Source organism: Kangiella sp. HZ709 (assembly GCF_009674675.1).
GTDB lineage: Bacteria > Pseudomonadota > Gammaproteobacteria > Enterobacterales > Kangiellaceae > Kangiella.
This window is the reverse complement of sequence record NZ_WKJC01000002.1, coordinates 461372-507043: the sequence shown is the minus strand read 5'-3', so window position 1 is coordinate 507043 and position 45672 is coordinate 461372. Positions and strand designations below refer to the sequence as shown.

Genomic DNA, 45672 nt, shown 5'->3' with positions numbered 1-45672 from the left:
TTGGCGACCATAGAGAGTTGGAACCACCTGATCCCTTGCCGAACTCAGAAGTGAAACGACTCATCGCCGATGGTAGTGTGGGGCTTCCCCATGTGAGAGTAGGTCATCGCCAAGCGCTTATTTAAAACCCCGTTCGTAAGGACGGGGTTTTTTTATGCCTAAATGAAATAAATAGAAAAATAGTTTATGCTAATTTTGAAATACGTAACAATTTGGGGAATACATTATGTCTGTTTCAATTTTAGATTTATGGTTAGCAATTTTATTAGCAGGTTTTTTTTGTTGGATTGTCAGCGCTTTAATTCACATGTTCATCAAATACCACAATGCTGACTATAAAAAATTAGCCAACGAAGATGCAGTGTCTGATGTGATACGACAGGGAAGTCCTGCGCCTGGTCTATATCACTTACCACATTGTAATGATATGAATGAAATGGCAAAGCCTGAAATGCAAGAGCGATTTAAGAAAGGTCCAATTGCTATGATCAGTGTTTTTCCTAATGGTTTGCCGCCAATGGGAAAATTATTAATGCAGCAATTACTCTTTTTTATCTTTTCTTCCATGCTTATTGGGTATGTTGCATCTTTAGCTTTTCCAGTTGGGGCAGACTACATGCAAGTATTTCGGTTAGTAATGGCAGTAGCTTTTATTGCCTATGGTGTAGGTAATATTCCATATAGTGTTTGGTATGGACACCCTTGGTCAAATTGTATGAGATTTTTGATTGATGCAGCTATTTATGCAAGTGTGACCGCCGGTACTTTTGCTTGGTTATGGCCACAAGCCTAGACGTAACTTATTGAAAAATTGATTAAGCCGGTATTAGTCCGGCTTTTTTGTAACTAATCATTAATAAAATCCATCAATATATTTAATATGGTTTATATTTAAACAATATTTCTTGAATTTCAAGGACCAAACAAGGTGGTATTTATGAGTACTTATAGATTCATTGTTCTTTTGGTGACGATGGTATCAATTGATCATGCCATTGCAGATGCTCCCCTTTTAATGAAGGATATTTCAGCATCTCAACTTTATACTGATAAAGAGATCCAACAGCAAACAGCAATAGCTGATGCTAATCAAAAATCCCAATTAACCATTTTGCAACAAGAGTTTTTAACCTTTAAAAATATTAATCAACTCGATATTAAAAAACTCACCAAGCAAGATTTTGCTCTACTAGATAGTGCCATACAATATCAATCCAAAGCTTTTAAGAAGCACACTGAAGGGCCCTTGCCAATTGCTATTTTTGACATTGCCAGTGCTGCAAAATTTAAACTAAAGCAGCACCATGTTTGGCTTAAATCACAAACTTTAGAAAATTTATATCGCTCAGATTGGAGTGGCTTTAAAAAACGTTTCCTAGAATCAGAAGATGTCTTGTCAGTCAGTGAGCAAGCAGCAAAGTTAGAGTTAGTAAAAAAATTAACTACTAAAGAAACTTTGTTTTTAGCAGAGCAGTTAATGAATTCGCGTAGTTTTCAAGATCCTTTACTAATAGAAGTCATTCTTCAGTCAAAAAATATCGATTATTTAGGTTTACTTTTAAACAAATTACAAACCCCCATAGCTCATCAAATAATTAAGGAAAATATATCTCAGCTTGAAAAATCAAAGCAGGCAGAATTGTTAAAATCAGTAATAGAAAGCAATCAGTACTTAGCATCACAAGCATTAAATCAGTATGCAAAATTGCCCAACGGTTATCGCTCAAAGAGTTGGTTAGCCTCTAAGTTGAAAGACAAGCATTTAGGCGCCAGTGTGGCTATGGCTATAGCACAAAGCAACGATCCTCTAAGGTATGAGGAGCTATCCGCAATAGTGACTAATCAAAAATCTAAAAGAGTGGAAGTGGCTAATGCGTTACTTGCCTTAAGGTTTGCTAAAAATGAAGTGGCAGATGAGCATTTAAAAAAGTTAGTTGAAGGCAAATATATTCGCTTTGATGATATGCAACAGGAGGCTCAAAGATGGTTAAAATAATTAAGAAATCTGCCATAGCTTGCTTAGCAGCCTTATTACCTTTTAGCGTAAGTTCTGAGGTATTAACCTATACCGAAAATACCAACTCTAATACGCAAATTGCTTTTGGTTATCCCTTGCCTATTCCCATAGATTCTATGACAGCCGTTAATGGTTTTAGAAGCTATGAGTTTTTAAAGGCGCATCATGAATCACTTGCAATGCTGAATCCTGAAATGACTTCAATTCAAGTGGGCACTACTCATAATAATCGAGAAATTATTGCCTACCAATTTGGAGATGCAAACAATGTAGACTCTGATGGACTAATTGAACCAGCCTTTTTAATCAATGGCACTATTCACGCACGTGAATGGCAAAGTCCGGAAGTTGTTACAGAATTGATAGAGCAAATTCTAGAACGAAAAACTGATGAATCAATGGTTCAGTACTTGTTAGAAAACACGAATATAGTTATTTTGCCTGTTCTGAATGTGGATGGTTTTCTTCAAACCCAGCGTTACCCTATCAATGTGACTAATTCACCGGGTACGACAGCGTCCTCAAGTCAGAGTGAAAAGTTTGCACAGCCACGTGATGGCCGTATGCGTAGAAAGAATATGCCGAATGTTGATGAAGTCTTATCGACAGAGACTGACCGTTTTAATGGTGTCGATCTCAATCGAAATTCATTTCATTTCTTTGGTGTGCAAGAGGGTAATAACGATCCTTTAAGTTTAATTTATGGCGGAACCAATCCTTTTTCAGAGCCAGAAACTCAAGCTTTACTCGAAGCGGCAAAGCTAGGCCCTGAATCTGAATTAAGGTTTTATCAAGATACGCATTCTTTTTCGAGAGTCTTATTTGTGCCACAACCAAATAACGCGCGATTAAATACCATTACACAAAATATAGCCACACGTTTTCAAAATGCCACTATTAGCCAGGGAGCTAATTACTTTCCTGTAATTGATGATGTTGGTGTTGGTATTGCAACCACCGCAGATTATTTTGCCTATGAACATTTAATACCGACTTGGACTTTAGAAATAGAACCGCCGCAAGGATTCCAGGGTGAGCCAAATGGCGGTGCGTTTTACGGTGGAACTGGCGCTAGCCATTCTGGTTTTGTGTCACCAGATTCGGCGATCGCAAGGATTCGAGATCAGCTTGCACCAGCACAGTTATTGATGTTTTATCATCAAGCAGGGCCTGCTTATGTAAAATCCATTCGAATAGCGGATGCAAATGGTCAAGTGGTTTATGCCGCCGACTGGCAGACTAATGGTAATACTCGAAGTTTGAATATTTTAACTGATCAAAATCTAAATGGCGGTGAGCAGTATCAATTATGGGTTCAATTTTCAAAACCAATGCGCTGGCGTAACAATGGAGCTTTGATGCAATACCCAGGTCAGTCAGTGACTTTGAGCCCTAGTTTGAGTTTCACAGGAAATGCAAATGGCAGCTTCAATCGCAACATTTCAACTGGTGCTTCGAATTGGCAAGATCAATCAGGCGGTGAGTTAACTGGTTTTGCTAATTACAGGGATGATGCGCTGTTAGTAAGCTTTACTATGCCTGCCAATGTTAATGTTAGCTCAACATCGGGCACAACCAACTTCAATTTAAATATTTCCGTTCAAGATTTTGCTGGTTTAGATATTGATGCAAATCCCGCTACGGTTGTTGATTGGGCGAATGGCTCTTGGAGTGGTTTAGAAAATACCAACGGTACCCTTGGAGATATCGGCGGTACTGATAGTTCCTATCAAATCAAAGTCGCAAACTCTAGCCTAACCTTATCTACCGGAGGTAACTCTTCTGGCGGAGGTGGCGGCTCTGTACCTTGGCTAATTTTATTGGTGTTAGGTTTAGTCCGTTTAAAAAGAAAGAGTCGTTAATAATAAATTACCAAAATACATTCTCTAAAATAGGTAAAGGGCTCCAAATGAGCCCTTTATCTAAATTGCGCAATGCGAATACTTTACTTCTTGATAACTTCACCATCTTTCATAACAAAAGATACATTCTGAAGAGTTTTAATATCTTCTAGCGGGTTACTATCCACAGCAATAATATCCGCAAGCTTACCAATTTCTATAGAGCCAACTTGTTGTTCGATATCTAAAAGCTTTGCAGTGGTTATAGTTGCACTTCTAATGGCTTCAATTTCAGGCATTCCTACTTCTACCATGTATTCAAATTCTTTAGCGTTATCGCCATGTGCAGAAACGCCGCTGTCGGTCCCAAAGGCGATAGCTACTCCTGCTTTGTAAGCTTTGGCAAAGGTTTGTTGAATTTGAGGACCTACGGCACGTGCTTTAGGACGAACAATATCAGGAAAGAAGCCATCGATTTCAGCTTTTTCGGCTACAAACTTTCCAGCAAGAATTGTAGGTACATAATAGGTTTTATTTTTTTTCATGGCTTTGATGACATCTTTATCCATGTAGGTGCCATGTTCTATCGTGGTGATCCCGGCATTGACGGCTCGTAACATACCTTCCTTGCCATGAGCGTGCGCAGCTACGTGCATACCATAATCGTTAGCGGTATCAATCACTGCTTTGACCTCATCATCAGTGAATTGCGGATTTTGTCCGCTTTTCGCAAGACTTAAGACGCCACCGGTTGCAGTGATTTTAATAAAATCAGCGCCTTCTTTATAGCGCTGCCTAACTGCTTTCTTGGCATCTTCAACGCTATTAACCACGCCTTCTTTAGGGCCAGGGTTACCCATCAATGTCGCATTAGTGCCATTAGTAGGATCGGCATGACCACCTGTAGTTGCTAGGGATTTCCCGGCAGAAAAAATTCTAGGGCCTTGAACCCAGCCTTGGTTGATGGCATTGCGCAAGGCAATAGTGACGTTATAGGAATCACCAGGATTCCGCACAGTAGTAAAGCCGGCCTTTAACGTTCTCATTGCATATTCTTGAGAACGGAAAGCTAGATCAGCTTCATTCAAAGTAAAGTTTTCAACGTAAGCTTTCGGACTCATTTCACCATCCAGGTGTACATGCATATCCATCAAGCCAGGCAGGCAAGTTTTATCGTTTAAAGAAATCACGTTAACAGCTTGTTGTGGCGCAGAGGACTGAATTTGGGTGATTTTTTTATCTTGGATTTGAATCCACTGATTTGACTCGATTTTGCCGGATTTAACATCCAATAATTGTCCGCAGTTTAGCCACTGTTCATTGGCGACAGAATTAGCGCTAACGCTTATTGCTAGTGTCGCTAAAGGCAGCAAATATTTTTTATTCATTAGGTGCTCCGTATATGGTGAATAACAGAAATAACTGATTTCAAGGGATAATTCAATTGTTAATTTAAAGATATACTAATTCAAAAGCCTTTTGTTACAATAACTTATCTTTTATTAAGTTATTGATTAAACGGTTAACTGTGTCGAAAACAGCATTAAAAAAATTCAATAGTTTTGGCATAGAGGCCAGTTGCGATAGCTTTACCACTTTTAAATCCGAAGCTGAGTTATCCAACTGGTTAGCTGAGAATAAAAAAAATCCCAATAAAGTGTTTGTTATTGGCGGTGGCTCGAACCTTTTATTGATTGGGCATATTCCTTTAGAATTTATTCATGCTGATATTCAGGGCATTTCTTATCAAGACAATGGTAATGACGTTTTGGTCAAAGCTGGAGCAGGAGTTAATTGGCATCAATTGGTTTTAGAAACGTTAGATAAAGGTTATTTCGGATTAGAGAATTTATCATTAATTCCAGGCAATGTTGGGGCGGCACCTATCCAAAATATTGGCGCCTATGGCGTTGAGCTGAAAGATATCTTTGTGGAATTGGATGCAGTGGAAATAGCAACCGGCGATAGAATAACCTTTAGTCATCAAGAGTGCGACTTCGCCTATCGCTATAGTATCTTTAAAGGTAGTTTAAAAGGCCAATATATAATTACTTCAGTAACGCTAAAATTATCGAAACTAGCTGACTTAAAATTAGACTACGGGCCTATTCGTAAAGTTTTAACTGAAGCTAATAAAGAAACCTTAAGTCCAAAAGATGTCAGTGATGCTGTTATAAAAATTCGCTCGAGTAAGCTGCCGGATCCTAATGAGCTTGGCAATGCAGGTTCTTTTTTCAAAAATCCAATTGTGACAACAGAAAAATACGCTTTGTTGAAAGAAACTTTTCCAGAGTTGGTTGCATTTAAAGTAGATGACAATCGCTACAAAGTTGCTGCAGGCTGGTTAATCGAGCAAGCGGGTTTAAAAGGCTACCGCTTGGGTGATGCTGGCGTGCATAAGCAACAAGCTCTAGTGTTGGTAAATTATGGTGATGCTAGCGGTAAAGATATTCTAAATTTAGCCAGGCATGTATCGAAAGTGGTTTTAGAAAAATTTACGGTGACTATCGAGCCGGAAGTGTGGATTTTAGGTGAGGCCACTTGGTAGTTGTGAATTCGCAAACCGCGCACAAAGAACAACAACTATCGCAAATCATTCAATTGCTGAGTGATGGTCAGTGTCATTCAGGACAGAAGCTTGCTGAAGAACTTGAGGTTAGTCGGGCTTATGTCTGGAAGCTGATCCAGCAACTACAAGAGTATGGTTTAGAATTAGAATCAGTTTCGGGTAAAGGTTATCTTTGGCAGAGCCCTTCGGCTTTATTGGATAGCAAAAAATTTATAATGGCATTAGGTGCTTTAAATATAAGTCATGAATATGACTTCTTGATGGATTCAACCAATCAAAGGTTAAAAGAAAAATTTAAAGATAAGCATTTAGTCATTACCGAATATCAGACTGCTGGTCGCGGGCGTAGAGGGCGTAATTGGCAATCACCATTAGCTACTAATCTATACTTTTCTTATGGTTGGAAAACTGAGCAGCCTGTGCAACAGTTAGGGGGATTAAGTTTAGTAGTCGGCATTTCGATTGTTGAAGCTTTGGATATTATGGGCTTTGAGAAATTACAATTGAAATGGCCAAACGATGTTCGTGTAGAACAACAAAAGTTAGCCGGCATTTTGGTAGAGCTTACAGGTGATGCTGCAGGTGATTTAGAAGTTATTATTGGCATTGGTCTCAATGTTAATATGCAATCACAGCAAGAAACTATCGAACAGGAGTGGACAAGCCTTGCTAATCTCAGCGGTCGTTCGATTGATAGGCAGGCGATTTTAGTGTTTGTCCTAAAACAATTACAAATTAATTTAAAGCTGTTTGAGCAAGAAGGTTTTGCCGCATTCCAACAAAGTTGGAACCAGTACGATGAATCTTTTAATAAAAGAGTAGAGGTCCACCAATCTAATGGTGTCTTGCATGGTACCGCTAAAGGAGTTAATAAATCTGGAGCATTACTATTGGAATACAATAATGAGATAAAGCCTATTTTTGCCGGTGAAGTGAGCTTAAAGGTGGAGGCTTCATGAGTTGGGTGTTAATGGACATTGGTAATAGTCGTTGCAAACTGGTGATAACGTCAGAGGATCGATATCAAGTCCTAGGGAAAAGAGATTGGGATAATCAAGAGTTTGCAGAGACGCATTGGTTGCAGAATTTATCTTTGATGGAACAGCGTCACACTGATATTCAAGCCATTCTCATTGCTAGTGTTGCTAGCGATGAGATTAAAGATAAGATAAAAACTTTTTGCCAAGAAGTGTTTTCCATAACACCTGAGTTTTTAGTTTCCAGAGATTTATATGCATCTGCCAAAAAAGATTTAACTAATAGCTATGATAAGCCTAAGGCGCTAGGAGTGGATCGTTGGTTGGCGATGGTCGCTGGGCTTGAAAGACAAATCGGAAGTGACACTGCAAATCAACCATTTGCAGTGTTCGATGCTGGTACTGCTATAACTTTGGATATGGTTGATAAAGAAGGGCGCCATCTTGGTGGCCATATAGTGCCCGGCATTCACCTGATGCAAAAAAGTTTATTTGGGGATACTGGTAAAATTGCTTACGGAGCCAAACTCGATTTTGAACCAGCTGATAGCAGTCAATGGCTAGGCCAGAATAGCCTTCAAGCTGTTGAGCTTGGCACTTATCAAGCCGCGGCAGGTTATTTGCAGGTTTGCTTGGAGCAGCTGGTAGCAAAGTATCAAGTGAAAAAGTTGTACGTTTGCGGTGGTGATGGCGCTGGCTTAATGGCAAAAGTTGCCCTACCTGAAGAATTGGATTGGCAAGACTGCCCTGAGTTGGTGTTTGAAGGTTTGTATTATCAGCATTTAAATGGCTAAAAAGAGGTCTTTTGCCCATATAAATTCAGCTTTTTTGAAATTAATAAAAGAAACCTAAAAAAATTAGTAAAAAAGCATTGCCAAACCAAAATGAGATCGCTAAAATTCCCGCCACTTAACGCAATGGTGCTTTAGCAATAATTAGCCATTGAAGTTACGCCGACTTAGCTCAGTAGGTAGAGCAACTGACTTGTAATCAGTAGGTCGCCAGTTCGATTCCGGCAGTCGGCACCATTATTCTTTAAAATGCTTAGGACGGCGTTTTATAAAAGGTGCAAGTTAAGTTCTCCCATAGCTATTGATAGCTGAGAATGACTTGCATTTTTTTTCACAAATTGGCATGATGCGCGCTCACTTGAGCAGGCGTTCTGCACAAGTCCTGGAGGGGTTCCCGAGCGGCCAAAGGGATCAGACTGTAAATCTGACGCGAAAGCTTCGCTGGTTCGAATCCAGCCCCCTCCACCATTTTTCAATCAAGCGTATTTAATAAAGTACGATTGATTAACAGAGTCGATTAGACTCAATATCGCATTCATGACCTGACTGGCACTGGCCTCTCAGGTCTTTTGAATGAAACAAAGGATTTGCGGGTATAGTTCAATGGTAGAACGTCAGCCTTCCAAGCTGAACATGCGGGTTCGATTCCCGCTACCCGCTCCAAATTAAGTGCCGCTCTATCTAAAGTGGCTAATTGAGAAAGATTTTGCCGATATAGCTCAGTTGGTAGAGCGCACCCTTGGTAAGGGTGAGGTCAGCAGTTCGAATCTGCTTATTGGCACCAGTTTTAATTGTTCGCATGGGCGACAATTAAATTTAAGGGTGCAGGGCGTCAGTTTCTTTTCGGAAGCACATGACCCCGGTAGACACCCGTTTTAACGAGAAACTTAAAACGCGGATAATCCGGAGGCTTAAGATGGCTAAAGAAAAATTTGAACGTAATAAACCGCACGTTAATGTTGGTACAATTGGCCACGTTGACCACGGTAAAACAACTTTAACAGCAGCGATTTGTACAGTGTTATCAAAAGTATATGGCGGCGACGCACGAGCTTTTGACGAGATTGACAACGCTCCAGAAGAGAAAGAGCGTGGTATCACGATTTCGACTTCACACGTTGAGTATGAAACTCCAAACCGTCACTACGCGCACGTAGACTGCCCAGGTCACGCGGATTATGTAAAGAACATGATTACTGGTGCTGCTCAAATGGACGGCGCTATCTTAGTATGTTCAGCAGCTGACGGCCCTATGCCACAAACTCGTGAGCACATCTTGTTATCACGTCAGGTTGGTGTACCAAAAATCATCGTATTCTTGAACAAGTGCGACATGGTAGATGACGAAGAGTTATTAGAGTTAGTTGAAATGGAAATCGTAGAGTTATTAGATCAATACGAATTCCCAGGTGACGAGACTCCAATCATCCGTGGTTCAGCTTTGAAAGCTTTAGAAGGCGACCAAAGTGATATCGGCGAAGCAGCGATTGTAAAGTTAGGCGAAGCTTTAGATACTTACATTCCAGAGCCAGAGCGTGTAACGGACAAGCCATTCTTGTTACCGATTGAAGACGTATTCTCAATCTCAGGTCGTGGTACAGTAGTAACAGGCCGTGTAGAGACCGGTATCGTAAAAGTTGGTGAAGAGATTGAAATCGTAGGTATCAAGGAAACTACTACTACTACTGTTACAGGTGTAGAGATGTTCCGTAAGTTACTAGACCAAGGTGAAGCTGGTGATAACGTAGGTGTTTTATTACGTGGTACTAAACGTGATGAAGTAGAGCGTGGTCAAGTATTGGCTCACAAAGGTACGATTAATCCTCACACTAAGTTTGAGTCAGAGGTTTACGTATTATCTAAAGATGAAGGTGGTCGTCATACTCCATTCTTCAAAGGTTACCGTCCACAGTTCTACTTCCGTACAACTGACGTGACTGGTGCTGTTGAGTTACCAGAAGGTGTTGAGATGGTAATGCCAGGCGATAACATCAAGATGGTTGTGACTTTGATCAACCCAATCGCGATGGACGAAGGCTTACGTTTCGCAATCCGTGAAGGTGGCCGTACAGTAGGTGCTGGTGTTGTTGCTAAGATCTTTGAATAAGATCGGGTATATTGAATAATTATTAAATAATTCAATTAGTTAGCAATATCAAGAATGCACTTCTAATAAAAAACAACAGTTTTTTAAGATAGAAGATTGCAATTCAAAAAAGGCAGGGTATAATTCCCTGCCTTATTTTTCCAATAGCAGGAGTATTTTGCTGCTTTTGGATGAGTTTTAGGCCACTAGTTCAATTGGTAGAGCGTCGGTCTCCAAAACCGAATGTTGGGGGTTCGAGTCCCTCGTGGCCTGCCATTTTTTTATGCTGTTAGCATAGACTTGGCACTGTAAGTCAAGCCTAAGAGGCTGAAATTAAAAGGTTTATTGAATGAGCGCACAAGCGACAGAAGAAAAATCAATGCTAGATAGCGTTAAATGGTTAGTAGCTATTGCCCTGTTAATCGGTGGCATAGTTGGCTTTAATCATTTTTCTGAGCAACCGACTTACTTACGTACATTAATGGTACTAGGTGGTTTGGTGTTAGCTATTGCGGTAGTAATGACTACGGCAAAAGGCAAAAGCTTATGGCAATTTATTAAAGAATCGCGCACAGAATTACGTAAAGTAATTTGGCCTACATCTAATGAAACTGTAAGAACTACTATCGCAGTTTTATTTATGGTTATCTTACTGGGCTTGTTCTTGTGGGGTTTTGACTCATTAGTGGTTTGGGTTGTTGACCCAATCATTGGTTAGCCCTTACTTTTAGGGTTTAAGTTTAGGAGTTAGCATGGCGTTACGTTGGTATGTAGTACAAGCTTTTTCAGGCTACGAAAATAAGGTTAAAACCATGTTGGAAGAGCGTATCCAATTGGCTGGCCTTCAAGAGTTTTTCGGCGAAGTACTAGTTCCAACTGAAGAAGTTGTTGAAATGCGTGCGGGCCAAAAACGCCGTAGTGAACGTAAGTTCTTTCCAGGTTATGTATTAGTTAGCATGGAAATGACGGAAGAGGCTTGGCAAGTGGTGCGTAATACTCCACGTGTTATGGGTTTCATCGGCGGTACTTCAGACCGTCCAGCGCCAATCTCACAAAGAGAAGCGGATACTATCTTAAATAGAATAGAAGATAGTGGCGATAAGCCTAAACCAAAAACATTGTTCGAGCCAGGCGAAATGGTTCGAGTTACAGATGGTCCGTTTGCGGACTTTAACGGTGTCGTAGAGTCAGTAAACTACGAGAAGAGCCGTTTGCAAGTTTCAGTCTCTATCTTTGGCCGTTCGACTCCTGTAGAATTGGAGTTTAGCCAGGTAGAAAAAGGCTAGTAGCCAAAGGGTTAATAACTTTAAAGCTGAAACAGTTAAAAGCCAGTTTAAGGTCTTTTAACAAACAAAATTTAGAATAAAGCATTTCTCTGTCAAACGATTGTTTAAACGGGGAAGTGCTTTTATGACTTTGTAAAACGGGGAGCTGAAAGTGTTTTTCAGCGTTTGAACCCACATTTGAGGTGTAACATGGCTAAGAAAGTCGAAGCTTATATTAAGCTACAAGTAGCAGCTGGTTCTGCTAACCCTTCGCCACCAGTTGGTCCTGCATTAGGTCAACACGGTGTTAATATCATGGAGTTCTGTAAAGCGTTCAACGCACAGACTGAAAAAGTAGAGAAAGGTCTTCCTATTCCAGTAGTTATTACTGTGTATAGTGATCGTAGCTTTACTTTCATCACTAAAACTCCACCAGCATCAACTTTGATCAAGAAAGCTTTGAACCTGAAATCAGGTTCAGGTGAGCCGAACAAGAAAAAAGTTGGCAAGATCACTCGCGCCCAGTTGGAAGAAATTGCCAACATGAAAGAGCCAGATTTGACGGCTGCTGATATGGACGCTGCGGTAAACACAATCGCTGGAACAGCACGCTCAATGGGCGTAGACGTAGAGGGTTAATATCATGGCTAAAATTTCAAAGCGCATGCGCGCAATTAGCGAAAAAGTTGCTGGTCGTACTAATCTTCCAGTAAATGAAGCTATCGATTTAATTAAAGAAGTTTCAAGCGTTAAGTTCAGCGAGTCAGTAGAAGTGGCTGTGAACTTAGGCGTTGACCCACGTAAATCTGATCAGGTTGTTCGTGGTGCTACAGTTCTTCCAAACGGTACTGGTAAAGACGTTCGTGTTGCAGTATTTACTAACAATGCGGATGCAGCGAAAGAAGCTGGCGCTGACGTTGTAGGTATGGATGACTTAGCTGAAGAAGTTAAAAAAGGTAACTTGGATTTTGACGTAGTAATTGCTAGTCCAGACGCAATGCGCGTGGTAGGTCAATTAGGTCAAATCTTAGGGCCTCGTGGTCTTATGCCAAACCCTAAAGTTGGCACGGTAACTCCAGATGTTGCAACAGCAGTTAAAAATGCTAAAGCGGGTCAGGTTCAATACCGTACTGACAAGAACGGTATCGTTCACGCGGGTATTGGCAAAGTAGATTTCGCAACTGAAGCATTGGTAGAAAACTTAAGTACTTTATTAAAAGCACTTAACAAAGGTAAGCCAAGCTCAGCAAAAGGTACTTATATGAAGAAGATTTCAGTTTCTTCTACTATGGGTCCTGGTCTTTCAGTTGATGCGTCAACTATCGATTTAAAAGACTAAAAAATTCACTGGGCTGTTTTGGCAGCTTAGTTATTGGCTTTGGGTTTCCTGGGTTGTTTATGCATTTCAGGGAACCGTCAAAGACCGTGGGCACTGACGAGTCGGGTATTTGTTTTTTGAAATATCAGAAAATAAAGTTCCTTTATGAGGAATACGATGAGTTGGTTTAATAAGAGTTCGCTCTAACCTGCGCAGATGGTGAAACCTTGATGATGCTTAATCGCAGAATCGTTCACCGTAACTCAAAGGATAAAGTTTGGCTTGCCGGCTTTATCAAAATGTAACTCAAGTAGAGGTGAACAACCAAAACTTGAATAAACGGAGGTGAACTAGTGGCACTTAGACTTGAAGGCAAAAAAGCTATCGTTAGCGAAGTAAACACTATCGCTCAAGATGCGCTTTCAGCCGTAGTAGCTGAGTACCGCGGTTTAACAGTTGAAGACATGACTGCTCTACGTGTTAAAGCACGTGAAGCAAATGTTTATGTACGTGTTATTCGTAACACATTAGCACGTCGCGCTGTTGAAGATACCGAGTTCGCTTGTATGCAAGAAGCATTAACTGGTCAGTTAGTTTATGCATTCTCTATCGATGCACCTGGTGCAGCGGCGCGTCTTTTTAAAGACTTCGCAAAAGAGAATGACAAGCTAGCAGTAACTGGTGTCGCCATTGGTGGTGAAATGTTTGGTGCGGAGCGTTTAGACGCTATTGCAGCATTACCAACCAAAGACGAAGCTATTGCATCCTTGATGATGGTTATGAACGGACCTATCACGAAACTTGCGCGTACTTTGAACGAAGTACCAAGCAAGATCACTCGTGTTATGGCTGCAGTTCGCGATCAGAAAGAAGCGGCTTAATACTTTTAATAGTACTGTTAACCGTAGTTAATTTTTTAATTTTATTTTTGAAACCCAGGAGAGACTAAAATGGCTCTATCTAAAGATGATTTATTAAACGCTATTGCTGAAATGAGCGTTATGGAAGTAGTTGAACTAGTTGAAGCTATGGAAGAAAAATTTGGTGTATCTGCTGCAGCTGCTGTTGCTGTTGCTGGTCCAGCTGCTGGTGGCGGTGAAGCTGCTGCTGAGCAAACTGAGTTTGACGTAGTAATGAAAAGCTTTGGCGCAAACAAAGTAGCTGTAATTAAAGCTATCCGCGGCATCACTGGTCTTGGCTTGAAAGAAGCTAAAGACATGGTTGAAGGCGCTCCTGTTGCTGTTAAAGAAGGCGTTGAGAAAGCAGAAGCTGAAGACGTTAAGAAGCAATTGGAAGAAGCTGGCGCTGAAGTTGAAGTTAAGTAATATCGATTTATTACTTGCTTACACTTAAGTAGCAAATAGCTCAAATGGCTGGTGACTTTGTCACCGGCCTTTTTGCCGTTAAACGGCAGCTGAGTTTTCATAGGAAAACTGAGTAACGATGATTGGTTTTAGAGGATGAGCTCTCAATATAAACCTAACATCAATACGAATTCAAAATTGGTCAAAAGTTAGTGAACCGAGGAACCCAAATGGCATATTCTTACACTGAGAAAAAGCGAATCCGTAAGGATTTCGGTCGTCGTTCAAATACTCTCGATGTGCCTTATCTGTTGGCAATCCAGAAAGATTCTTACCGTGAATTTATTGAGCAAAAGAAAGGCTCTGATGAATCAGGTTTGGATGCAGCCTTTAAATCTATATTCCCAATTGAAAGTTATTCTGGCAACGCAGCTCTAGAATTTGTGAGCTATCGTTTAGGCGAGCCAGTATTCAATGTTAAGGAATGTCAGATCCGTGGCGTAACATATGCAGCGCCGCTTCGCGTGACAATTCGCTTGGTAATCTATGATAAAGATTCTAAAACCAAGAAAGTAAAAGATATCCGCGAACAAGAAGTTTATATGGGCGAATTACCGTTGATGACAGACAATGGTACATTCGTTATTAACGGTACCGAACGTGTAATCGTTTCTCAATTACACCGTTCTCCAGGTGTCTTCTTCGATTCAGACCGTGGTAAAACTCACAGCTCTGGTAAATTATTGTATCAAGCTCGTGTCATTCCTTACCGTGGTTCATGGTTAGACTTTGAATTCGATCCAAAAGATATGCTTTACGTACGAATTGACCGTCGTCGTAAATTACCATCATCAATTATCTTGCGCGCTTTAGAATATAGCACGCAAGACATGCTTGATTTATTCTTCGAGCGTGACACCTTCTTTGTGACTAAGAAAGGTGATATTCAATTAGAATTAATTCCAGCACGTTTACGTGGTGAGACTGCAACTTTTGATATTAAAGCAAAATCAAAAGTAGTGGTTGAAGAAGGTCGTCGTATTACTCCTCGTCACATTAAAGCACTTGAGACTGCTGGCGTGAAAAAACTAGACGTACCTGCTGACTATATTTTAGAGAGAGCTTTAGCCGCAGACTTAATTGATAAAGAATCTGGTGAAATTATTGCTCAAGCCAATACCGAAATTACGGAAGAGTTGCTAGCAACCATTGTTGAAGCTGGCGTTACTGAAATTCCAACACTTTATACTAATGACTTGGATCGCGGTCCATACATGTCGGATACTTTGCGTATTGATCCATCAACAACAGCTTTAGAAGCTAAAGTTGAAATCTATCGCATGATGCGTCCGGGTGAGCCACCAACGCAAGAAGCTGCAGAAGGTTTGTTTGAAAACTTATTCTTTAACGGCGAGCGTTATGATCTATCACGTGTTGGTCGTATGAAGTTCAACCGTCGTGTTGGTCGTGACGAGATTGAAGGCTCTGGTATTTTATCGAACGAAGATATTATTGATGTAATGAAAACATTGATTGATATTCGTAATGGTAAAGGTACGGTTGATGATATCGATCACTTAGGTAACCGTCGTATCCGTTCTGTTGGCGAAATGGCTGAAAACCAATTCCGTGTTGGTTTAGTTCGTGTAGAGCGCGCAGTAAAAGAGCGTTTATCACAAGCTGAAAGTGAAAACTTGATGCCTCAAGAATTAATTAATGCCAAGCCAGTATCGGCAGCGGTTAAAGAATTCTTCGGTTCAAGCCAATTATCCCAATTTATGGATCAAAACAATCCATTATCAGAAATCACGCACAAGCGTCGTGTTTCTGCATTAGGACCTGGTGGTTTGACTCGTGAGCGCGCTGGCTTTGAGGTTCGTGACGTTCACCCTACTCACTATGGTCGTGTATGCCCGATTGAAACACCGGAAGGTCCAAACATTGGTTTGATTAATTCCCTGTCTTGTTACGCGCGTACTAACGAATATGGTTTCTTAGAAACTCCGTATCGCCGCGTTGTAAAAGGTAAGGCAACTGCGGATGTTGATTACTTATCCGCAATTGATGAAGGTAAATTCGTTATTGCACAGGCCAATGCTGAATTAGATAAGAAAGGTAACTTCGTTGAAGAATTAGTACCTTCACGTCAATTAGGAGAATTTATCTTAGCAACGCCTGATCAAGTTGAATATATGGATGTATCGCCACAGCAAATCGTTTCGGTTGCTGCGTCGATGATTCCATTCCTTGAACACGATGATGCGAACCGTGCATTGATGGGTTCAAACATGCAACGTCAAGCAGTACCAACGTTACGTGCTGAAAAGCCATTAGTGGGTACTGGTATGGAACGTACAGTTGCTGTGGATTCAGGTGTAGTGGTTGCCGCGAAACGTGGCGGTGTGGTTGATCAAGTTGATGCCAGCCGCGTTGTTATTCGTGTGAATGAAGAAGAAGTTGGCGAGAACGACTCTGGTGTTGATATTTATAACTTCACTAAGTACACGCGTTCTAACCAAAATACTTGTATTAACCAACGTCCAATCGTTAAACAAGGCGATATGATTGCTCGTGGTGATGTATTAGCCGATGGCCCTTCTACCGATTTAGGTGAGTTGGCATTAGGTCAAAATATGCGCGTAGCATTTATGCCTTGGAATGGTTATAACTTCGAGGATTCGATCTTAATCTCAGAGAATGTAGTTCAAGAAGATCGCTTCACCAGTATTCATATTCAAGAATTAACTTGTGTATCTCGTGATACCAAATTAGGTTCAGAAGAAATTACTGCGGATATTCCTAACGTTGGCGAGAGTGCCTTAAGTAAACTTGATGAGTCAGGTATTGTTTACATCGGTGCCGAAGTTAAACCAGGCGATATTTTAGTTGGTAAGGTGACACCAAAAGGTGAAACCCAATTAACTCCAGAAGAAAAACTTCTAAGAGCCATTTTTGGTGAGAAAGCTTCTGACGTTAAAGATACATCTTTACGTGTTGGCACTTCGACTTTTGGTACGGTAATTGACGTTCAAGTCTTTACCCGTGACGGCGTTGAAAAAGATGCTCGTGCAAAAGATATCGAAAATGAAGAAGTGGCTCGCGCTAAGAAAGATATTAATGATGAGTTCCGTATCTTAACGGATAACATCCATCAGCGTGCTCGTAACTTGGTTTCCGGTTGTGTTGCGGAAAAAGGTCCTAACAAGTTGAAGAAAGGCAGTAAAGTGACTGCTGATTACTTAGCTGAGTTAGAGCCGGCGCAAGTATTAGAAATTCAATTACGTGTTGATGAAAAACAACAGCAGCTTGAAAATTTGGCAAACTTTATTGTTGAGCAAAAGAAAGTTTATGACCAAAAGTTTGAAGCGCAAAAATTAAAGATTACCCAAGGTGATGAATTACAACCTGGCGTACAAAAAATCGTTAAAGTTTATTTAGCGGTTAAACGTCGTATTCAACCGGGTGATAAGATGGCAGGTCGTCACGGTAACAAAGGTGTTATTTCAAACATCGTACCGGTAGAAGATATGCCATATGACGAAAATGGTGTTCCAGTGGATATCGTATTAAATCCGCTAGGTGTACCGTCTCGTATGAACATTGGTCAGGTATTAGAAACTCACTTAGGCTGGGCAGCAACAGGCGTTGGTCTTAAAATTGGTGAACTTCTAGATACTGGTAAAGCGCCGAAAACAGTCCGTGCTTTCTTGAACAAAGTCTATAACCATCGCGATCAAAAAGAAGTTGATTTAGCTGAGTTATCAGATGAAGAAGTTATGAACATGGCTTCTAATTTGCGTAAAGGTGTCCCAATGGGTACGCCGGTATTTGATGGCGCGAAAGAATCTGATATTCATGCGATGTTTGATTTAGCGGAATTACCGAAATCAGGCCAGACTTGGTTGTATGACGGTCGTACAGGTGACCAATTTGAGCGTCCGGTAACGGTAGGTTACATGTACATGCTTAAGTTGAACCACTTAGTGGATGACAAGATGCATGCTCGTTCAACGGGTTCGTACAGTTTAGTTACCCAACAGCCACTGGGCGGTAAAGCTCAGTTTGGTGGTCAGCGTTTCGGTGAGATGGAAGTATGGGCACTGGAAGCATACGGTGCTGCTTATACCTTGCAAGAAATGCTTACGGTTAAGTCGGATGATGTTAATGGTCGTACTCGTATGTACAAAAACATTGTCGATGGTGATCACCGTATGGAGCCAGGTATGCCTGAGTCGTTCAACGTATTGACTAAGGAAATCCGCTCATTAGCGATTAACATTGAGTTAGAGCACGAAGAGTAATACTTCACCTGTCGTGCTTTTTACCCGAGTTAGTAATTAGCATGGCAAAAGAGACTCCTTTAATTTTATTAAAAATTTAAAGGAAAAGGTTTAACTCCTACTTGGAGAGAGATTGTGAAAGATTTATTAAATTTTATTAAGCAACAAAATCAGTCTGAAGAGTTTGATGCGATCCGCATTGGTTTGGCATCGCCAGATCAAATTCGCTCATGGTCATATGGTGAAGTAAAAAAACCAGAGACGATTAACTATCGTACTTTCAAGCCAGAAAGAGATGGTTTGTTCTGTGCCAAAATTTTTGGACCAGTAAAAGACTATGAATGTTTATGTGGCAAATATAAGCGCTTAAAGCATCGCGGTATTATCTGTGAGAAATGTGGCGTTGAAGTGACTTTAACTAAAGTTCGTCGTGAGCGTATGGGTCACATCGATTTAGCTTGTCCAGTTGCCCACATTTGGTTCTTAAAATCATTACCTAGTCGTATTGGTATGCTACTTGATATGACTTTACGTGACATTGAGCGCGTATTGTATTTCGAAGCATTCGTAGTGACTGATCCAGGTATGACGACTTTAGAAACAGGTCAATTATTAAGTGAAGAAGCTTACTTAGATTCTTTAGAAGAGTTTGGTGATGACTTTGAAGCTAAGATGGGTGCGGAAGCAGTTTCTGCTTTATTAGATCATATTGATTTACAAGAAGAAGCAACGCGAATTCGTGAAGAAGATATTCCAGGTACTAATTCTGAAACTAAATTGAAGAAGCTATCGAAGCGCCTGAAATTATTAGAAGCTTTCTTAGAGTCTGGTAATGATCCTCAGTGGATGATCATGACAATCTTGCCAGTTCTTCCACCAGATTTACGTCCTTTGGTACCACTAGATGGCGGTCGCTTTGCAACTTCGGATCTGAACGATTTATACCGTCGTGTAATTAACCGTAACAACCGTTTAAAGCGTCTATTAGATCTTAATGCTCCTGACATTATCGTGCGTAACGAAAAGCGTATGTTACAAGAGTCAGTTGATGCCTTGTTAGATAATGGTCGTCGTGGTCGTGCAATTACCGGTTCTAACAAGCGTCCATTGAAATCTTTGGCAGACATGATCAAAGGTAAACAAGGTCGTTTCCGCCAGAACTTATTAGGTAAGCGTGTTGATTACTCGGGTCGTTCGGTAATCGTTGTTGGTCCTACTTTGAAATTACATCAATGTGGTCTTCCTAAGAAGATGGCATTGGAGTTATTTAAGCCATTCATTTACAGCAAGCTAGAAGGTCGTGGTTTAGCAACGACAATTAAAGCAGCTAAGAAAATGGTTGAGCGCGAAGAGCCAATCGTGTGGGATATTCTTGAAGAAGTTATCCGTGAGCACCCAGTAATGCTAAACCGTGCACCTACTCTTCACAGATTAGGTCTGCAAGCTTTTGAGCCAGTGTTGATTGAAGGTAAAGCGATTCAGTTACACCCATTAGTGTGTGTGGCCTTTAACGCCGACTTCGATGGTGACCAAATGGCGGTACACGTACCGTTAACTATCGAAGCGCAATTAGAAGCCCGTGCTTTAATGATGTCGACAAATAACATCTTATCACCAGCAAACGGTGAGCCGATTATAGTTCCAACGCAGGACGTTGTATTAGGTTTATATTACTTGACGCGTGAGCGTATCAACGCGAAAGGTGAAGGCATGACCTTCACTGACGCTGATGAAGTTCAGCGTGCTTATGCCAATGGAGTTGTAGATTTACACGCGAAAGTGAAAGTTCGTTTACCTATCGTACATTTTGACGAAGACGGTGAGCGTACTGATACGATTGAATTATTGGATACCACAGTCGGTCGTTCATTACTTTGGGGCATCGTTCCTGATGGCATTAGCTTTGAGTTAGTGAATCAAGCTATGACTAAGAAAGCGATCTCTAAATTGGTAAACACTTGTTACCGTGAGCGCGGTTTGAAAGCAACGGTAATTTTTGCTGACCAATTAATGTATACCGGCTTCTCTTATGCAACTCGTTCTGGTGCTTCGGTGGGTATCGAAGATATGCAAATTCCAGAGATTAAAGCAGAAATTATTGATTCAGCCGAAAAAGAAGTTGCTGAAATTCAAGAGCAGTTTAATTCTGGTTTAGTAACTCAAGGTGAGCGCTACAATAAAGTAGTTGATATCTGGTCTCATACCAATGAGAAAGTTGCGAAAGCGATGATGGATAACATCGGTACTGAAGAAGTGACCGATAAAGAAGGTAACACTTCTCGTGAACCATCATTCAACTCAATCTTTATGATGGCGGACTCAGGTGCTCGTGGTAGTGCGGCGCAGATTCGTCAGCTAGCCGGTATGCGTGGTTTGATGGCAAAACCAGATGGCTCGATTATCGAAATGCCAATTAAGGCGAACTTCCGAGAAGGTCTTGATGTGTCTCAGTACTTCATCTCGACTCACGGTGCTCGTAAAGGTTTGGCCGATACCGCATTAAAGACAGCAAACTCAGGTTACTTAACTCGTCGATTAGTTGATGTAGCGCAAGACATGGTAATTACTACCGAAGATTGTGGTACTGACGATGGTCTTATCATGACACCATTAATTGAAGGTGGTGATGTTGTTGAGCCATTACGCGAGCGAGTTTTAGGCCGTGTTGTTGCAGAACATATTTATATTCCAGGCACCGATGATGTATTAGCAGAAGCTGGCACTTTATTGGATGAGAAGTGGGTAGATATTTTAGAGAAGCACTCAGTAGATGAAGTTCGAGTCCGCTCTGTTATTACTTGTGATACTCGTACTGGTGTTTGTGCGGCTTGTTATGGTCGTGACCTAGCACGTGGTCATATCATCAACCAAGGTGAGGCAGTTGGTGTAATCGCTGCTCAATCGATCGGTGAACCAGGTACTCAGTTAACGATGCGTACTTTCCACATCGGTGGTGCGGCATCTAGAGCATCTGCTGAGAACAATGTACAAATTAAAAATAACGGTGAGTTGCGTCTTAAGAATGCAAAAACTGTTGAAAAGAAAGACGGCAAGCTAGTGATCGTTTCGCGTTCAGCTGAATTGAATGTGATTGATGAGTTTGGTCGTGAGCGTGAGCGTTATAAAGTTCCTTACGGTGCGGTATTAAGCGCAGCCGAAGGTTCGCAAGCAACTGGTGGTGACATTGTTGCTAACTGGGATCCGCACACTCACCCAATCATTGCTGAGCTTGGCGGTAAAATCCAATTCGTGGATATGCTTGAAGGTGTAAACATTGAGCGTCAGACAGATGAGTTAACCGGTTTGAGTTCGATTGTTATCACTGAAAACAAGCAGCGTTCAGGCTCTAAATCATCAGATGTTAAGCCTGCGATTAAATTAGTGGATAAGAAAGGTAAAGAATTACACATCCCTGGTACTGATGTTCCAGCCGTTTATTTCTTACCAACTAATGCTATCGTTAACCTTGAAGATGGCTCTGAAGTGAATATCGGTGATGCAATTGCCCGTATTCCACAAGAGAGTTCGAAAACCAAGGATATTACTGGTGGTCTTCCACGTGTTGCTGATTTATTTGAAGCTCGTAAACCAAAAGAGTCTGCTATTTTGGCAGAAATCTCAGGTACTGTGAGCTTTGGTAAAGAAACTAAAGGTAAGCGTCGCTTAGTCATTACTCCTCAAGACGGCAGCGATACTTACGAAGAGTTAATCCCAAAATGGCGTCATCTAAACGTCTTTGAAGGTGAGAAAGTTGAAAAGGGTGAGGTTGTCTCTGATGGCGCTGATAACCCTCATGACATTCTTCGCTTGAAAGGGGTTACTGAACTTGCACGTTACATTGTGAACGAAGTGCAAGAAGTTTATCGTCTGCAAGGTGTAGGCATTAACGATAAGCACATCGAGGTTGTGATCCGCCAGATGTTGCGTAAGTGTATCGTGACTAATCCAGGAGATTCGCGCTTATTGAAAGGCGATCAAATGGAAGTGGTTCGAGTGCTTGAAGAGAACGATAAGTTAAACGAATCGGGTAAAGAGTCAGTTGAATTTGAGCGCGTGCTAATGGGTATTACTAAAGCATCGCTTGCAACTGAGTCATTTATCTCGGCGGCATCTTTCCAAGAAACTACTCGTGTACTTACCGAGGCGGCTGTCAACGGTAAAATGGACGACTTACGTGGCTTGAAAGAAAATGTGATTGTTGGTCGTTTGATCCCAGCTGGTACTGGTTTGAGCTATCACCAAGAGCGTCGCCAAAAACGTGCGGCAGTATCAGTAGAAGATGCTGGTCCATCTGCCGACGAAGTGGAACAAGCTTTATCGGAAGAGCTAAGCTCAATCGAAGAAGCAACCGAGGAATAAGGTTAAATTCAAGCGTTCAATTGATTAGCTTTTGATCAATAGTTGAGCGCTTGACTTATCTCTTTGACCTCATTAGAATAGCGCGCCCTAGACCTAGGACAGTGAATTTAAGTCCTATTGGGCGCATGAATTAGCGTTTTTTATGCAAACAACGAATATTAGAGACAGAATTAATGGCTACTATTAATCAGCTAGTAAGAAAACCTCGCGTAAAGCAGGTTAAAAAGACGACTACTCCAGCTTTGGAAGCATGTCCACAAAAGCGTGGCGTATGTACTCGTGTTTACACGACTACTCCAAAGAAACCAAACTCAGCACTACGTAAAGTAGCGCGTGTTCGTCTAACCAACGGTTTTGAAGTTACTTCATACATCGGTGGTGAAGGTCACAACCTTCAAGAGCACAGTGTTGTAATGATCCGTGGCGGTCGTGTAAAAGATTTGCCAGGTGTACGTTATCACTGTGTACGCGGTACTTTAGATTTGGCTGGTGTTAAAGATCGTAAACAAGGTCGTTCTAAGTACGGTGCAAAAAGACCAAAGTAAAATTCCTATTGCGTCGTTAATTGAGTTTTTGCTTCGGCAATTCGTTGGCTATAGCCAACTTCACCTCGCAAAGAACTCAATTGCCTAGCACTAGAAATTTTGAAGTGTCGGTTAATTTTAGAATTAATACGATGCACGCTTTAATGTTCTTGTCATAGAGCTGAAACATTAAAGTATTACAATTTGAGATATAGAGAGTAGTCGGTTTCATGCCGGCTATTTCGCTATGTGAGTAAGGCTGGATAAGGTCCGTAACTACTTATTCCAGATCATCCTGAAGTTACACATGCATGAGGTAAATGACATGCCAAGAAGACGTGTTGTCGCGAAACGCGAGATCCTACCTGATCCTAAGTTTGGTTCAGAAATGTTAGCTAAGTTCATCAACATCTTAATGCTTGACGGTAAAAAGTCAGTTGCAGAAAGAATCGTTTATGGTGCGCTTGATATTATGGTTGAAAAGAAAGCTGGTGAAGAGCCTGTTGAATTGTTCGAACAAGGTTTAGAGAAAATCCGCCCGATGGTGGAAGTGAAGTCTCGCCGTGTTGGTGGCTCAACTTACCAGGTACCAGTAGAAGTACGTCCTGCTCGTCAAACTGCGCTTGCTATGCGTTGGTTAGTTGAAGCAGCTCGTAAACGTAGTGAAAAATCTATGCGTGAGCGTTTAGCTGGCGAAGTTTTAGATTCACTAGAAGGTCGCGGTTCTGCGGTTAAGAAGCGTGAAGACGTTCACCGCATGGCAGAAGCGAACAAAGCATTCTCTCACTACCGTTGGTAACCCAAGGAGTCTATTGTGGCACGTAAAACCCCAATTAAAAGATACCGTAACCTTGGTATCGTTGCGCACGTTGATGCGGGTAAAACCACTACAACTGAGCGTATTTTGTTCTACACAGGTCTTTCTCATAAGATTGGTGAAGTACATGATGGTGCAGCAACGATGGATTGGATGGAGCAGGAGCAGGAGCGTGGTATTACCATTACTTCTGCTGCAACTACAACCTTCTGGCGTGGTATGCAAGGCCAATTTGACGAACACCGTATTAACATCATTGACACCCCTGGTCACGTCGACTTTACTATTGAAGTAGAGCGTTCTTTACGTGTGTTGGATGGTGCTGTTGTTGTTCTTTGCGGCTCGTCAGGTGTACAACCTCAAACTGAAACTGTATGGCGTCAAGCGAATAAATACGAAGTTCCTCGTATGATTTTCGTTAATAAGATGGACCGTGCTGGTGCAGATTTTGATATGGTTGCTGATCAATTAAAAGAGCGCTTGAACGCAAACGTAGTTCCAATGCAAATGACTATTGGTGCTGAAGACGAGTTCAAAGGCGTTGTTGATTTAATTAAGATGAAAGCGATTCTTTGGAATGAAGCCGATCAAGGTATGACTTTTGAATATGCTGATATTCCTGCTGATTTAGCTGACCGTTGTGCTGAAATGCGTGAGTTCATGGTTGAAGCTGCAGCTGAAGCATCAGAAGAGTTGATGGAAAAATATCTTGAGACTATGGAACTTTCTGAAGAAGAAATTAAAGCGGGTATCCGTCAACGTACATTAGCGAATGAAATCATTCCAATGTTCGGTGGTTCTGCTTTCAAAAACAAAGGTGTTCAAGCGGTTCTTGATGCAGTTATTGAGTACATGCCTTCACCTGAAGAAGTTAAGGCGATTGAAGGTATTCCTCACGCTGAAGCAGATGAGTCTGAAACTCAAACTCGTGAAGCTGATGATGATGCGCCATTTGCGGCATTAGCATTTAAAATCGCGACCGACCCATTTGTTGGTACTTTAACTTTCTTCCGTGTTTACTCTGGTGTTATTAACTCTGGTGATCACGTAATGAACTCTGTTAAGAGTAAGAAAGAGCGTATCGGCCGTATCGTACAGATGCACGCAAACTCTCGTGAAGAAATCAAAGAAGTACGCGCTGGTGACATCGCGGCAGGTGTAGGTCTTAAAGACGTAACAACTGGTGATACTTTATGCGCATTGGATAATCAAATTATCCTTGAGCGTATGGAATTCCCTGATCCAGTAATCTCGGTTGCTGTTGAGCCAAAGACTAAAGCTGACCAAGAAAAAATGGGTATTGCTTTAGGTAAGTTGGCACAGGAAGATCCATCTTTCCGTGTACAAACTGATGAAGAATCAGGCCAAACCATTATTTCTGGTATGGGCGAGCTTCACTTAGATATTCTTGTTGACCGTATGCGTCGCGAGTTTAAAGTTGAAGCTAATATCGGTGCACCTCAGGTTGCTTATCGTGAATCTATTCGTAACGCGGTTGAAGTCGAAGGTAAATTCGTACGTCAATCGGGTGGTCGCGGACAGTATGGTCACGTTTGGGTTAAACTTGAGCCTCAAAAAGAGGGCGCTGGTTTTGAATTCGTTAACGAAATTGTTGGTGGTGCGGTTCCTCGTGAATACATCGGCGCAGTTTCTAAAGGTATCGAAGAGCAGTTAGAGAACGGTATCTTAGCGGGTTATCCTGTATTAGACGTTAAAGCGACTTTATTTGATGGTTCTTACCATGATGTAGATTCGAATGAAATGGCGTTTAAAGTTGCTGGTAGTTTAGCGGTTAAAAATGCTGCTGCTACAGCTAACCCTGCATTACTTGAGCCAATGATGAAAGTAGAAGTTGTTACTCCTGAAGAATACATGGGTGACATCATGGGTGACCTTAACCGTCGCCGTGGCCTACTTAAAGGTATGGACGAAAATCCATCAGGTAAAGTAATTAACGCTGAAGTACCACTTTCAGAAATGTTCGGTTATGCAACTGAGATGCGTTCCTTGTCACAAGGTCGCGCAAGTTTCACTATGGAATTTGCTCATTACTCAGAAGCACCTAGCAACATTGCTGACGCAATTATCAATAAAGGTTAAGATACGGCTTAACCTTGTTTAACAAAATTTTATAAGTTTTTTAGAGAATCTAGAGGTAATAGGAAGATGGCTAAAGAAAAATTTGAACGTAATAAACCGCACGTTAATGTTGGTACAATTGGCCACGTTGACCACGGTAAAACAACTTTAACAGCAGCGATTTGTACAGTGTTATCAAAAGTATATGGCGGCGACGCACGAGCTTTTGACGAGATTGACAACGCTCCAGAAGAGAAAGAGCGTGGTATCACGATTTCGACTTCACACGTTGAGTATGAAACTCCAAACCGTCACTACGCGCACGTAGACTGCCCAGGTCACGCGGATTATGTAAAGAACATGATTACTGGTGCTGCTCAAATGGACGGCGCTATCTTAGTATGTTCAGCAGCTGACGGCCCTATGCCACAAACTCGTGAGCACATCTTGTTATCACGTCAGGTTGGTGTACCAAAAATCATCGTATTCTTGAACAAGTGCGACATGGTAGATGACGAAGAGTTATTAGAGTTAGTTGAAATGGAAATCGTAGAGTTATTAGATCAATACGAATTCCCAGGTGACGAGACTCCAATCATCCGTGGTTCAGCTTTGAAAGCTTTAGAAGGCGACCAAAGTGATATCGGCGAAGCAGCGATTGTAAAGTTAGGCGAAGCTTTAGATACTTACATTCCAGAGCCAGAGCGTGTAACGGACAAGCCATTCTTGTTACCGATTGAAGACGTATTCTCAATCTCAGGTCGTGGTACAGTAGTAACAGGCCGTGTAGAGACCGGTATCGTAAAAGTTGGTGAAGAGATTGAAATCGTAGGTATCAAGGAAACTACTACTACTACTGTTACAGGTGTAGAGATGTTCCGTAAGTTACTAGACCAAGGTGAAGCTGGTGATAACGTAGGTGTTTTATTACGTGGTACTAAACGTGATGAAGTAGAGCGTGGTCAAGTATTGGCTCACAAAGGTACGATTAATCCTCACACTAAGTTTGAGTCAGAGGTTTACGTATTATCTAAAGATGAAGGTGGTCGTCATACTCCATTCTTCAAAGGTTACCGTCCACAGTTCTACTTCCGTACAACTGACGTGACTGGTGCTGTTGAGTTACCAGAAGGTGTTGAGATGGTAATGCCAGGCGATAACATCAAGATGGTTGTGACTTTGATCAACCCAATCGCGATGGACGAAGGCTTACGTTTCGCAATCCGTGAAGGTGGCCGTACAGTAGGTGCTGGTGTTGTTGCTAAGATCTTTGAATAAGTCTTAGTTTAATAATGCTAGAACTTCGGTTCTATCTTAAAACCCTGCTTCGGCAGGGTTTTTTTATGACAAAAATTGGCAGTAAAGGCATTAATTTAAAAGAGATTAAATTAATGAGATAAGGATAAAAAGGTACCTATCACCCATAAAACAAGCAAAAAACCAAACTAAGTCTCATCTTTAAGCGTAAAAAATCACATTTTATAAATAATGGTAAATTCTGAGCAGGGTTTAGATGTATTTGTTGTCAGTTATATTTACACTATACCTATTATTTTTGGGGCTTAGATAGGATATAGATCATGCAAATCAAAAGTCTAATTTTAGGCGTTGCAACCTTCTTGATAGTTGCTTGTGGTGGCGGCTCGGATTCTGATACTGATAGTGGCACACCTCCGCCGGTTGGGGGCACTCCGCCGCCGCCTGTAACCAAAGCTGCAGCGGTAACTTTGCTCGAGCAAGCAACCTTTGGAACTAGGCTAAATGATATCGACGATGTAGTTAATCGAGGCATTGAAGGCTGGATTGATAGGCAATTAAACTTATCACCAAGCCCACACTTAAGGTATTACGATATTGTCACCATCGCGGATAACGATACTTGGAGTCAACATGTCAATGCTTGGTGGATGCGTTCCATTAGAGCAGAAGATCAATTACGCCAAAGAGTAGCTTTTGCCCTTAGTCAAATTTTAGTGATTGGTCAATCAGGTGTTAACAGCAACGGTATAGATGGGGTTAAATCTCTTTCAAATTACTACGATGTGCTTTTAATTAATGGTCTTGGTAATTATAGAAATCTAATTGAAGCTGTTACCTTAAATCCTGTTATGGGTGAATACTTGAGTATGTTGCGCAATGAAAAGCCGAACCCAGATAAAAATATTCGTCCTGATGAGAATTATGCGCGTGAATTAATGCAGCTATTCACTATTGGGTTGGTTGAGTTGAATTTGGATGGCACGGTAAAAACTGACGCACAAGGTAATTCAATACCAACTTACGGGCAGGAAGAGATCGAGGGTTTCGCGCATGTTTTCACTGGCTGGACTTGGAGTAATATGGACCGCTTTAAAGAGTGGCGTCAAGATCGTGATTTGTTGAAACCGATGAAAGCTTTTCCAGATTATCATGATACGGGTGAAAAAACCTTATTGAATGGTGTTGTTTTACCCGCTGGACAAACACCTGAGCAAGATCTAGAGCAGGCATTGGATAACATTTTTAATCACCCGAATGTTGGCCCATTTATTTCAAAACAATTAATTCAAAAGTTAGTCACCAGCAACCCTTCCAATGCATACGTGCAAAGAGTTGCTACCATCTTTAACAATAATGGTAGTGGTATTCGCGGTGATATGAAGGCAGTGGTTAAAGCTATACTGATGGATACCGAAGCGCGAACCGGCAACACAAGTGCTGATAAAGTTTTTGGCAAAGTTAAAGAGCCGTTATTGCGTTTAACTGCGCTATGGAGAGCTTTTGATGGCAACGCAGCTAACGGGATTTATGATTTCCGATGGGTGAATAATGATTTTTCGCAAGGGCCTTTGCAATCGCCCAGCGTATTTAATTTCTTTTCGCCATTTTATGCACCGCAAGGCCAGTTTAAAGATAATGATTGGGTTGCACCAGAGCTTCAGATCCATTCAGAGGGCACTATGGCAAAAATGACCAATCATTTGCATTGGCGAGTCTTAAGTATGAACAATTTTGCGAATGATAATCCGGACGCGGACGACATACTCATAAATATTACGAGGGAACGAGATTTAGCTTCAGATCCTGAAGCATTATTGGATCACTTGAATCTATTGTTGCTGGCTGAAAAGATGAGCCCAGAGCTTAGACAGACAGCATTAGATTTTATGGCAACTTACGGTGATGAAAATTTTGAAGAAAAAGCTGCTGATGCTATTGGATTAATCATTACTTCACCTGAATTTGCAGTACAACAATAGGAGCCATAACTGGATAAAGCATATGAGTAAATTGAATCGTAGAGATTTTTTCAAGTTAGGTGCTGGAACTATTGCTTCAGCAGGACTAATGAATTGGTCGCAACCCTTGATAGCGGCTGGCGCTCCTCCCACTGATTATAAGGCAATCGTCAATATCTTCTTTTTGGGTGGCAATGATGGTTTTAACATGGTCATCCCAAGAAGTGATTTCGAATATAATGAGTACTCAGCATCACGTCAAAATTTAGCGGTAGCTAGGGGTGATATTTTACCGATTAGCCCAATCACTGCAGGGGGGGCTCAATTTGGTTTTCACCCTGCCTTTAGTGAAATGCAGCAACTATTTTCGGATGGCAAGTTAGGAGTTATGGCTAATGTAGGTAATCTAATACAGCCAGTGACTAAAGGCTCTTTAGAAAATCCTGCCACGCCAAGACCTAGACAACTGTTTTCGCATAATGATCAGCAAGATCAGTGGCGTTATGGTGATCCTGATACCACTAAAACAGGTTGGGGCGGGCGGTTAATGGATTATAAAGTGATGGATAATACTAATGCTTTGTTAACCGCCATGTCTATTGGTGGTCGTTCCAAATGGTTGGTAAGCGATCAAAATCTTGATATTTCTATTGGAAGTAATGGCTTTGATCGTTATAACTATGTGCGTCCAGATAGAAATTGGACACAGGATCGCCGAACAGCTTTTCGGTCATTGTTAGATACTAGCTATAGCAACCCTTTCACTAAAGAGTTTTCTGATACTCAGAAGAGAACCATGGAACTGATTGAGCAAGTTGGAGATTTAACCAATAATTTAGCCGACTTCACAACCCAGTTACCACAAGATCGAAACCGCTTAGCAGAAAGCTTAAGGATGGTAGGACGTATGATTGCTATCAGAGAGCAGCTAGGTATGACTCGTCAAGTATTTTATGTGGCGATGGGAGGTTTTGATACTCATGACGATCAAAATACTCGCCAACCAGCATTATTAGGTCAAATAAGCCAAGCGATGAAATACTTCTATGACTTGACTGTTGAGTTGGGTGTTGAAAACTCAGTGACCAGTTTCACCAGCTCTGAGTTTGGCCGTACTTTAACATCCAACGGTGATGGTACTGATCATGCTTGGGGTAATCACCAACTGATGATGGGAGGAATGGTACGTGGTGGCGATATCTATGGCACTATGCCTAGCTTGGAAATTGGGGGGCCGGATGATTATCGAAATGATGGCCGCATTATTCCAACTACATCGGTGGAACAATTCAGTAAGCCAGTATTGGATTGGTTCGATGCAGAGCCCGCGCAAATATCGACGATTCTGCCAAATTTAAATGCATTCAATGCTAATGCAATTAATTATATGCTCTAGGCCTACATTTTTAAGTTAAAGCCAGTATATACCTGGCTTTTTTTATGTAATTAATTCGGGTAATTAGCTTGCGTATAGGGTTGGATTCACCTATAATTCGCGTCCCTTTGTAGGCGTCATTGCCACAATTAGGGTTGTTCTTGCAAGGCAGTTTCTTTATAAGTTATTGATTTTGCTAACAACAGGCTCGATTTGAGTCTGATTAATAAATGGTTACCGCGCCCCTCAATGATGTAGGGTGGAGCGGTTTTTTATGTTCTTTAAATGTAATTTAGGAGTTCTTTGCAATGGCAAAGCAACGTATTCGAATCAGATTGAAAGCATTCGATCACAAGTTGATTGACTTATCAACTTCAGAGATCGTGAACACTGCTAAGCGTACTGGTGCTCAGGTTAAAGGTCCTATTCCTTTGCCTACTCGTAAAGAGCGCTACACCATCTTGATTTCACCACACGTGAATAAAGATGCTCGTGATCAGTATGAAATCCGTACTCACAAGCGTTTAGTAGACATCATTGATCCAACTGAGAAAACAGTTGATGCATTGATGAAATTAGATTTAGCAGCGGGTGTTGATGTTCAAATTAGTCTTACATAAGACTGATTGTTAGAACACTCACTGAATTTGGGTTGATAACCATTTTATAGAGGTTAAAACATGGCTATCGGAATTGTAGGTATAAAGCGTGGTATGACTCGTGTCTTCACTGAAGACGGCGTTTCTATTCCCGTGACCGTAGTAGAAGCCGATCCGAACCGTATCGCTCAGTTGAAAACAACTGAAGTAGACGGTTACGAAGCGGTTCAAGTAACTACCGGTACCCGTAAAGCAAACCGTATCACTAAAGCAGAAGCAGGCCACTTTAAGAAAGCAGGCGTGGAAGCTGGACGTGGTTTGTGGGAGTTTCGTGTAGATACACTAGAAGGTTTTGAAGTTGGCGGCACTATTAATGTCGAAACTTTTGAAGCTGGCCAAAAAGTTGACGTAACCGGTACTTCAAAAGGTAAAGGTTTCGCTGGCGCAATCAAACGTTGGAATTTCCGTGGGCAAGATTCTACTCACGGTAACTCGGTTTCTCACCGTGCTCCAGGTTCGATTGGTCAAAACCAAACGCCTGGCCGCGTATTCAAAGGTAAGAAAATGTCTGGCCACATGGGTGCGGAACGCGTAACAGTACAAACTCTAGAAGTTGTACGTGTTGATGCGGAACGCAATTTGTTATTAATCAAAGGTGCCGTACCTGGCGCTACCGGCGGTGACGTAATTGTTCGTCCTGCTGAGAAAGCTTAAGCCTAAGGAGTTTGACTATGGAAATTAGTTTAACAACTGGCGGTGCACTTGAAGTTTCTGAAGTTGCTTTCGGTCGTGAATTTAACGAACCGTTAGTACACCAAGTAGTTGTTGCATATATGGCAGCTGCTCGCGCGGGTACTCGTGCTCAGAAAAACCGTAGCGCTGTAAGCGGTGGTGGTAAGAAGCCATGGAAACAGAAAGGTTCTGGTCGTGCTCGTGCCGGTACTATTCGTTCTCCATTATGGCGTAAAGGTGGTGTGACTTTTGCTGCACAACCTCAAGACTACACGCAAAAAGTGAACAAGAAAATGTATCGCGGTGCAATCCAAAGCATCTTGAGCGAATTAGTTCGTCAAGAGCGTTTGATTGTAGTAGAAGAGTTTAGCGTTGACGCTCCTAAGACTAAAGAGCTAGTCGCTAAGCTTAAAGATTTAAACGCAAAAGAAGCTTTGATCGTTACTGATTCAGTAAACGAAAACTTATTCTTAGCTTCTCGCAACTTGCATAAAGTTGACGTTCGTGACGTTGACGGTATCGACCCAGTTAGCCTAATCGGTTTTGACAAGGTTGTTATGACAGTTGCTGCGATTAAGAAAATCGAGGAGAAATTAGGATGAATCAAGAAAGAATCTTAAAAGTCCTAAAGGCACCTCACGTTTCTGAAAAAGCAACGATTTTAGCTGAAACAGACAATCAGTTTGTTTTCAAAGTGGCGGTTGATGCGACTAAGCGTGAAATCAAGAAAGCTGTGGAAACGTTATTCGAAGTTGAAGTCGATTCAATTCGTACTTTAAACGTAAAAGGTAAAACTAAGCGCTTCGGAATGGTACAAGGTAAACGTGCCGACTGGAAAAAAGCTTACGTTTCATTGAAGCCTGGTCAAGATCTTGACTTTGTGGCGGAATAAGGAGACTAGTTATGGCAGTTATAAAAGCTAAACCAACTTCTCCGGGTCGTCGTTTCGTTGTTAAAGTTGTAAACGAAGACTTGCACAAAGGCAAACCTCACGCGGCTTTGTTAGAGAAGAAATCAAGAAATGGTGGTCGTAACAACAACGGTCGTATTACAGTACGTCACGTTGGTGGTGGTCATAAGCAACACTACCGTGTTATCGACTTCAAGCGTAATAAAGATGCTATCCCTGCGACGGTTGAGCGTTTGGAATATGATCCAAATCGTTCAGCACACATCGCATTAGTTTGCTATGCAGACGGTGAGCGTCGTTACATCATTGCACCTAAAGGTCTTAAGACTGGTGCTCAGATTATTTCTGGTGATGCAGCGCCGATTAAAGCGGGTAACACTTTACCAATGCGCAATATCCCAACGGGTACTGTTATTCACAACATCGAGTTGAAACCAGGCAAAGGTGCACAAATGGCACGTTCTGCTGGTGCTTACGCTCAGTTAGTGGCGCGTGATGGTGCTTATGTAACTTTACGTTTACGTTCAGGCGAAATGCGTAAAGTTTTAGCCGAAGGTCGTGCGACTATCGGTGAAGTAGGTAACTCTGAGCATATGCTTCGTAGCCTAGGTAAAGCCGGTGCCACTAGATGGCGCGGTGTTCGTCCTACGGTTCGTGGTGTAGCGATGAACCCAGTTGATCACCCGCATGGTGGTGGTGAAGGTCGTACTTCTGGTGGTCGTCACCCTGTATCTCCATGGGGCACGCCTACTAAAGGTAAGAAAACCCGTAAAAACAAGCGTACTGACAAGTTTATTGTCCGTCGTCGTAACAAGAAATAGAGGACAGCATAGTGGCACGTTCATTAAAGAAAGGCCCTTTCATTGACCTTCACTTGTTGAAGAAGGTTGAGGAAGCTGCGGCCTCTGGCTCTAAAAAGCCAATTAAAACATGGTCTCGTCGTTCTACCGTTTTTCCAGAAATGGTTGGTTTGACGATTGCCGTTCACAATGGTCGTCAACACGTACCAGTTTTCGTATCAGAAGACATGGTAGGTCACAAGTTAGGTGAGTTTGTATTAACTCGTACTTACTATGGCCATGATGTTGATAAAAAAGCTAAGAAGCGATAAGGCGAGGAGTGAAAGATGGAAGTAGCAGCAAAATTGCGTAACGCTAGCATCTCAGCACAGAAAATGCGTCTTGTAGCTGATCAAATTCGCGGCTTACCAGTAGAAAGAGCATTGAACCTTCTTGAGTTCAGCCCAAAGAAAGCGGCTGTACTCATCAAGAAAGTTCTTGAGTCTGCGATTGCAAACGCTGAGCATAACGAAGGCGCTGACATTGACGAATTAAAAGTTTCGACTATTTTCGTTGACGAAGCAGCTACCGCTAAGCGTATGCGTCCGCGCGCTAAAGGTCGTGGCGACCGTATCTTGAAAAGATCAAGCCACGTTACTGTAAAAGTATCGGATAACTAGGAGAGATAGTATGGGTCAAAAAGTACATCCTAATGGTATCCGCTTAGGTATCGTTAAGAAGCATACAGCTACATGGTATGCCGAGCGCGGAGAATATGCGGATAACCTTGAAGGTGATATCAAAATCCGTAACTGGTTGGTAAATGAATTAAAAAGCGCTTCAGTATCTCGTATCGACATCGAGCGTCCTGCTAAGGCGATCCGTGTGACTATTCACACAGCTCGTCCAGGTATCGTTATCGGTAAGAAAGGTGAAGATATTGAAAAATTACGCGCTAAAGTTAGCACTATGGCTGGCGTACCTGCTCAAGTTTCTGTTGAGCAAATTCGTAAACCAGAACTAGATGCTAAATTGGTTGGTGATAACGTAGCTCAGCAATTAGAGCGTCGTATTATGTTCCGTCGTGCTATGAAGCGTGCGGTACAAAATGCAATGCGTGCTGGCGCTGAAGGTATCAAGATTCAAGTAAGCGGTCGTCTTGGCGGTGCTGAGATTGCTCGTTCAGAGTGGTATCGTGAAGGTCGTGTACCTTTGCACACACTTCGTGCGAACATAGACTATGCACACTGTGAAGCATTGACTACTTACGGCATCATCGGTATTAAAGTGTGGATTTTCAAAGGCGAAGTTCTTCCAGGTCAAGAAATTGTTGAACCTAAAGAAGAGCGCAAACCACGCCGCAGAAAAGCTGCACCACGAGCTAAGAAGTAGGGGTAGCGAATAATGTTATTACCTAAAAGAACTAAATTCCGTAAGCAACATAAGCTTCGTAACCGTGGTTCTCAAACCATGAACGTAAGCTTTGGTGAGTTCGGATTAAAAGCAACAGGCCGTGGTCGTATGACAGCTCGTCAAATCGAAGCTGCTCGTCGTGCCATGACTCGTCACATGAAGCGTCAAGGTAAAGTTTACATCCGTGTATTCCCTGACAAACCAATTACTAAGAAGCCATTAGAAGTTCGTATGGGTAAAGGTAAAGGTTCTGTTGAATATTGGGTAGCGCAGATTCAACCTGGTCGCATGTTATATGAAGTAGAAGGTATTGATGAAGGTTTAGCGCGTGAAGCTTTTGCTTTAGCAGCAGCTAAGTTACCTTTCAAAACTACTTTCGTTAAACGTACGGTGATGTAATGAAAGCTGTAGATTTGAGAGAAAAAAGCGTTGAAGAGCTTAATGTACAACTTATCGAGTTGTTACAAGAACAGTTCAAAAAGCGTATGGAAAAGGCTACGGGCCAGATGGAAACGACTCATGAAATTCGTGTGATTCGTCGTGACATCGCTCGTGTTAAAACCATCATCAACGAAAAGGCGGGTTCATAATGAGCACTGAATCAATTCAACGCACATTACAAGGCAAGGTCGTTAGTGACAAGATGGATAAGTCCATTACGGTTCTTATCGAGCGTCAAGTGAAGCATCCTTTATACGGAAAATTCATGAAACGTTCTTCTAAGATCCACGCACACGATGAAGCCAATGAGTGCAACATGGGTGATGTAGTTAAGGTAGTTGAGTGCCGTCCACTTTCAAAAACCAAGTCTTTTAAATTGGTTGAGATTGTTACAAAGGCTAACTAATTAGCAACATCGGTTAACCCTGAGAAAGAAAGTTTTTCTTGGGGTTAGGAATTTTAGAAATTTAATGGTATACTCTCGCGCCATTTTAGCGCGGGTTTAAGCGGAGAAAACCATGATCCAGATGCAGTCAATGCTAGACGTAGCCGATAACTCAGGCGCCCGTCGAGTAATGTGTATTAAAGTGCTGGGTGGTTCGCATCGCCGTTATGCTAACGTTGGTGACGTTATCAAGGTGAGCGTAAAAGAAGCGATTCCACGCGGTAAAGTTAAAAAAGGTGATGTGTTGAACGCAGTTGTTGTTCGTACTCGTAAAGGCGTACGTCGTCCAGACGGATCTTTGATCAAGTTTGACGGCAATGCGGCTGTTATGTTGAACAGTAACTTGCAACCAATCGGTACTCGTATTTTTGGACCTGTAACACGTGAATTACGTGGTGACAAGTTCATGAAGATCGTATCACTTGCACCTGAAGTTTTGTAAGAGAGATAAGATCATGCAAAAGATTAAGAAAGACGACGAAGTCATCGTAATCGCAGGCAAAGATAAAGGTAAGCGCGGAACTGTAAACCGTGTATTGCCTAACGGCCGCGTGATTGTTTCAGGCATCAACTTGGTAAAGAAACATACTAAACCAAGTCAAGGTGCTGACGGTATGCCTACTGAAGGTGGTATCGTAGAAAAAGAAGCTGCTTTGGATTCATCTAACGTTGCCATCTATAACCCAGAAACGGGTAAGGCTGATCGCGTTGGTATCAACCCAGAGACAAAAGAACGCTTCTTTAAGAAAACTGGCGGCGCGATTTAATCGCTCTGCCTTTAGTTTATTTTAAATAGGTAATTTAAAAATGGCGAAACTGCACAACTTTTATAAAGAGACTGTAGTAAGTGAGCTTCAAGAGAAGTTTGCTTTCAAGTCAGTTATGCAAGTCCCACGCATTACCAAGATCACATTAAACATGGGTCTCGGTGAAGCTATTGCGGACAAGAAAATACTGGAACACGCAGTCAATGACATGACCGCAATATCAGGCCAAAAACCAATTATCACTAAAGCTCGCAAATCTGTTGCTGGTTTTAAAATTCGTGATGATTATCCAATTGGTTGCAAGGTAACACTACGTGGTGAGCGTATGTGGGAATTCCTTGAGCGCTTTATTTCAATTGCGATTCCTCGTATTCGTGACTTCCGTGGTTTAAACCCTAAATCATTCGACGGTCGCGGTAACTATTCTGTAGGTATCAAAGAGCAGATCATTTTCCCTGAAATTGATTATGACAAAGTTGATAAAATCCGTGGTATGGATATTACTATTACTACGACTGCAGCTAACAATGAAGAAGGGCGTGCTTTATTAGATGCGTTCAACTTCCCATTGAAATCATAAGGAACGCGCAATGGCTAAAACATCTATGGTTCAGCGCGAACTAAAGCGCACCAAAACAGTAGCGAAATTCGCAGCTAAACGTGCGGAGCTTAAAGCAATCATTAACAATCCAGAATCTACTGAAGAGCAGGTTTGGGAAGCACAAGTTAAATTGCAAAAGTTACCACGTGATGCAAGTCCAAGTCGTCAACGTAACCGTTGTCGTGTAACAGGTCGTCCTCATGGCGTTTTACGTAAGTTCGGTTTATGCCGTAACAAATTACGTGAGCAAGCTATGTTAGGTAACGTTCCTGGTTTAGTTAAAGCAAGCTGGTAGTCGGGAGAATAGATCATGAGTATGCAAGATCCTATTGCAGATATGTTGACTCGTATTCGTAACGGCCAAGCTGCTGCGAAGAAAAACGTAAACATGCCTGCTTCAAAATTAAAAGCATCAATTGCTAAAGTGTTGGCTGATGAAGGTTTTATTTCTGGTTATAGCGTTTCTGACGAAGTCAAAGCGACTATGACGGTTGAATTAAAATACTACCAAGGTCGTCCAGTAATTGATGAATTGAAACGTGTTAGTCGTCCTGGTCTACGTATCTATAAGAAAGTAGACGAATTACCAAAAGTAATTGGCGGTTTAGGTGTTTCAATTATTTCAACCTCAAAAGGTGTCATGAGCGATCGTGCTGCGCGTAAAGCGGGTCACGGTGGTGAAGTCATCTGTACTGTAGCGTAAGGGGAATTTAAGATGTCACGTGTAGCAAAAAGCGCTGTATCTATTCCTTCAGGTGTTGATGTAAACATCAGCAATGGCGTGATCAGTGTAAAAGGTTCAAAATCAACTCTTGAACAGAAAATGCACCAAGACGTAGTAATTAAGGTTGAAGATGGCGAAGTTACTTTCGCACCGTCTGAAACTGCTACTAATTGGGCAATGGCTGGTACTTACCGCTCTTTAGTTAACAACATGGTTGTTGGCGTAACTGACGGTTTCGAAAAGAAACTTCAGTTAGTGGGTGTTGGTTATCGTGCTAACGTTCAAGGTAAGAAAGTTAACTTAACCCTCGGTTTCTCACACCCCGTGGTTCACGACGTTCCAGAAGGCATCACAGTTGAAGCGCCTTCACAAACTGAACTTGTGATCAAGGGTGCGAACAAGCAAGTTGTTGGCGAAGTAGCAGCGAAGATTCGCGCTTACCGTCCACCAGAGCCTTATAAAGGTAAAGGTGTACGCTACGTTGACGAGCATATTGTTCGTAAAGAAGCTAAGAAGAAGTAGTAGGGCTTAAGATATGAAAAAGAAAATCCAACGTATTCGTCGTGCGACCAAAAGCCGCGCGAAAATGCACGAGTTAGGCGCTAACCGTCTAGTCGTGAACAGAACACCTCGTCATATTTACGCTCAAGTAATTTCTGGCGAAAATGGTTCTGTAATTGCAAGCGCTTCTACAGTTGAAAAGTCAGTTCGCGGCGACGTGAAATATACTGGCAACGTAGATGCAGCGAAGCAAGTAGGCACTCTAGTAGCAGAGCGTGCTTTGGAAGCGGGCGTAAAGCAAGTTGCTTTTGACCGTAGTGGTTTCAAATATCATGGTCGTGTTCAAGCGTTAGCTGATGCGGCTCGTGAAAAAGGCTTACAATTCTAAGGTGACGACAGATGGCTAGAGAAGTAGAAAATCAAGAAGGTTTAGTTGAGAAGTTAGTCAACGTAAACCGTGTTGCTAAAGTTGTTAAAGGTGGTCGTATTTTCGGTTTCACTGCTTTAACAGTAGTTGGTGACGGTAAAGGAAAAATCGGTTTCGGTCGTGGTAAGTCGAAAGAAGTTCCAACTGCAATTCAAAAAGCAATGGAGCAAGCTCGTCGTAACATGATTCAAGTTGATTTGAAAGACGGTCACACATTGCAACACCCAATTAATGCCCGTCACGGCGCATCTAAGGTATATATGCAACCAGCATCAGAAGGTACTGGTATCATTGCCGGCGGTGCAATGCGTGCGGTATTTGAAGTGTTAGGCGTACAAAACGTTTTAGCGAAAAGCGTAGGCTCTACAAACCCAATTAATATTGTTCGCGCAACTATTAATGGTTTGAAGCAAATGTCTTCTCCAGAAATGATGGCGTCTAAGCGTGGTAAAACTGTAGAAGAGATTTTGGACTAAGACCATGGCTAAGAAAATGATGAAAGTAACGCAGACGCGTTCTAGCATTGGCCGTTTAAAAGCGCATAAAGCGTGTTTAACTGGCTTAGGCTTGCGTCGTATCGGTCATACAGTAGAAGTTGAAGATACTGCTTCAACTCGCGGTATGGTAAACAAAATTTACTACATGGTTTCTGTAGAGGAGTAATGACATGCGTTTAAATACTTTAATGCCAGCTCCTGGTAGTAAGAAAAAAGCCAAGCGTGTTGGTCGTGGTATCGGTTCTACCGATGGTAAGACTGCAGGTCGTGGTCACAAAGGTTTAAAATCGCGTTCGGGCGGTAAAGTGAAAATTGGTTTCGAAGGTGGTCAAATGCCATTGAAACAACGCTTACCGAAGTTCGGTTTCAAATCGCGTAAATCTTTGGTAACGGCTGAAGTTCGCTTGAGCGAATTGGCAAAAGTTGAAGGTGAAGTAATTGATATGTTGAGCTTGAAAGCAGCTGGACTTATCACTAACAAAATCCTTAACGTTAAAATTATGTTGTCTGGTAGTATCGATCGCGCAGTTACTGTTTCTAACGGTATCCGTGTGACTAAAGGTGCTAAAGCAGCTATCGAAGCGGCAGGCGGCAAAGTGGAAGAGGCGGCTGAATAATGGCCTTGAATCCACAGCAGTTAGCGAAAAGCGGTGGCTTATCGGAGCTCAAACAACGTTTGTTGTTTGTGCTTCTTGCTATTGTGGTATTCCGAATTGGATCTTTTATTCCGGTTCCTGGTGTTAATGGTTCGGTATTAGCGGACTTTTTAGCGCAAAGCACAGGAATTAGTGATCTATTAAACGTATTTTCAGGTGGTGCTTTAGAGCGTGCGTCTGTTTTTGCATTAGGTATCATGCCGTATATTTCGGCCTCGATTATCATGCAAATCATGACTTATGTTCATCAGCCATTAAAAGAACTTAAGAAAGAAGGTCAAGCTGGGCAGCGTAAGATTAATCAATATACGCGCTACTTCACTGTTATCTTAGCAACTGTACAGGCATTCGGTATGTCGACTCAGTTACCGGCTATGATTCCAGGCTTAGTTGATAATCCAGATTTTTCTTTCTATTTTGTGGCAATTGTTACTCTGGTAACGGGCACAATGTTCTTGATGTGGTTAGGCGAGCAAATTACTGAACGTGGTATTGGTAACGGTATTTCAATCATTATTTTGGTTGGTATTGTCGCGGGTCTTCCGCCATCAATCGCCCAAATGTTCAGCGATGCTTATGACGGCACTCGTAATGTACTAGAAATTTTAGTGTTTGGTGTTTTTGCTTTAGCGGTTGTTTACTTTATCGTTTGGGTAGAAAGAGCTTTGCGTCGTATTACTATTAATTACGCTAAGCGCCAACAAGGCAATAAAGTTTACGCTGCACAAAGTAGTTATTTACCAATGAAAGTCAATGCTGCGGGTGTTATCCCAGCAATTTTCGCTTCCAGTATCGTATTGTTCCCAAGTACATTATTGTCTTGGTTCTCTACCGGTTCTGCTGAAGTAACTTGGTTTACGACTTTGTCGCAGAACTTACAGCCAGGTAAGCCTGTATATATGCTGATGTATGCGGCGGGTATTATCTTCTTTGCATTTTTCTATACTGCATTGACTCAAAACCCACGTGATACAGCTGAAAATTTGAAGAAACAAGGTGCGTTCATTCCAGGTATTCGTCCTGGGCAACAAACTGCTGGTTATCTTGATAAAGTTACAACCCGATTAACATTCTGGGGCGCGCTTTACATGACAGCCGTATGTTTGTTACCTGAATTCTTAATCTTGTTCTTTAATTATCCGTTCTACTTCGGTGGAACTTCACTACTGATCATCGTTGTTGTCGCTATCGATTTTATGGCTCAAGTGCAAGCGCACTTAATGTCACAGCAATATGACTCAGTTTTAAAGAAAGCAAACCTCCACAAACAAGGCCCTGGCGGTCGAGTTCGTGGTCGCTAGCGTCTTGGAGTAACTTATGAAAGTTCGTGCTTCTGTAAAAGCAATGTGCCGTAACTGCAAAGTGATTCGTCGTCACGGAGCGGTACGTGTAATCTGTACTGACCCACGCCATAAACAGCGTCAAGGTTAGTTAATTTAATTGGTTGATTTTCAAGTTCAAGGGCGTTAGAATACGCGCCCTTTTGAAGCTTGCTAATCACATTTTAGGAGAACCTGTTAATGGCTCGTATAGCTGGTATTAACATTCCTGTACATAAGCATGCTGAGATCGCATTGACCGCTATCTATGGTATCGGTCGTCCTCGTGCACAGAAAATCTGTGCTGATGCAGGAGTTGAACCTACTGCAAAGATCAAAAGTTTGAGCGAAGATCAAATTGAAAATCTACGTAACGAGGTGAGCAAATTTACCGTTGAAGGTGATTTGCGTCGCGAAATCAACATGAATATTAAACGTTTGATGGACTTGGGTTGTTTCCGAGGCATTCGTCACCGTCGTAACTTACCACTTCGTGGTCAGCGTACGAAGACAAATGCTCGTACCCGTAAAGGTCCGCGCAAACCTATTAAGAAATAATTTAGGTATTATTAAACATGGCTAAATCACCTCGTTCTACGAAAAAGAAAGTCAAAAAGCATGTTGTTGACGGTATGGCGCATATTCACGCGTCATTTAATAATACCATCATCACCATCACAGACCGCCAAGGTAATGCTCTTTCATGGGCAACTGCCGGTGGCTCTGGCTTCCGTGGTTCACGTAAATCTACTCCTTTCGCTGCACAGGTTGCGTCTGATCGCGCTGCTCAAGTAGTTAAAGAAATGGGTATGAAAAATGTTGAAGTATTTGTTAAAGGTCCTGGACCAGGTCGTGAGTCTGCTGTGCGTGCATTGAACGCTGCAGGTTTCAAGATCACTAACATTACTGACGTGACACCAGTCCCTCACAACGGTTGTCGTCCGCCTAAGAAGCGTCGCGTATAACCAAGAGATTAACGGGAGTTAATAATGGCTAGATATTTAGGTCCAAAGTTAAAATTGTCGCGTCGTGAAGGTGTAGACTTAGGTCACAAATCAGGCGTACGTGCAATTGAAACTAAGTGTAAAATTGAAGTTAAACCAGGTCAACACGGTGCAGGCCGTGGTCGTTTATCTGACTATGGTTTACAGTTGCGTGAAAAGCAAAAAGTACGTCGTATCTACGGTGTATTAGAGCGTCAATTCCGTAACTATTATAAAGAAGCAGATCGTTTAAAAGGTGCTACAGGTGGTAACTTGTTACAGCTTTTAGAATCTCGCTTAGATAACGTGGTTTTCCGTATGGGTTACGCTGCAACTCGCAGCGAAGCTCGTCAACTAGTAAGCCACAAAGCAATCCTAGTTAATGGTAAAACAGTGAACGTTCCTTCATATGTTGTTAAGTCTGAAGACGTTGTTTCTGTGCGTGAAAAATCTCAAAAGCAAGCACGTATTACTGCTGCTTTAGAATTGGCTGCACAGCGTGATATGCCAGAATGGATTGATATTGATGCTAAGAAGATGGAAGGAACTTTCAAGCGTATGCCTGAGCGTTCTGAGCTTGATGCTAGCATCAATGAAAACCTAATTGTGGAACTTTACTCGAAGTAATCTACAAGGTTTAATACGCCAAAGCCTGAGAGTTTTTACTATCAGGCTTTTGTGCGTTATATAAAACGTTTAATTACGAAAATTTTTAATCCTTAGAAGAGGGATATTATGTCAGCTACTGAATTTCTAACTCCGCGTCAGATTAAGGTTGAATCTAACGAAGGCACTAAAGCTCGCGTTATTTTGGAGCCATTTGAGCGTGGTTTTGGACACACTTTAGGTAATTCTCTTCGTCGTATATTACTGTCATCTATGCCAGGTGCGGCTGTGACAGAAGTTGAAATCGACGGCGTTCTTCATGAATACTCTGCAATTGAGGGTGTACAAGAAGACGTAATTGATATCCTTTTGAATTTGAAAGGCCTAGCTGTTCTTCTTGAAGATAAAGAAGAAGCGACTTTAACCTTACAGAAAAAAGGTGAAGGCGTTGTTACTGCTGCTGATATAGCAGAAGTGACTGGTGCTGAAGTCATTAATAAAGACCATTATATCGCTACTTTAAACAAGGGCGGCGCTTTGAATATGCGTATTAACGTTCGTTTAGGTCGCGGTTATGAAGCTTCAAATACTCGCAAATTACCAGAAGGCGAAGATAAGCCAATTGGTGTTCTACACGTAGACTCTTCTTTCAGTCCAATGAAAAAAGTTTCATACACAGTAGAAGCTGCACGTGTTGAACAGCGTACTAACTTAGATAAATTAGTATTGGATTTAGAAACCAATGGTACTATCGATCCTGAAGAAGCAATTCGTCGTAGCGCGACTATTCTTCAAGAGCAATTAGCTGCTTTCGTTGATTTGAAAGACGAGAAGCAAGCTGAGCCTGAAAAAGAAGAACCAGCAGTAGATCCAATCTTGTTACGTCCTGTTGATGACTTAGAGTTAACGGTTCGTTCAGCTAACTGCTTAAAAACTGAGAACATCCATTACATTGGTGACTTAGTACAGCGCACCGAAGTTGAGCTTCTTAAAACACCTAATTTAGGTAAGAAGTCGTTAACTGAAATTAAAGACGTTTTAGCATCTCGCGGACTATCTTTAGGCATGCGTTTAGAAAATTGGCCTCCATCAAGTATCCTAGAAGGATAATTGATAGTCGCTCAATAGTTTAAGGCGCTATTTTGATAGCGCCTGATTTGTTTAAATATTATTCAAGCTTTCTCAGTACTATTGCAGGCTGAGATTAAATAGAGTGAGGAACTCAATATGCGTCATCGTAAATCAGGTCGTCAATTAAATCGTAACAGCTCACACCGTAAGGCTATGTTCAAAAATATGACTGCGTCATTAATTGAGCATGAATTAATCAAAACTACTTTGCCAAAAGCAAAAGAGTTAAGAATGGTTGCTGAGCCGCTAATCACTTTAGCGAAAAAAGATACTGTTGCTAATCGTCGTTTGGCATTTGCTCGTATCCGTAACAATGCTGCTGTTGCAAAATTGTTCGCTGAATTAGGCCCTCGTTACCAAGAGCGTCCAGGTGGCTACTTACGTATTTTGAAGTGTGGAAACCGTCCAGGTGACAACGCTCCAATGGCATACGTAGAGTTAGTTGATCGTCCAGTTGTAGAAGAAGATTTCGAAGAAGAAGCCGTTGAAGAGTAATCTTTAGTTTCTTATCAGAAATTTAAAAAGCCGGCTTAATTGCCGGCTTTTTTATAGGTAAATTAAGTTACTGAACTTCGGTCAGAAAATTCTTTTGATGCTCATAATTAGTTAAAGAGCGTGCTAATTTGTGTTGTAGCTCTTGAATGGAATTAGAATTAGCTGCGTGCTCTTGTACAAGGTTATGTGCCTTTTCAGTATATTTAGAGAGTGTTTTAGCAAGCTCAACCAGTTGTTTATGGTTGAAGTGAATATTCTTTTTTAAGATTATTTTTTTACAAAAGTTTATAAGATCGGATTGTTGATGCGGCGCTGTAAAGAAACTATTTATATCTTGTTTATATACCCATTCGCGTAGGGTGACGCTATCGCTATCAGAGTATATACATAGTTGAGTTTGCTTTCCTGCAGAGCGGACAATTTTACGAACAGCGGGGTAGCCTAAGGCATTGTTCAATGAGACGAGTACTAAACCCAACTTTTGCTTCTCAGCATTAATGAATGCATCAGCGTCTTGACTAGTTTTAACGTACTCTACGACGCAGCCAGCGAGTTCTAATTCTTTGATAAGTTTTGCTAGATGGCCTTTATCATCATCTAGCATTAATAATTTTTTCATCTAATACAGTAGGTTACTGATTAAAACATTAGTATACTTTAACATTGTTATTTAAGTGTGAATGAAAAATTAGTTAAAATTTTGCTAACTATATTTTAAAAATGTGAGGCATTACAACTTTGTTTTCTAAAACGTTAAAAATTTTGACAATTATATCCACCACTTTTATTTTAGGTGGCTGCTTAACTTTTAAACCAGATAATGTTG

52 protein-coding genes, 5 tRNA genes and 1 rRNA gene (1 of these 58 running past the window's edge) are annotated in these 45672 nt (G+C 41.6%); 56 read left to right on the top strand and 2 right to left on the bottom strand.

Annotated features, from left to right (window positions below; translation table 11 throughout):
• From rrf to GJS41_RS11310, 4 genes are all read left to right on the top strand, one after another.
• Positions 1–115 (top strand): 5S ribosomal RNA (gene rrf / locus GJS41_RS11325).
• Between the two features lie 111 nt (positions 116–226).
• A complete protein-coding gene (locus GJS41_RS11320) occupies positions 227–793 on the top strand; it encodes a hypothetical protein (protein ID WP_154247455.1) in 567 nt (188 codons plus the stop codon).
• A 144-nt stretch (positions 794–937) separates the two neighbouring features.
• On the top strand, positions 938–1996 hold the full coding sequence (locus GJS41_RS11315; RefSeq protein ID WP_154247454.1) for a hypothetical protein: 1059 nt from the start codon (positions 938–940) through the stop codon (positions 1994–1996).
• Positions 1984–3879 (top strand): M14 family zinc carboxypeptidase, encoded by a 1896-nt coding sequence (locus GJS41_RS11310; protein ID WP_154247453.1) that lies wholly within the window; start codon positions 1984–1986, stop codon positions 3877–3879. The genes GJS41_RS11315 and GJS41_RS11310 overlap by 13 nt, the downstream gene beginning before the upstream one ends.
• 83 nt (positions 3880–3962) lie before the next feature.
• On the opposite strand, the gene GJS41_RS11305 is transcribed toward GJS41_RS11310, so the two are convergent.
• Positions 3963–5246 (bottom strand): amidohydrolase family protein, encoded by a 1284-nt coding sequence (locus tag GJS41_RS11305; protein WP_154247452.1) that lies wholly within the window; start codon positions 5244–5246, stop codon positions 3963–3965.
• Between the two features lie 140 nt (positions 5247–5386).
• On the opposite strand from GJS41_RS11305, the gene murB reads away from it, so the two are divergent.
• The 51 genes from murB to rplQ all read left to right on the top strand — a co-directional run bounded on the left by murB (position 5387) and on the right by rplQ (position 44846).
• On the top strand, positions 5387–6406 hold the full coding sequence (murB, locus tag GJS41_RS11300; RefSeq protein WP_370515708.1) for a UDP-N-acetylmuramate dehydrogenase: 1020 nt from the start codon (positions 5387–5389) through the stop codon (positions 6404–6406).
• Positions 6407–6408: 2 nt separating this feature from the next.
• Complete coding sequence (gene birA / locus GJS41_RS11295; protein ID WP_370515715.1) at positions 6409–7386, top strand: bifunctional biotin--[acetyl-CoA-carboxylase] ligase/biotin operon repressor BirA; 978 nt, start codon at positions 6409–6411, stop codon at positions 7384–7386.
• Entirely contained in the window at positions 7383–8198 is an 816-nt protein-coding gene (locus GJS41_RS11290; protein WP_154247449.1) for a type III pantothenate kinase, read from the top strand. The genes birA and GJS41_RS11290 overlap by 4 nt, the downstream gene beginning before the upstream one ends.
• A gap of 158 nt (positions 8199–8356) precedes the next feature.
• A tRNA-Thr gene (locus GJS41_RS11285) sits at positions 8357–8432 on the top strand.
• Positions 8433–8579: 147 nt separating this feature from the next.
• Positions 8580–8663: transfer RNA gene (locus GJS41_RS11280), tRNA-Tyr, on the top strand.
• Between the two features lie 121 nt (positions 8664–8784).
• Positions 8785–8858: transfer RNA gene (locus tag GJS41_RS11275), tRNA-Gly, on the top strand.
• Between the two features lie 45 nt (positions 8859–8903).
• Positions 8904–8979, top strand: a tRNA-Thr gene (locus tag GJS41_RS11270).
• 132 nt (positions 8980–9111) lie between these two features.
• The gene (gene tuf, locus GJS41_RS11265) at positions 9112–10302 is read left to right on the top strand and encodes an elongation factor Tu (RefSeq protein WP_154247440.1); all 1191 of its coding nucleotides are present in this window, start codon (positions 9112–9114) and stop codon (positions 10300–10302) included.
• Positions 10303–10481: 179 nt separating this feature from the next.
• Positions 10482–10557: transfer RNA gene (locus GJS41_RS11260), tRNA-Trp, on the top strand.
• A gap of 73 nt (positions 10558–10630) precedes the next feature.
• The gene (gene secE / locus GJS41_RS11255; protein WP_154247448.1) at positions 10631–10999 is read left to right on the top strand and encodes a preprotein translocase subunit SecE; all 369 of its coding nucleotides are present in this window, start codon (positions 10631–10633) and stop codon (positions 10997–10999) included.
• Positions 11000–11033: 34 nt separating this feature from the next.
• On the top strand, positions 11034–11567 hold the full coding sequence (gene nusG / locus GJS41_RS11250) for a transcription termination/antitermination protein NusG (protein ID WP_154247447.1): 534 nt from the start codon (positions 11034–11036) through the stop codon (positions 11565–11567).
• Positions 11568–11756: 189 nt separating this feature from the next.
• Positions 11757–12185 (top strand): 50S ribosomal protein L11, encoded by a 429-nt coding sequence (rplK, locus tag GJS41_RS11245; protein WP_154247446.1) that lies wholly within the window; start codon positions 11757–11759, stop codon positions 12183–12185.
• A 4-nt stretch (positions 12186–12189) separates the two neighbouring features.
• Positions 12190–12885: a 50S ribosomal protein L1 gene (gene rplA, locus GJS41_RS11240; protein WP_154247445.1), complete on the top strand. Its 696-nt coding sequence runs from the start codon at positions 12190–12192 to the stop codon at positions 12883–12885.
• 332 nt (positions 12886–13217) lie between these two features.
• Entirely contained in the window at positions 13218–13745 is a 528-nt protein-coding gene (gene rplJ, locus GJS41_RS11235; RefSeq protein ID WP_370515707.1) for a 50S ribosomal protein L10, read from the top strand.
• Positions 13746–13814: 69 nt separating this feature from the next.
• Entirely contained in the window at positions 13815–14189 is a 375-nt protein-coding gene (rplL, locus tag GJS41_RS11230) for a 50S ribosomal protein L7/L12 (protein WP_154247444.1), read from the top strand.
• 209 nt (positions 14190–14398) lie between these two features.
• The gene (rpoB, locus tag GJS41_RS11225; RefSeq protein WP_154247443.1) at positions 14399–18469 is read left to right on the top strand and encodes a DNA-directed RNA polymerase subunit beta; all 4071 of its coding nucleotides are present in this window, start codon (positions 14399–14401) and stop codon (positions 18467–18469) included.
• A gap of 114 nt (positions 18470–18583) precedes the next feature.
• Positions 18584–22807 carry a DNA-directed RNA polymerase subunit beta' gene (rpoC, locus tag GJS41_RS11220; protein ID WP_370515706.1) on the top strand — a complete coding sequence of 1408 codons (4224 nt, stop codon included), beginning with the start codon at positions 18584–18586 and terminating at the stop codon, positions 22805–22807.
• Positions 22808–22980: 173 nt separating this feature from the next.
• The gene (rpsL, locus tag GJS41_RS11215; protein ID WP_154247442.1) at positions 22981–23352 is read left to right on the top strand and encodes a 30S ribosomal protein S12; all 372 of its coding nucleotides are present in this window, start codon (positions 22981–22983) and stop codon (positions 23350–23352) included.
• Positions 23353–23656: 304 nt separating this feature from the next.
• Positions 23657–24130 (top strand): 30S ribosomal protein S7, encoded by a 474-nt coding sequence (rpsG, locus tag GJS41_RS11210; protein WP_154247441.1) that lies wholly within the window; start codon positions 23657–23659, stop codon positions 24128–24130.
• Between the two features lie 15 nt (positions 24131–24145).
• Positions 24146–26248 (top strand): elongation factor G, encoded by a 2103-nt coding sequence (fusA, locus tag GJS41_RS11205; RefSeq protein WP_370515705.1) that lies wholly within the window; start codon positions 24146–24148, stop codon positions 26246–26248.
• Positions 26249–26314: 66 nt separating this feature from the next.
• Positions 26315–27505: an elongation factor Tu gene (gene tuf, locus GJS41_RS11200; RefSeq protein ID WP_154247440.1), complete on the top strand. Its 1191-nt coding sequence runs from the start codon at positions 26315–26317 to the stop codon at positions 27503–27505.
• Between the two features lie 302 nt (positions 27506–27807).
• The gene (locus GJS41_RS11195; RefSeq protein ID WP_154247439.1) at positions 27808–29466 is read left to right on the top strand and encodes a DUF1800 family protein; all 1659 of its coding nucleotides are present in this window, start codon (positions 27808–27810) and stop codon (positions 29464–29466) included.
• Positions 29467–29488: 22 nt separating this feature from the next.
• Entirely contained in the window at positions 29489–30841 is a 1353-nt protein-coding gene (locus GJS41_RS11190; RefSeq protein WP_154247438.1) for a DUF1501 domain-containing protein, read from the top strand.
• A 287-nt stretch (positions 30842–31128) separates the two neighbouring features.
• Positions 31129–31440, top strand: a complete 312-nt coding sequence (gene rpsJ / locus GJS41_RS11185; protein WP_154247437.1) for a 30S ribosomal protein S10 — start codon at positions 31129–31131, stop codon at positions 31438–31440.
• Between the two features lie 60 nt (positions 31441–31500).
• A complete protein-coding gene (rplC, locus tag GJS41_RS11180) occupies positions 31501–32133 on the top strand; it encodes a 50S ribosomal protein L3 (protein WP_154247436.1) in 633 nt (210 codons plus the stop codon).
• Between the two features lie 17 nt (positions 32134–32150).
• On the top strand, positions 32151–32753 hold the full coding sequence (rplD, locus tag GJS41_RS11175; protein ID WP_154247435.1) for a 50S ribosomal protein L4: 603 nt from the start codon (positions 32151–32153) through the stop codon (positions 32751–32753).
• Positions 32750–33043, top strand: a complete 294-nt coding sequence (rplW, locus tag GJS41_RS11170; RefSeq protein WP_154247434.1) for a 50S ribosomal protein L23 — start codon at positions 32750–32752, stop codon at positions 33041–33043. The genes rplD and rplW overlap by 4 nt, the downstream gene beginning before the upstream one ends.
• A gap of 11 nt (positions 33044–33054) precedes the next feature.
• Entirely contained in the window at positions 33055–33882 is an 828-nt protein-coding gene (gene rplB, locus GJS41_RS11165) for a 50S ribosomal protein L2 (protein WP_154247433.1), read from the top strand.
• Positions 33883–33893: 11 nt separating this feature from the next.
• Positions 33894–34172 (top strand): 30S ribosomal protein S19, encoded by a 279-nt coding sequence (gene rpsS / locus GJS41_RS11160; RefSeq protein WP_251359005.1) that lies wholly within the window; start codon positions 33894–33896, stop codon positions 34170–34172.
• A gap of 15 nt (positions 34173–34187) precedes the next feature.
• Positions 34188–34520: a 50S ribosomal protein L22 gene (gene rplV, locus GJS41_RS11155; protein WP_154247432.1), complete on the top strand. Its 333-nt coding sequence runs from the start codon at positions 34188–34190 to the stop codon at positions 34518–34520.
• A 10-nt stretch (positions 34521–34530) separates the two neighbouring features.
• The gene (gene rpsC, locus GJS41_RS11150; RefSeq protein ID WP_154247431.1) at positions 34531–35232 is read left to right on the top strand and encodes a 30S ribosomal protein S3; all 702 of its coding nucleotides are present in this window, start codon (positions 34531–34533) and stop codon (positions 35230–35232) included.
• A 12-nt stretch (positions 35233–35244) separates the two neighbouring features.
• Positions 35245–35652 (top strand): 50S ribosomal protein L16, encoded by a 408-nt coding sequence (gene rplP / locus GJS41_RS11145; RefSeq protein WP_154247430.1) that lies wholly within the window; start codon positions 35245–35247, stop codon positions 35650–35652.
• The gene (gene rpmC, locus GJS41_RS11140) at positions 35652–35843 is read left to right on the top strand and encodes a 50S ribosomal protein L29 (protein ID WP_154247429.1); all 192 of its coding nucleotides are present in this window, start codon (positions 35652–35654) and stop codon (positions 35841–35843) included. Before rplP ends, rpmC begins: the two co-directional genes overlap by 1 nt.
• Positions 35843–36100, top strand: a complete 258-nt coding sequence (gene rpsQ / locus GJS41_RS11135) for a 30S ribosomal protein S17 (RefSeq protein WP_154247428.1) — start codon at positions 35843–35845, stop codon at positions 36098–36100. Before rpmC ends, rpsQ begins: the two co-directional genes overlap by 1 nt.
• Positions 36101–36212: 112 nt before the next feature.
• Positions 36213–36581, top strand: a complete 369-nt coding sequence (gene rplN / locus GJS41_RS11130) for a 50S ribosomal protein L14 (protein ID WP_154247427.1) — start codon at positions 36213–36215, stop codon at positions 36579–36581.
• 13 nt (positions 36582–36594) lie between these two features.
• On the top strand, positions 36595–36906 hold the full coding sequence (gene rplX / locus GJS41_RS11125) for a 50S ribosomal protein L24 (protein ID WP_154247426.1): 312 nt from the start codon (positions 36595–36597) through the stop codon (positions 36904–36906).
• Between the two features lie 40 nt (positions 36907–36946).
• Positions 36947–37486, top strand: a complete 540-nt coding sequence (gene rplE, locus GJS41_RS11120) for a 50S ribosomal protein L5 (RefSeq protein ID WP_154247425.1) — start codon at positions 36947–36949, stop codon at positions 37484–37486.
• Between the two features lie 10 nt (positions 37487–37496).
• Positions 37497–37802, top strand: coding sequence for a 30S ribosomal protein S14 (rpsN, locus tag GJS41_RS11115; protein ID WP_154247424.1), 306 nt, complete (start codon positions 37497–37499; stop codon positions 37800–37802).
• A gap of 15 nt (positions 37803–37817) precedes the next feature.
• Positions 37818–38210 carry a 30S ribosomal protein S8 gene (gene rpsH / locus GJS41_RS11110; protein ID WP_154247423.1) on the top strand — a complete coding sequence of 131 codons (393 nt, stop codon included), beginning with the start codon at positions 37818–37820 and terminating at the stop codon, positions 38208–38210.
• Positions 38211–38222: 12 nt separating this feature from the next.
• Positions 38223–38753 (top strand): 50S ribosomal protein L6, encoded by a 531-nt coding sequence (gene rplF / locus GJS41_RS11105; RefSeq protein ID WP_154247422.1) that lies wholly within the window; start codon positions 38223–38225, stop codon positions 38751–38753.
• A 13-nt stretch (positions 38754–38766) separates the two neighbouring features.
• Positions 38767–39120, top strand: coding sequence for a 50S ribosomal protein L18 (gene rplR, locus GJS41_RS11100; protein ID WP_154247421.1), 354 nt, complete (start codon positions 38767–38769; stop codon positions 39118–39120).
• An 11-nt stretch (positions 39121–39131) separates the two neighbouring features.
• The gene (gene rpsE, locus GJS41_RS11095; RefSeq protein WP_154247420.1) at positions 39132–39635 is read left to right on the top strand and encodes a 30S ribosomal protein S5; all 504 of its coding nucleotides are present in this window, start codon (positions 39132–39134) and stop codon (positions 39633–39635) included.
• A gap of 4 nt (positions 39636–39639) precedes the next feature.
• The gene (gene rpmD, locus GJS41_RS11090; RefSeq protein ID WP_154247419.1) at positions 39640–39822 is read left to right on the top strand and encodes a 50S ribosomal protein L30; all 183 of its coding nucleotides are present in this window, start codon (positions 39640–39642) and stop codon (positions 39820–39822) included.
• A gap of 4 nt (positions 39823–39826) precedes the next feature.
• Entirely contained in the window at positions 39827–40273 is a 447-nt protein-coding gene (gene rplO, locus GJS41_RS11085) for a 50S ribosomal protein L15 (protein WP_154247418.1), read from the top strand.
• Positions 40273–41613, top strand: a complete 1341-nt coding sequence (gene secY / locus GJS41_RS11080; protein WP_154247417.1) for a preprotein translocase subunit SecY — start codon at positions 40273–40275, stop codon at positions 41611–41613. Before rplO ends, secY begins: the two co-directional genes overlap by 1 nt.
• A gap of 16 nt (positions 41614–41629) precedes the next feature.
• Entirely contained in the window at positions 41630–41743 is a 114-nt protein-coding gene (rpmJ, locus tag GJS41_RS11075) for a 50S ribosomal protein L36 (protein ID WP_154247416.1), read from the top strand.
• A gap of 89 nt (positions 41744–41832) precedes the next feature.
• Complete coding sequence (rpsM, locus tag GJS41_RS11070; protein ID WP_154247415.1) at positions 41833–42189, top strand: 30S ribosomal protein S13; 357 nt, start codon at positions 41833–41835, stop codon at positions 42187–42189.
• A 17-nt stretch (positions 42190–42206) separates the two neighbouring features.
• Positions 42207–42596 carry a 30S ribosomal protein S11 gene (gene rpsK / locus GJS41_RS11065; RefSeq protein ID WP_154247414.1) on the top strand — a complete coding sequence of 130 codons (390 nt, stop codon included), beginning with the start codon at positions 42207–42209 and terminating at the stop codon, positions 42594–42596.
• A gap of 24 nt (positions 42597–42620) precedes the next feature.
• The gene (gene rpsD / locus GJS41_RS11060) at positions 42621–43241 is read left to right on the top strand and encodes a 30S ribosomal protein S4 (protein WP_154247413.1); all 621 of its coding nucleotides are present in this window, start codon (positions 42621–42623) and stop codon (positions 43239–43241) included.
• A 108-nt stretch (positions 43242–43349) separates the two neighbouring features.
• Positions 43350–44330 (top strand): DNA-directed RNA polymerase subunit alpha, encoded by a 981-nt coding sequence (gene rpoA, locus GJS41_RS11055; protein WP_154247412.1) that lies wholly within the window; start codon positions 43350–43352, stop codon positions 44328–44330.
• A gap of 117 nt (positions 44331–44447) precedes the next feature.
• Entirely contained in the window at positions 44448–44846 is a 399-nt protein-coding gene (gene rplQ / locus GJS41_RS11050; protein ID WP_154247411.1) for a 50S ribosomal protein L17, read from the top strand.
• Between the two features lie 67 nt (positions 44847–44913).
• On the opposite strand, the gene GJS41_RS11045 is transcribed toward rplQ, so the two are convergent.
• A complete protein-coding gene (locus GJS41_RS11045; RefSeq protein WP_154247410.1) occupies positions 44914–45465 on the bottom strand; it encodes a response regulator in 552 nt (183 codons plus the stop codon).
• Between the two features lie 143 nt (positions 45466–45608).
• On the opposite strand from GJS41_RS11045, the gene GJS41_RS11040 reads away from it, so the two are divergent.
• Positions 45609–45672: the start of a hypothetical protein gene (locus GJS41_RS11040; protein ID WP_154247409.1), read on the top strand. It continues 521 nt past the right edge of the window; only the first 64 of its 585 coding nucleotides appear in the window; its start codon is at positions 45609–45611; its stop codon lies off the right edge, out of view.

What these genes read in the sequence shown, in the direction of transcription:
- rpsE (WP_154247420.1), top strand. Translation starts at nt 39,132, where the DNA reads ATGGCTAGAGAAGTAGAAAATCAAGAAGGTTTAGTTGAGAAGTTAGTC.
- secY (WP_154247417.1), top strand. Translation starts at nt 40,273, where the DNA reads ATGGCCTTGAATCCACAGCAGTTAGCGAAAAGCGGTGGCTTATCGGAG.
- rplV (WP_154247432.1), top strand. Translation starts at nt 34,188, where the DNA reads ATGGAAGTAGCAGCAAAATTGCGTAACGCTAGCATCTCAGCACAGAAA.
- rplW (WP_154247434.1), top strand. Translation starts at nt 32,750, where the DNA reads ATGAATCAAGAAAGAATCTTAAAAGTCCTAAAGGCACCTCACGTTTCT.
- rplX (WP_154247426.1), top strand. Translation starts at nt 36,595, where the DNA reads ATGCAAAAGATTAAGAAAGACGACGAAGTCATCGTAATCGCAGGCAAA.
- rplL (WP_154247444.1), top strand. Translation starts at nt 13,815, where the DNA reads ATGGCTCTATCTAAAGATGATTTATTAAACGCTATTGCTGAAATGAGC.
- GJS41_RS11195 (WP_154247439.1), top strand. Translation starts at nt 27,808, where the DNA reads ATGCAAATCAAAAGTCTAATTTTAGGCGTTGCAACCTTCTTGATAGTT.
- GJS41_RS11315 (WP_154247454.1), top strand. Translation starts at nt 938, where the DNA reads ATGAGTACTTATAGATTCATTGTTCTTTTGGTGACGATGGTATCAATT.
- rplF (WP_154247422.1), top strand. Translation starts at nt 38,223, where the DNA reads ATGTCACGTGTAGCAAAAAGCGCTGTATCTATTCCTTCAGGTGTTGAT.
- GJS41_RS11310 (WP_154247453.1), top strand. Translation starts at nt 1,984, where the DNA reads ATGGTTAAAATAATTAAGAAATCTGCCATAGCTTGCTTAGCAGCCTTA.
- rplA (WP_154247445.1), top strand. Translation starts at nt 12,190, where the DNA reads ATGGCTAAAATTTCAAAGCGCATGCGCGCAATTAGCGAAAAAGTTGCT.
- GJS41_RS11305 (WP_154247452.1), bottom strand. Translation starts at nt 5,246, where the DNA reads ATGAATAAAAAATATTTGCTGCCTTTAGCGACACTAGCAATAAGCGTT.
- secE (WP_154247448.1), top strand. Translation starts at nt 10,631, where the DNA reads ATGAGCGCACAAGCGACAGAAGAAAAATCAATGCTAGATAGCGTTAAA.
- rplD (WP_154247435.1), top strand. Translation starts at nt 32,151, where the DNA reads ATGGAAATTAGTTTAACAACTGGCGGTGCACTTGAAGTTTCTGAAGTT.
- rpmD (WP_154247419.1), top strand. Translation starts at nt 39,640, where the DNA reads ATGGCTAAGAAAATGATGAAAGTAACGCAGACGCGTTCTAGCATTGGC.
- rplO (WP_154247418.1), top strand. Translation starts at nt 39,827, where the DNA reads ATGCGTTTAAATACTTTAATGCCAGCTCCTGGTAGTAAGAAAAAAGCC.
- rpoA (WP_154247412.1), top strand. Translation starts at nt 43,350, where the DNA reads ATGTCAGCTACTGAATTTCTAACTCCGCGTCAGATTAAGGTTGAATCT.
- GJS41_RS11290 (WP_154247449.1), top strand. Translation starts at nt 7,383, where the DNA reads ATGAGTTGGGTGTTAATGGACATTGGTAATAGTCGTTGCAAACTGGTG.
- rplB (WP_154247433.1), top strand. Translation starts at nt 33,055, where the DNA reads ATGGCAGTTATAAAAGCTAAACCAACTTCTCCGGGTCGTCGTTTCGTT.
- rpoB (WP_154247443.1), top strand. Translation starts at nt 14,399, where the DNA reads ATGGCATATTCTTACACTGAGAAAAAGCGAATCCGTAAGGATTTCGGT.
- rpmC (WP_154247429.1), top strand. Translation starts at nt 35,652, where the DNA reads ATGAAAGCTGTAGATTTGAGAGAAAAAAGCGTTGAAGAGCTTAATGTA.
- GJS41_RS11320 (WP_154247455.1), top strand. Translation starts at nt 227, where the DNA reads ATGTCTGTTTCAATTTTAGATTTATGGTTAGCAATTTTATTAGCAGGT.
- rpsN (WP_154247424.1), top strand. Translation starts at nt 37,497, where the DNA reads ATGGCTAAAACATCTATGGTTCAGCGCGAACTAAAGCGCACCAAAACA.
- rplQ (WP_154247411.1), top strand. Translation starts at nt 44,448, where the DNA reads ATGCGTCATCGTAAATCAGGTCGTCAATTAAATCGTAACAGCTCACAC.
- rplC (WP_154247436.1), top strand. Translation starts at nt 31,501, where the DNA reads ATGGCTATCGGAATTGTAGGTATAAAGCGTGGTATGACTCGTGTCTTC.
- rplN (WP_154247427.1), top strand. Translation starts at nt 36,213, where the DNA reads ATGATCCAGATGCAGTCAATGCTAGACGTAGCCGATAACTCAGGCGCC.
- rplE (WP_154247425.1), top strand. Translation starts at nt 36,947, where the DNA reads ATGGCGAAACTGCACAACTTTTATAAAGAGACTGTAGTAAGTGAGCTT.
- rpsC (WP_154247431.1), top strand. Translation starts at nt 34,531, where the DNA reads ATGGGTCAAAAAGTACATCCTAATGGTATCCGCTTAGGTATCGTTAAG.
- GJS41_RS11045 (WP_154247410.1), bottom strand. Translation starts at nt 45,465, where the DNA reads ATGAAAAAATTATTAATGCTAGATGATGATAAAGGCCATCTAGCAAAA.
- rpsK (WP_154247414.1), top strand. Translation starts at nt 42,207, where the DNA reads ATGGCTAAATCACCTCGTTCTACGAAAAAGAAAGTCAAAAAGCATGTT.
- rplP (WP_154247430.1), top strand. Translation starts at nt 35,245, where the DNA reads ATGTTATTACCTAAAAGAACTAAATTCCGTAAGCAACATAAGCTTCGT.
- tuf (WP_154247440.1), top strand. Translation starts at nt 9,112, where the DNA reads ATGGCTAAAGAAAAATTTGAACGTAATAAACCGCACGTTAATGTTGGT.
- nusG (WP_154247447.1), top strand. Translation starts at nt 11,034, where the DNA reads ATGGCGTTACGTTGGTATGTAGTACAAGCTTTTTCAGGCTACGAAAAT.
- rpsD (WP_154247413.1), top strand. Translation starts at nt 42,621, where the DNA reads ATGGCTAGATATTTAGGTCCAAAGTTAAAATTGTCGCGTCGTGAAGGT.
- rpsG (WP_154247441.1), top strand. Translation starts at nt 23,657, where the DNA reads ATGCCAAGAAGACGTGTTGTCGCGAAACGCGAGATCCTACCTGATCCT.
- rpsH (WP_154247423.1), top strand. Translation starts at nt 37,818, where the DNA reads ATGAGTATGCAAGATCCTATTGCAGATATGTTGACTCGTATTCGTAAC.
- rpmJ (WP_154247416.1), top strand. Translation starts at nt 41,630, where the DNA reads ATGAAAGTTCGTGCTTCTGTAAAAGCAATGTGCCGTAACTGCAAAGTG.
- rplR (WP_154247421.1), top strand. Translation starts at nt 38,767, where the DNA reads ATGAAAAAGAAAATCCAACGTATTCGTCGTGCGACCAAAAGCCGCGCG.
- rpsL (WP_154247442.1), top strand. Translation starts at nt 22,981, where the DNA reads ATGGCTACTATTAATCAGCTAGTAAGAAAACCTCGCGTAAAGCAGGTT.
- rplK (WP_154247446.1), top strand. Translation starts at nt 11,757, where the DNA reads ATGGCTAAGAAAGTCGAAGCTTATATTAAGCTACAAGTAGCAGCTGGT.
- GJS41_RS11190 (WP_154247438.1), top strand. Translation starts at nt 29,489, where the DNA reads ATGAGTAAATTGAATCGTAGAGATTTTTTCAAGTTAGGTGCTGGAACT.
- rpsM (WP_154247415.1), top strand. Translation starts at nt 41,833, where the DNA reads ATGGCTCGTATAGCTGGTATTAACATTCCTGTACATAAGCATGCTGAG.
- tuf (WP_154247440.1), top strand. Translation starts at nt 26,315, where the DNA reads ATGGCTAAAGAAAAATTTGAACGTAATAAACCGCACGTTAATGTTGGT.
- rpsJ (WP_154247437.1), top strand. Translation starts at nt 31,129, where the DNA reads ATGGCAAAGCAACGTATTCGAATCAGATTGAAAGCATTCGATCACAAG.
- rpsQ (WP_154247428.1), top strand. Translation starts at nt 35,843, where the DNA reads ATGAGCACTGAATCAATTCAACGCACATTACAAGGCAAGGTCGTTAGT.